This is a genomic window from Streptomyces sp. MS06 (assembly GCF_047200655.1).
Classification (GTDB): Bacteria; Actinomycetota; Actinomycetes; order Streptomycetales; family Streptomycetaceae; genus Streptomyces.
This window is the reverse complement of sequence record NZ_JBJZOJ010000051.1, coordinates 1-57,671: the sequence shown is the minus strand read 5'-3', so window position 1 is coordinate 57,671 and position 57,671 is coordinate 1. Positions and strand designations below refer to the sequence as shown.

Genomic DNA, 57,671 nt, shown 5'->3' with positions numbered 1-57,671 from the left:
ACCGTCACCGACGGGGGGCGGCGTGTCGTCCCGCCGGGCGGTGAGGTCGGGAACGGAGCCCTGGGCCGCGGTACCGGGACGCAGGCGCCCCGACCGCCGCGCCCCGGGACGCCTGCTGCCGGCCGGAGCGCCGGGTCGGACCCGGCGCCTCACCGGTCCGCGGTCGTCGCCCGTGGCAGTACCGGAAGCGCGGCTCGGCCGCCTCCCGCCACGGGCCCGGACGCGTCGGTGGGCGGCAACCGCGCCGGGCCTCGGCCGCGTGGATGCCGAGGCGGCGGGCTCTCCCGCGGCGGCAGGCGGCGAGAGGAGGTCACCGGCGTCGTCCGAGCTGCTCTTCGCCGCAGCACGGTTCCCGCGGTCTCCGTCGTCCTCTCCGTCCGTCGCACCGCTGCCGGGCCGCGGGCCGCGATCCGTCGCCACGGCACGTCCGCCGCGCCGCGGGGAGGCGGGCGCCGGCCGGTGGTCGGCCCGCCCGTTCCGCTCCGGCCGCTCCACTTGGGCGCGACCGCTCCGTCGGCGGGCCCGGCGGTCCGCACGCAGGCAGCGCCGGACCGTCTCCGGGTCCAGGCCCTCGTTGACAGCCTGGTGGAGCAGGCGGGCGAAGAGGTAGTCGGGGTCAGCTCCCAGGGCCATCGCCAGGGCCTCCCTGGCCTCGATGCCGTCACCGCCGGACCAGGCGACCCATCCGGCGAGGCTGAGCGGAGCCGCGGCGTGTTCGCGGTACGGGCCGACACAGCGGCGGGCGAGGGCGCGCCAGAGGCGGAGCGCCGGTCCGGCCTCGTCGCCCTCCATCCATGCGGCCAGCCGGTCGCGGGTCGTCCTGTCCTGGAGGCCGAGGATCATTCGCGCGGCCTCGTCGTGGGCGAGGAGTCCGTCGTCGCGGCGGTCCGCCGGGAGCATCCCTGCGGCGGGCGGCGCCCCGGCGAGGCGCCGGACGAGTCGCTCCGCGAGCTCGACCGTCTCCTCGGCGACGGCCGCGACGCCGGCGTCGTCGAGCATCCTGGGCAGCAGGTCGAGGCCGGCGGCGTCCAGCGCAGCCTCCTGCTCCGGCGCCGGGGCGGTCTCCCAGGGCATCAGGCGGGCCCGCAACTCGCCGAGCGTGCCGCGGACGCTGATCCCGGCATACGCGGCCGCGGCGGCCATGACGGAGGTGCCGGGCAGCCCCATGGGGATTCCCTCCGGTGGGCAGCAGGACGCACCCGTGCAGCAGTAGGACCAGAAGCGCCCGTCCGCGATGCACAGCGCTTCGATGACCGGTACGTCGAGCAGACCGCACTCGACGCGGAGTTGCTGGGCGAGTGGGCGCAGCCGCTCCATGACCTGTCGGCCGTTCTCGCCCGGAGCGGGCTCCTGGCAGAGATAGGCGATCATCTGCTCGGGACGGGCGCCCTTGCGTTCGCTTCCGGTCACCAGACCCCGTGCGAGTTGGCGGGCCACGGCCGGCCAGTCCCCGGTACCGGCCGGGATGCCCAGCCGGGCGCGGCCACCGAAGCGGCCGCGTGCGTCCCGGTCGTGCACGGCGACGAGGACGATGCTGTCCTCGGGCCGGTAGCCGAGCAGGTACGGCAGTGCGTCGGCCAACTCGGAGGGGGTTCGCAGGGTCACCCGGTGCGCGTCGGTGATCGCGGCGTGCCAGGCGGTCGCGGCGTGCTCGGCGGACTGCTGTCCGGGGAGGGCTGCGGAGCCGGTGACGTCGTCGTTTCCGAAGGATCCTGTGGTTTCGCCGTGGTTCGTCATGTGATGACGATCTCCCGGAATGCAATGTTCCGCTTTGCCTTGTGGATAACTACGAGCGGGGACACGACAACATGCCCGTCGACCGCCCTCCCCTGCCCGGATTGTCAGTGCCGTCCTGTTGGATGGACCCATGGAGCACACGAGCAACGCGGAACTCCGCACCGAAGCCGACGCCGTCCTCGCCCGCCTGGTCGGCGACGCGGCCGGAGCGGCCCGGCTGCGCGAGGACCAGTGGCGAGCGATCGAGGCGCTGGTCGCCGAGGGGCGGCGCGCGCTGGTCGTGCAGCGCACCGGGTGGGGCAAGTCGGCGGTGTACTTCGTGGCGACCGCGCTGCTCCGGGCCCGGGGCAGCGGTCCCACGGTCATCGTCTCCCCGCTTCTCGCGCTCATGCGCAACCAGGTCGAGGCCGCGGCCCGGGCCGGTATCCACGCGCGCACCATCAACTCCTCCAACACCGAGGAGTGGGTCGCCGTCGAGTCCGAGATCGCCGCGGGAGAGGTCGACGTGCTGCTGGTCAGCCCGGAGCGGCTGAACAACCCCGACTTCCGCGACCAGGTCCTGCCGAAGCTGGCCGCGGCGACCGGCCTCCTGGTCGTCGACGAGGCGCACTGCATCTCCGACTGGGGCCACGACTTCCGGCCCGACTACCGGCGACTGCGGACCATGCTCACCGAACTGCCGCCCGGCGTGCCCGTCCTCGCCACCACCGCCACGGCCAACGCCCGCGTCACCGCCGACGTGGCCGAGCAGCTCGGCACCGCGGGCACCGCGGACGCCCTGGTGCTGCGCGGCCCCCTGGACCGGGAGAGCCTGAGTCTGGGCGTGCTGCGACTGCCCGACGCCGCGCACCGGATGGCCTGGCTCGCCGACCACCTGGAAGAGCTGCCGGGCTCCGGGATCGTCTACACGCTCACCGTGGCCGCCGCCGAGGAGGTCACCGCCTTCCTGCGCCACCGGGGACACCATGTGGCCCCGTACACCGGAAAGACGGAGAACGCCGACCGCCAGCAGGCCGAGGACGACCTGCTCGGCAACAAGGTCAAGGCGCTGGTCGCCACCTCCGCCCTCGGCATGGGCTTCGACAAGCCCGACCTCGGCTTCGTCGTCCACCTCGGTTCGCCCTCCTCGCCCATCGCCTACTACCAGCAGGTGGGCCGTGCCGGGCGAGGCGTCCGGCATGCCGAGGTGCTGCTGCTGCCGGGCAGGGAGGACGAGGCGATCTGGGAGTACTTCGCCTCGCTGGCGTTTCCGTCGGAGGAGCTGGTGCGCCGCACTCTCGACGTACTGGGACGTGCGGAGCGCCCGCTCTCGCTGCCCGCGCTGGAACCTCTCGTGGAGCTGCGCCGTTCACGGCTGGAGACGATGCTGAAGGTACTCGACGTGGACGGCGCGGTGCGGCGGGTCAAGGGCGGCTGGATCGCCACCGGCCGGCAGTGGACGTACGACGCGGAACGCTACGCCTGGGTCGCCCGCCAGCGGGCGGCGGAGCAGCAGGCGATGCGCGACTACGCCGCGACGACGGGCTGCCGGATGGAGTTCCTGCAGCGCCAGTTGGACGACGAGGGCGCCCGGCCCTGCGGCCGCTGCGACAACTGCGCGGGGTCCCGTTTCGCCGCGGAGGCGTCCGCCGACGCGCTGGACGCCGCCCGAGACGATCTCGGACGGGCCGGCGTAGAGGTGGAGCCCAGGCGCATGTGGCCCACCGGTCTGCCGGCGATCGGCATCGACCTCAAGGGACGCATTCCGGCCGGAGAGCAGGCTGCTGCGGGCATGGCTCTGGGACGGCTGTCGGACATCGGCTGGGGAAACCGTCTGCGGCCCCTGCTGGCGGCACAGGCACCGGACGGGCCGGTGCCCGACGACGTGGCCCGGGCCGTGGTGGGCGTGCTCAGCGACTGGGCCAAGGGGCCCGACGGTTGGTCCGCGGGCGCATCCGGCACGCGGCCGCGCCCGGTCGGCGTCGTCACCGTCGCCTCGCGCACCCGTCCGCGCCTGATCGCCTCTCTGGGCCGGCACATCGCTCAGGTCGGTCGGCTGCCGCTGCTGGGCGGCCTGGAGTACGCGGCGGACCACGGCCCGGTCCCCCGCAGCAACAGTGCCCAACGGCTGAAGGCTCTGGACGGGGCACTCACCGTGCCGCCCGCGCTCGCCTCCGCGCTCCGGGCAGCCGGGGGTCCCGTCCTGCTGGTGGACGATTTCACGGAGACCGGCTGGACGCTCGCCGTGGCCGCTCGGATGCTCAGACGGTCCGGTGCGGAAGGCGTCCTCCCCCTCGTTCTCGCCGCCCAGGGCTGAGCGGGCACCGGATGCGGAATCGGCCGGTATGACATCGCGGGGCAGGCCGCCGGCAGCGGTCCGCCGCCGAGCGCCGCACGTGAGTGGCCGTCCCACGCATCACTGGAGACAACTGTGGGCAGGTATATAAGCCACCCACCGCCCCATACCGGTCGGTGACCCCAATTGCTCGTTGCCGCATCCCAGTTCGACAGGAAGAATTGGGTTCCGTTCCCCGCGCGGCCCGTCCGTGATCCGGTTGGGCTCTGCCGCGGTGTGCGCTCCCCCGAATCCGACCGCCCGCAGTGCGGGCGCGTAGCCGAAGGGAGGATCGTGACCTTCGGATTCGCTCCGCCCTCGGCGGCATCGTTGTCGACGTCCACTTCCGCCGCTTCCGCAAGCCGCCTGCTCGAACCCGCGGAGTGGGCTGCCGCCGGCATCCCCCTGCTGCGCAACCCCCGCGAGGTCGTCAGCGGCCTGCACTCCCGGCACGGGCCCGGGACGTCGACAGCCATCGTGGCCGTGCTCGATCCGGACGAACGCATGCGCGCCAGCGCCTCGTTCCCCCGACGCTCGGCCCCGGCCGACGGCTGGATGTTCCGCAACGCGCTGCTGTCCCAGCTGCGCCGCATCATCCCGCACGATCTGAGACGCCGCGCCCCCGTGCGCACCGCCGTACTGCTGTACTGCCGCGACGGCGACGCGCGGTGGACGGAGGAGGACGGCGCATGGATGTGGGGTCTGCGAGACGCGTGCACACTGCACGGGCTGCGCTGCGGGGCCTACATCACGCTCACGCGTGACGGCTGGCAGGTGCTCGGCGAAGGGCGCGGAGGACGCCGTCCCCACGCCGGCTCGCCTCCGGAGCCCCTCGGCAGCGCTCGGCCGACCGCGTCGCCGGCGTACACCGGAGGCGGTGCCGCGTCCGAGGCGCTGCGCCGCGCCGCCGCACGCTGACGGCGCCGCCGGCACGTTCCACCGCACCGCGCGGGACGCCCGACAGCGGGATCCCACGGGTTCGGACCCGTGCGTCGCCGCGGCACCGCTGACCACGGACGAGCAGGTCCGCAGGCGGGTCCGCGCCGACGTCCCGCACCGCTCCCCGCGGGGGAACGGGTGCGGACAGCCGACCTCTTGCGCACGAGCCGCAGCCGCCGACCGGAGTGAGTCCGCCCGCCGCCCGAAGGCCGCACGCTCACGCCTGACAGCGCGGAGCGATGCCCGGCGGCGGCAACAAGCTGCCGCCGGGGCGCGGACCGGGCGGGGCACACGGCTCCACTCCGACGGCACCGGATCGTCCGCCCGGACGGGAAGGGCCCGGACGGGAAGGCGCCAGCCCTCTAAGCGGTCGTGCCGAGCATCGAGTTGGTCTGTTCCGGGTCCCCGCAGACGATCAGCAGGGTGCCGGCCTTGGTGCGAGCGGCCGCCAAGGCGGCGGTGACGGACGCTTCGTCGCCGCCGTTGACGGCGGCGACGACGACGGGACGCGGGGCAGCCCGTCCGACCAGCTCGGCGTCGGCGTAGAACACGTCCTCGCGGGCGTCGTGTTGGGCCCAGTAGGACGACTCACCGAAGGACAGCTCGTGAGCGGCCCAGGGGTGGGGTCCACCGGTCGTGAGGACGAGGACGTCGCCGGGGGCGCGCCCCGACTCCAGGAGAAGGTCCACCGCCTCCTCTGCGGCGTCCAGCGCTCCCTCGGCCGGAGCCGGGATCAGCTGGATCTGCGGGGTCTCCGTGGCGGAGGCGGACGCCGGCCCCTTCGGGCCGGGCTTGGCCGTGGCCGCGTCGCGCGAAGTGCGTTGCGCGGGCGGCGTGGGCCTGGGCGGACCGGGACGACCGGGACGCGACGGCGCCGCGGGGCGGGGGCCGGGTACGGGGCGGGGGGTCGGCGCGCTGCGGCCGCTGGCCGGCGTGACGCGGGGACCCTGGGCACTCTCGTGAATCTGAGGCTCCTCGGGAATGAGAGGCATGAGTCGTTTTTTATCAAACGTTGGTGCGGCTCATGTGAACGGGTGGCACATGAGTGCGTGCGGGGCGGTCAAAAATCGAATCCGAGCTGGCCCTCGATCTCCGGAACGCCTCCGTCCGCCCCGTTGCGGGCCTTCTTGAGGTGCCGCCACCGGGGCAGCGCATCAAGATACGCCCACGACAACCGGTGGTGGGGGGTGGGGCCCCACTCCGCCAGCGCGGCCCTGTGTACGGGAGACGGATACCCGGCGTTGTCCGCGAAACCGAAGTGTGCATGCTCGGCACCCAGTTCGGCCATCATTTTGTCGCGCCGGACCTTGGCCAGGACGGAGGCCGCCGCGACCGCCACGCACGACTGGTCGCCCTTGATCACCGTACGGACCCTCCAGGGGCCGCCGAGGTAGTCGTGCTTCCCGTCGAGGATCACCGCGTCGGGACGAACGGGCAGGGCGTCCAGCGCGCGCACGGCGGCCAGCCGGAGCGCCGCCGTCATCCCGAGATCGTCGATCTCCTCGGGAGACGCGTGACCGAGAGCATGGGAGGTCACCCAGTCCTCCAACTCCACCGCGATCCGCGTGCGCCGCTTGAGGGTGAGCAGTTTGGAGTCGGTGAGGCCCGCGGGCGGGCGGCGCAGTCCGGTGACCGCCGCGCAGACGGTGACGGGACCGGCCCAGGCACCGCGCCCCACCTCGTCGACACCGGCGATGATCCTGGCCCCGGTCGTGGCGCGCAGCGAGCGCTCGACGGTATGAGTAGGTGCTTCGTACGGCATGGCATCCACAGCGTACGCCGCCGTGATCCCCCGAGGACACCCCGGTTTCAGATGGCGGCGGCCGGAGCGGCGCGCGTGGGCCCTCAGTTCCGCCCGGGGCGGAGCAGCGGCAGCATCAGCCGATCGATCATCTCCTCGATCTCCCGGTCGTTCCATTCGCTGGCGCACATCTTCGAGCGGTACATCATCATGGCCGGCATGGCGTCCAGTACGTAGTCGTTCACGGCGTCGGAGCGCACCTCACCGCGCTTGATTCCGCGCTCGAGGACCTCACGCAGCAGCTCGATGGTCGGCCCCACGATCCCTCCGACGATGGCGGCGTGGAACCGCTCGACCTGCACGGGATCGCATTCGTGAATGACGGATCGCACGGCGAGCCCCGGTCGCGAGTACATCGCCGCCCGGGCCTGGCGGCAGAGCTGCAGCAGTTCCTCGCGCACGCTCCCGAGGTCGGGTGCGGACTCGAGACGGGGCAGTCCGGCCTGCAGGGCGTCCGCGACCAGGTCCTCCTTGGAGGACCAGCGCCGGTAGACCGCGGCCTTGCCGGTCTGCGCGCCGAGAGCGACGCCTTCCATCGTCAGGCCCTTCCAGCCGACGGTGCTGAGTTGCTCCAGCGCGGCACCCAGAATCGCCCGTTCGAGGACGGCGCCGCGCCGCCGGGGGGAAGCCGCCTGGGCGGTAGCGGCCGTACGGCGCGAGGTGACCATGGGAATCCTCCAGCAGACAGAGGGAGCGGGGGTTCGGGGAAGGGGGAGCACGTCACGGAGACGGCCGGGGACAGGCCGGACCCACAGTGAACGCTTGCGTTCACTAAGGGGGCTCACTACCGTTGACGCGACAGTGAACGCTGGCGTTCACTAAGAACTTCGTGGGGGATCCACTGTGACAACCTCTCAACTGCTCCGGGAACGCAAGCCGGGTGCGGCCCGCCGGGACGGGCACCCCGGCATCGCACTCGCCGTCATCGCCGCCTGTCAGCTCATGGTGGTACTCGACGCGACGATTGTGAACATCGCCCTCCCGCACATTCAAGACGCGCTCCACTTCAGCACCACCAATCTGACCTGGGTGGTCAGCGCCTACACGTTGACCTTCGGCGGCCTCCTGCTCCTCGGCGGCAGGGCCGGCGACATCCTCGGGCGGCGCCGCGTCTTCATGACCGGCATCCTGCTGTTCACCTTCGCCTCGCTGCTCGGCGGGCTCGCCCAGGAGCCCTGGCAGCTGCTCGCGGCCCGGGTGCTGCAGGGCATGGGCGGCGCGATCGCCTCGCCCACCTCGCTCGCTCTCATCACCACCACGTTTCCCGAGGGGCCGGAACGCAACCGCGCCTTCGGCGTATTCGCCGCCGTTTCCGCCGGGGGCGGCGCGATAGGCCTGCTCGCGGGCGGCATGCTCACCGAGTGGCTCGACTGGCGCTGGGTGCTCTTCGTCAACGTGCCGATCGGTGTCCTGATCGCCGTGCTCGCCCCCCTCTACATCAACGAGTCCACACGCCACAGCGGCCGCTTCGACATCGCCGGCGCGGTGACCTCCACCACGGGCATGGCCTCCCTCGTCTACGGCTTCATCCGCGCCGCCGACAAGGGCTGGCGGGACGGCCTCACGATCGGCTCCTTCGCTGCCGCCGCGGTCCTGCTGGTGGCCTTCGCACTGATCGAGTCCCGCGCCGGGGAGCCGATCACCCCCCTGAGGATGTTCGCCGACCGGAACCGCTCGGGCACGTACGTGATCATGCTGAGCCTGGCCGCCGCGATGTTCGGCATGTTCTTCTACATCGTGATCTTCGTCCAGAACGTGCTGGGGTACACCCCCATCGAGGCCGGCCTGGCGTTCCTGCCGGTGACGGTGGTGATCGCGCTGGGGGCCGGCCTTTCCCAGCGCTTCCTTCCGGTGCTCGGCCCCAAACCGTTCATGGTCACCGGCTCCGTCCTCGCGGCGATCGGCCTGGCCTGGCAGAGCCTGATCACCGCGGACAGCTCCTACACGGGCGGCGTGCTCGGCCCGATGCTCGTGTTCGGCTTCGGGATGGGTCTGAACTTCGTGACCCTGACGGTCACCGCCGTGTCCGGAGTGGCACAGCACGAGGCGGGCGCGGCGTCCGGCCTGCTCAACGCCACCCAGCAGGTGGGCGGCTCGCTCGGGCTGTCCATCCTGACGACGGTGTTCGGCACGGCCGGCAAGGACGAGGCGGAAAAGCAGCTGCCGCACTTCCTCGCCGACGGCACCCCGGAGCAGAAGGCCGAGTTCGCCGGGACGCACCGGCTGCCCGCCCCCTGGGGGAACGACGTACTGGCGCACGGCATCTCGATGAGCTTCGTGGCGGCCTCCGCGATGGCCGTGCTCGCCGTGGCGGTAGCCGCCCTGGTGATCCAGGTCCGCAGGAGCGACCTGGCTGCCCTGTCCGGGACGGCGGGCCCGACGGCGGGCTGATCGCACCAAGACCGGCGAGGGCGCGCGCTGGGAACTCGCCGCCGGGCGGGCGGCGGGGTCCGGCCCTCTCAGACCGCCGCCACCCACTCCGGCAGCGCCTCGGTCCGCCCCGCCCAGAGGACGGGCGGAGCGCCGGCGCTGCCGGCCGCGAGCACGCCGCCCACGATCGCGCAGGTGGTGTCCACGTCACCGCCGACCTGGGCGGTCGTCCAGAACGCCGTCTCGTAGTCGGTGAGGGCGCGCGCGGCCGACCAGAGGGCGAAGGGCACGGTGTCGTGCGCCGTCGTCCGCCGTCCGCAGCCCAGCACGGCCGCCACGGTGGACGCGTCGTCGTAGTCGAGCATGTCCCGTGCGCGCCGCAGGCCCGCGCGCACGGCACTCTTCGGGACCAGGGAGATGACGCCGTCCAGCAGGGAGTCCGCGCCCGGCGGCCCGCCCGGGTCGGCGGCCAGGGCGGCGGCCGCCGCGACGGCCATGGCGCCCACGACGGCCTCGCGGTGCTGGTGGGTGGGGTAGGCGGAGATCTCCGCCTGGTGCGTCGCCTGCTCCGGATCGTCGGCGTACCAGGCACCCAGAGGCGCGATCCGCATCGCCGCACCGTTGCCCCAGGAGCCCTGGCCGTTGAAGAGGGCCGCGGACAGCTCACGCCAGTCGCCGCCCTCGCGGACCAGCCGCAGCAGACGGTTGACGGCAGGGCCGTAGCCGCGGTCGAAGTCGTGGCGCACCGCGAAGGAGCGGGCCAGCGCGTCCTGGTCCACGCGCCGGTGCGCGGCCAGCACCGCGACCACGGAGCAGGCCATCTCCGTGTCGTCGGTCCACTGCCAGGTACCGGCCGGCAGTTCTCGCCGCTTCAGCAGCGGATAGTGGGCCGGCACGAAGAACTGGGAGCCGAGGGCGTCCCCCACCGACAGGCCGCGCAGGCTGGCAAGGGCGCGCTCCAGGCGCCCGGGGGGAGAGGAGTCAGGGGTCATCGCCCTGCCACTCTAACCGGTGATCCCGTAGGGCTGCGGTTCCCGCCACCGCTCGAACGGTCGATCGAGGATGTACTTCCCGTCCCGGCCGAGCAGCAGCACGCGCATCTCGCCGTTGCCCGGATTGGACAGCGATTCGAACTCGGCGACCGTCCAGTGGAACCAGCGCATGCAGAACAGGCGCATCGCCAGCCCGTGCGTCACGAGGAGCACGTTCGGCGGGTGGTCGGGGGCCTCGAAACTGCGGAACAGGCTCTCCAGGAATCCGCCCACCCGGTCGTACACGTCGGCCCCGCTCTCCCCCTGGGCGAAGCGGTAGAAGAAGTGCCCGTAGGCGTCGCGGTAGGCCTTCTGCAGCTGTACGTCGTCGCGGTCCTGCCAGTTTCCCCAGTCCTGCTCGCGCAACCGGGGCTCCTCTCGCACCCTTATCCGCCCGGGGTCCAGACGGAAGGCGCGGAGCGTCTCGTGGGTGCGCCGGTACGGCGAGACGTAGACGCTCACCCGCTCGCGGCCGAACAGGTCATGCAGCGTCCTGCCGGTCTCCTCGGCCTGCTGCCGGCCGCGCTCGGTCAGGGCCAGTGCGTGGTCCGGCTCGCGCTCGTAGACGGTGTCGTCGAGATTGCCCGTTGACTCCCCGTGCCGGACAAGGACGATGCGCCGTGGTCGTGCCATGCCAGAACACTAGTACCCCGGCGGACGGCCTTCGTCCCGCCGCGGCGCCCGGCAGGTCCGCCCGCCGCGGACGGAAGCCGTCGCGAGTGCGGCGAGCGGACACGGTGTACACCGCGGCGTGCGGACGTCAGACCGTCCAGCTCGGCTCGAGTTCCACGATCTCCCCCGAGAGGGCGGCTATGTCCGCCTCGGTCTGGGCCCGCAGCGCGAGCCGCTCCACCCGCTCGGTGCGGTACTTGCCGTGCTCGGCGGCCGACCGCCACATGGACAGGACCAGGAACTCGTGCCCGGGAGCCTCCGCGAACAGTCCGCGGATCATGCCGGGAGAGCCGGCCATGGCCGGGTTCCAGACCTTCTCCTGCATGAGCGTGAAATGCTCGACGCGTTCCTCGTGGACCCGGCAGAGCGCGGCCCGGATCAGGTCCGTGTCCGCGAAACGCGGCTCGAAACCGGTCTTCACGTCGAAGCGGTATTCGAAGAGCCTGACCTGGGCGCTCGTGAAGGTGCCCGCCTGAGCCGCCGCCAGCCGATCGTGGGAGCGGGCCATGAAGGAGTCGTAAAAGGCCCGGCTCTCCCAGAACGCGAAGACGTTCGCCACCGAGGGGTCTCCCCGGCTCCATCCTCCGCCCTGTCCCCGAAAACCCGGCTCCCCCGGAAGCCCCGCCCACTTTCGCTGCCCCCGCTCGAAGCCTCGGCGGTCCACCACGGTGCAGCGAATCCACTTGACCAGCACCGCGCCATCGTAAGGCCAGGGACGGGGGCTGCGTTCGCCTCCGGGGCAGGACGGTTCGGGCCGCCACGCGCGCCCGCGTGGCACCATGGACAAGTAGTCCTGGAATGGCGGGCTTTCACCCACCCGCCGCCGGGGCGAACGGGGAAGGAGGAGACCGGTGACGGGTCTCAGCAAGGGGTTGGGCAAGGTCGAGGTCGCGGTGAGGTGGGACCCCAGTCCGGCGGGTCGGCCACCCACCGACCTGGACCTCGTCGCCGCCCCATACCGGACGGACGATCCCTACGGCGAACCCGCCTATCTGGTGCACTTCGACAGCCGCTCCCCGGACGGCACCATCACCCTCAACCGGGACAGCCTCGACGGGAGGGGCTTCGGCTGGGACGAGGTGATGACCGTCGAACTGAACCGGATGGACAGCCGCTACGTCCGCGTGGTGGTCGGTGTCGTCATCCAGCAGGTGCACGGACGCCGCACCTTCGTCGGGGTGTCCAGACCGGGAGTGCGTGTCCGTGAGGGCTACACCGTGCTGCAGGAGGACGACTTCGGCGGCGTGCTCGGGTCGACGGCGGCGACGGTCGCGGAGTTCGTTCGCGACTCCGCGGGCAACTGGGCGTTCCGTGCGGGCGTGCACGGATTCGACGAGGACCCGGCCGCCTTCACCACGGCGATGGGCCGCGCGCAGCACTCCTGAGGCGCGGTACCACTGAGGCACAACGCCCCCGAGGCGCGTCGCCGGTCGGCACGTCAGCCGGTGCAGGGGGCGACGATCCTCAGGGTCCGGGCGAGGGCGTCCAGCAGCGCGTCCCGGTGCGCGGGCATGCGGGGCGGCTCGCCCGCCGGACCGGGGTGGACGCCCCGGTCCGCCAGCACGTAGAGCATGCGCAGCGTGCGCATGGTGTTGGAGGCCCAGGCGGGCACGGGGCCGGGCCGCCCCGCGCCGAAGGCCTGTACGGCCGGGTCGAGCCAGCGCACCGACTCGCCCTCGGTGAGGTCGGGGTGGCTGAGCACCAGAGCGAGCGCCCGGGCGATGCGGTCGTCCTCCTGCGCGTCGAAGAGGTGGTCCGTGGGTGCCAGCAGGCGGGCGGCGGCCAGTTCGGCCAGCCGCAGCGGTGGCTGGCCGGGGCGCCGGGCGAGGACGGCGATGAGGTCCGCTCCATGGGCGGCGGCGTGCAGCCAGCCCAGCGCGGGATCGTGGCCTCGCAGATCGGTCTCGGCCGGATACCAGGCGGAGAAGGCCAGCCACCACCGCCGCCGCCAGTCCCCGGTCTCGGCGATCCGGGCCAGGATCAGCGGCGCGAAGGCGCGGGCCTGCACGGCAGGGTCGGTCAGGCGGGCGGCCATGAGGTCGCCGAGGTGGTGCCGTTCCTCCGGGCCGAGCTCCGGTATCCAGCGCACCGCGGCGAGATAGGCGCGCTCGTCCCGCACCGCGGGATCGGGTGACCGAAGATCCACGGCGAGGGCGTCGAGGGCCGCGGCGCGGGCAGCACCGGAGACTGCGCGGACGTCGGGGCCGTACGGACGGGCGGTCGTCGGTGTCTCCACCCGCGCACCCTACGTGCACCGGGGCGCGTACGGCAGCGGGAGGACGACCTTGCCGTCGGGCACGGCCGAGGGCCGCACGTACGTCCCTCCCGGGCCGCCGGCCCCGACGCGGCACGTCCCCCGGAGCCGAACGCTCCGGGGGACGCACACCGATCGGCCGGCCGCGGTTCACGCCACCCGTGTCACAACGCCCCTCGGAGCGTCGGGCGCGGGCGCATCGGGCGTGGCCGGGATATCAGCTGCAGCCGCTGGTCGAGCCGCAGCCCTCGCAGATGTAGCAGGAGCCGGCGCGCTGCATCTTCGTGCCGCAGGAGAAGCACAGCGGTGCGTCGGCCTGGATGCCGAGCTGCATCTCGACCAACTCGGCGCTGGTGTGCGCCTGCTGCGGGGCCGGGGCGGCACCCTCGTCGTCGGTCCTAGGGGTGGTGACCGCCCTCAGTTCCTGCGCCCGCGGCGCCGACTGGGCCAGGCCCTCGACGTCGACCTCGTCGTCGGACGGCTCGTACGAACCGGTCTCCAGGTGGCGCTGGCGCTCCTCGGCGGAGTGGATGCCGAGCGCGGAGCGGGTCTCGAAGGGCAGGAAGTCCAGCGCCAGGCGTCGGAAGATGTAGTCGACGATCGACTGCGCCATCCGCACGTCCGGGTCGTCCGTCATGCCGGCCGGCTCGAAGCGCATGTTGGTGAACTTCGAGACGTAGGTCTCCAGCGGCACGCCGTACTGCAGACCGACGGAGACGGCGATGGAGAAGGCGTCCATCATGCCCGCAAGGGTCGAACCCTGCTTGGACATCTTGAGGAAGACCTCGCCGAGACCGTCGTCCGGGTAGGAGTTGGCGGTCATGTAGCCCTCGGCGCCGCCGACCGTGAAGGACGTGGTGATGCCCGGACGGCCCTTGGGGAGGCGCTTGCGGACCGGGCGGTACTCGACGACCTTCTCGACCTTGGTCTCGGCGGCCGGCTCCTCGGCCTTCTCCTGCGCGGTTTCCTTCTTCTTGGCCGACAGCGGCTGGCCGACCTTGCAGTTGTCGCGGTAGATCGCGAGCGCCTTGACGCCGAGCTTCCAGGCCTCGAAGTAGATCTCCTCGACCTCCTCGACGGTCGCCGTCTCCGGCATGTTGACCGTCTTGGAGATGGCGCCGGAGATCCACGGCTGGATGGCGGCCATCATGCGGACGTGGCCCATCGGGGAGATGGCGCGCTCGCCCATGGCGCAGTCGAACACCTCGTAGTGCTCGGGCTTGAGACCGGGGGCGTCGATCACGTTGCCGTGATCGGCGATGTGCGCCACGATCGCCTCGATCTGCTCCTCCTGGTAGCCCAGGCGGCGCAGGGCCTGCGGGACGGTGCCGTTGACGATCTGCATGGAGCCGCCGCCGACCAGCTTCTTGAACTTCACCAGCGCGAGGTCGGGCTCCACGCCGGTGGTGTCGCAGGACATCGCCAGGCCGATGGTGCCGGTCGGGGCGAGCACGGACGCCTGCGAGTTGCGGAAGCCGTTCTTGTCGCCGAGGCGGATGACGTCCTGCCAGGCCTCGGTGGCGGCGGCCCACACCGGCGTGTCGAGGTCGTCCATGCGGACCGCGGTGCCGTTGGCGTCGGCGTGCTGCTTCATGACGCGCTTGTGCGGCTCCGCGTTGCGGGCGTAGCCGTCGTACGGGCCGACGACCGCGGCGAGTTCGGCGGAGCGGCGGTAGGCGGTGCCCGTCATCAGGGAGGTGATGGCACCGGCCAGGGCGCGGCCGCCGTCGGAGTCGTAGGCGTGACCGGTCGCCATCAGCAGGGCGCCGAGGTTGGCGTAGCCGATGCCGAGCTGGCGGAAGGCGCGGGTGTTCTCGCCGATCTTCTGGGTCGGGAAGTCCGCGAAGCAGATGGAGATGTCCATCGCGGTGATGACCAGCTCGACGACCTTCTGGAAGCGCTCGGTCTCGAAGGACTGGTGGCCCTTGCCGTCGTCCTTCAGGAACTTCATCAGGTTCAGCGAGGCGAGGTTGCAGGACGTGTTGTCCAGGTGCATGTACTCGCTGCACGGGTTCGACGCGGTGATCCGGCCGGACTCGGGGCAGGTGTGCCAGTTGTTGATGACGCCGTCGTACTGGATGCCGGGGTCGGCGCAGGCCCAGGCGGCCTCGGCGATCCGGCGGAACAGCGCCTTGGCGTCGACCTCCTCGATGACCTCACCGGTCATGCGGGCGCGCAGACCGAACCGTCCGCCCTCGCCGACCGCCTTCATGAACTCGTCGTTCACGCGGACGGAGTTGTTGGCGTTCTGGTACTGGACGGAGGTGATGTCGTCACCGCCGAGATCCATGTCGAAGCCCCCGTCGCGCAGGACGCGGATCTTCTCCTCCTCCTTGACCTTGGTCTCGATGAAGTCCTCGATGTCGGGGTGGTCGACGTCGAGCACGACCATCTTGGCGGCGCGGCGGGTGGCACCACCGGACTTGATGGTGCCGGCGGAGGCGTCGGCGCCGCGCATGAAGGAGACCGGGCCGGAGGCGTTGCCGCCGGAGGACAGGAGCTCCTTGGAGGAGCGGATGCGGGACAGGTTCAGGCCGGCGCCCGAACCGCCCTTGAAGATCATGCCCTCTTCCTTGTACCAGTCGAGGATCGACTCCATGGAGTCGTCGACGGAGAGGATGAAGCAGGCCGAGACCTGCTGCGGCTGGGCGGTGCCCACGTTGAACCAGACAGGGCTGTTGAAGCTGAAGATCTGGTGCAGGAGGGCGTACGCCAGCTCGTGCTCGAAGATCTCCGCGTCGGCGGGCGAGGCGAAGTACTTGTTGTCCTCGCCGGCCTTGCGGTACGTCTTCACGATGCGGTCGATCAGCTGCCTGAGGCCGGTCTCGCGCTGCGGGGTGCCGACGGCACCGCGGAAGTACTTGCTGGTGACGATGTTGACCGCGTTCACCGACCAGAAGTCGGGGAACTCGACGCCACGCTGCTCGAAGTTGACCGAGCCGTCGCGCCAGTTGGTCATGACGACGTCACGGCGCTCCCACTCGACCTCGTCGTACGGGTGCACGCCGGGGGTGGTGTGGACGCGCTCGATACGCAGTCCCTTGGTGGCCTTGGCGCCCTTGGCTCGGGAACCTCGTGCCGGACCGCTCGCCGTCTCTGTCATGCCGCCTCCCTGTGGGCGAAAACGCCCTGAAGTGCCCCGATGTTCCCGTGGCACGGTGTTCTGTCTGGTGTCGCGGGGGGCCGTCGGCCATCACCCGCAACAGGTCTTCCCGTCGCCGCCGCCCGGCCGGATCGTCCGCTGCACGCCCCGATCCGGCCCGCCGGTCAGCCGGCGGCGGTCGCGGGCTCGGGGGCCTCAGCCGCCCCTCCGGCCCCGCGCCGGTCTTCGTCGGTCCCCGGGTCGGCGCCCGCCGCGTCGGCGCGGTCGTCCTCGTCCGCGCCGGGGCGCCCCGGTCCGCCCCGGAGTTCCGTGATGGCGGCCTCGAAGTCCTCCAGCGACTCGAACGCCCGGTATACCGAGGCGAACCGCAGATAGGCGACGAGGTCGAGTTCCTGCAGGGGGCCGAGTATGGCCAGGCCCACGTCGTGGGTGGTCAGTTCGGCACTCCCGGTGGCGCGCAGCGCCTCCTCGACCCGCTGGCCGAGCTGGGCGAGTGCGTCCTCGGTGACAGGCCGCCCCTGGCATGCCTTGCGCACGCCGTTGATGACCTTGGTACGGCTGAAGGGCTCGGTGACTCCGGACCGCTTGATCACCATCAGCGAGCAGGTCTCCACGGTCGTGAAACGACGGGAGCAGTCAGGACACTGGCGGCGCCGGCGGATCGACGTGCCGTCGTCGGTGGTACGGCTGTCGACGACACGGCTGTCGGGGTGCCTGCAGAAAGGACAGTGCATGAAAATCCAACCCTCCTCACAGCAGACTCAATGGCCTCGCCGGGCCTCCTGAGCCCCGCGAAGCAGCCACAAGCATAGGCGATCGTCGGGGCCTTCAAGACCCGGGGGACCACAACCACTGGGATGCAGTAGCCATCCAACCACTAGATGTGGGGATCGGGTCAGACATACACGCCGTATCCGCGCGTCACTCGCGAACCGGCCGGCGCCCCACCGCGGCGACCCCGCCCTCAGCGCCCGCCCCGCGGCGCCGAACCCGCCTGCCCGACCCGGCCGAAGCAGCCGAAGCAGCCGAAGCGGCCGCCCGGCCGGTGACGCGGTGACGCGGTGACGCGGTGACGCGGTGACGCGGTGACGCGGTGACGCGGTGACGCGGTGACGCGGTGACGCACGACCGTATCGCCGCGGCCCCCTACGTCGTATCGTTCCGGCACGCCGCGAAAGCGGCGTGAACTCCGAGCGGGGATCGTACGGGGCTTCCGCGCCGAACCGGGGCGGTGCCCGGCGCGCCGGGTTCCGGGTGGCAGACTGAGGCGGCCTCCACGGGGTCGGCATCCGCCGGTGAACGGTACAGCAACACCCCCTTCCACTCACCGCACATCGGGGCGTCAATACACCCGGACACATGACCACGTCAGCAGATTCGCGGTTTTTCACTCGAACGTGTGTTTGGCGCAACCTTTCGAAAGCTACTACCGTTGTGCTGGCAGGGAGACCACCGAGAGGGGCCGACGTGACCACGACCGCAGACAGTGCCGCCATCACTGCCCAGGACCGCTCCCAGGGCCGACTCGAGCCGGTGCACACGATGAGCGAAGCCGCGCAGTCCGAGGGGCACAAGCGGTCCCTGCCGGGCCGACCTCCAGGCATCCGGGCGGACAGCTCGGGACTCACCGACCGCCAGCGCCGGGTCATCGAGGTCATCAGGGACTCCGTGCAGCGGCGCGGGTACCCGCCGTCGATGCGCGAGATCGGCCAGGCCGTGGGCCTGTCCAGCACCTCCTCGGTGGCGCACCAGCTGATGGCCCTGGAGCGGAAGGGCTTCCTCCGCCGCGACCCGCACCGTCCGCGCGCCTACGAGGTGCGGGGCTCCGACCAGGCCGCCCCGGTGCAGCCCACGGACACCACCGGCAAGCCCGCCGCCTCCTACGTCCCTCTGGTCGGCCGCATCGCGGCGGGCGGCCCGATCCTCGCCGAGGAGTCGGTCGAGGACGTCTTCCCGCTGCCCCGGCAGCTCGTCGGCGACGGAGAGCTGTTCGTCCTGAAGGTCGTCGGCGATTCCATGATCGAGGCGGCCATCTGCGACGGCGACTGGGTCACCGTCCGCCGGCAGCCGGTCGCCGAGAACGGCGACATCGTCGCGGCCATGCTGGACGGCGAGGCCACGGTCAAGCGGTTCAAGCGCGAGGACGGCCACGTGTGGCTTCTCCCGCACAACGCCGCCTACGAGCCCATCCCCGGCGACGACGCGACCATCCTCGGCAAGGTGGTGGCCGTCCTCCGTCGTGTCTGAGCACTGCGGCGCGTGAGTCGCACCGGCACGCCGCACTCCGTGCGCGGGCCACACCGCACCGCTCCCTGACTGGGCCCCGGGACCCCTGCGCCGGTTCCGGGGCCCTGCCCTGTGCGGGACTCGTGGGCCGCATCGCGGAGCCTGCTGCCGGAACCGGCGCAGGGGCCGAGCCGAGAGCGGCACAGGGGAGGCCGTGCCGAAACCGGCGCAGGGAGGCCGTGCGGGAACCGGGGCAAGGGCCCCGGCCGGGTCAGCCGGTTTCCCCGCCGGTGCCGCCGCCCTCCGGCGCGGCGCGTTCACGGCTCCGGCGGTCGCCCCCTGCCCGAAGGCCGTGGCCGTGCCCCGACCGACCGCGGCCCTACCGACCGATGCCCCGACGACGGACGCCTCCGCCCACTCAGGCCGTCTCCGCCTCCCGCGCCACCGCATCGATCGCCGTCAGGGACCTGCGGACCTGGTTGCGGTCGGTGGTGTACCAGAAATCCGGCAGCGAAGCCCTCAGATAGCTCCCGTAGCGGGCCGTGGCCAGACGCTGGTCCAGAACGGCGACCACTCCGCGGTCCCCCGACGCGCGGACCAGGCGTCCGGCGCCCTGGGCCATCAGGAGGGCGGCGTGGGTGGCGGCGACCGCCATGAAACCGTTGCCGCCGGCGTCCTCCACCGCCTTCTGCCGGGCGCTCATCAGCGGGTCGTCGGGACGCGGGAACGGGATCTTGTCCATCACCACCAACTGGCAGCCCGCTCCCGGCACGTCCACGCCCTGCCAGAGCGACAGGGTGCCGAAGAGACAGGTCCTCGCGTCGGCCGCGAAGTTCTTGATCAGCTCACCGAGGGTCTCCTCGCCCTGCAGCAGGATCGGGAACTCGGGGATGCGGTTGCGCAACTCCTCGGCGGCCGTCTGCGCGGCCCGCATGGACGAGAAGAGTCCGAGCGTGCGGCCTCCCGCGGCCTGGATCAGCTCGGTCAGTTCGTCCAGCATGTCGGCGCGGTCTCCGTCACGGGCCGGCCGGGCGAGGTGCTTGGCGACGTACAGGATGCCCTGCTTGCGGTAGTCGAACGGAGAACCCACGTCGACGCCCTTCCACCGCGGCTGGTCGTCGCCTTCGGTGCCCTCGGGCGCAAGGCCGAGGGAGGCGCCGACGCCGTTGAAGTCGCCGCCCAGCTTGAGGGTCGCGGACGTCAGCGTCACGGAGCGGTCGGAGAAGAGCTTCTCGCGCAGCAGTCCGGAGACCGACATGGGGGCGACGCGCAGGGAGGCGCCGAAGCGGTCGTGGCGCTCGTACCAGACGACGTCCCATTCCGAGCCGTTCACGATCCGCTCCGCGACGTCGTGCACGTTCTCCACGGAGGCGAGAGCCTGCTTGCGCACGGCGTCCTCGTCCTGGACGGACTTGTCCCGGGTCCCGCCGATCGCCGAGATGACGGTGCGCGCGGCGTCGCGCAGGGCCATGAGGGCGTAGCCGAGGTCTTCCGGGATCTCCTCCAGCCGGCCGGGCAGCGCCAGCTCCATCAGCCGCTCGAAGCCCTCCGCGGCGGTCTGGAGTTGGTCGGCGGCCTTCTCGTTGACCAGCTTCGCGGCGCGGCGCACCGCCCGGTTGACCTGGCCCGGGGTCAGCTCGCCGGTGGCGACGCCGGTCACCCGGGAAACCAGTTCGTGCGCCTCGTCGACGATCAGTACCTCGTGCTGCGGCAGCACCGGAGCACCCTCGATGGCATCGATCGCTAGCAGGGCGTGGTTGGTGACCACCACCTCGGCCAGTTTGGCGTGCTCGCGGGCCGTCTCGGCGAAGCACTCCGCACCGTAGGCGCACTTCGAGGCGCCCAGGCATTCCCGGGACGACACGGACACCTGGGACCAGGCCCGGTCGGACACCCCGGGCGTCAGGTCGTCCCGGTCGCCGGACTCGGTCTCGTCCGCCCAGTCGCGCAGCCGCAGCAGGTCCTGTCCGAGCCTGCTGGTGGGTGCGGCGGCCTCGAACTGGTCGAACAGGCCCTCCTCCTCGTCCTGCGGGACGCCCTCGTGCAGGCGGTGCAGGCAGAGGTAGTTCGACCGGCCCTTGAGCATCGCGAACTCCGGGCGGCGGCGCAGCAGCGGGTGGAGCGCGTCCACCGTGCGGGGCAGGTCCCGCTCCACGAGTTGGCGCTGCAGCGCCAGGGTGGCGGTGGCGACGACGACCCGCTCGCCGTGCGCGAGTGCGGGCACCAGGTAGCCCAGCGACTTTCCGGTACCGGTGCCGGCCTGGACCAGCAGATGCGACCCGTCGTCGATCGCCTCTTCGACGGCTTGGGCCATGGCCACCTGGCCGGTGCGCTCCGTGCCGCCGACAGCGGTGACGGCAGCGTGCAGGAGTTCGGGGAGTGAGGGCTTCGTCATAGCGTGACCACCCTACGGCCCGGCACTGACAGACGAGTGACCATGGCGGAATACCTGGTGGGGATCAAGGTCCTGGATCCTCCGGAGCGGTGGAGCGGGCGGGCCGGGTCGGCGTCCGCGACGGACGGGTGGGTGGGCGGTGGGCGGGCGAGGCATGGGGGTGCCGGGGGTGGTGCACCGGTGGTGCGCGCTCCGGACGAGCGCGGTGCGCCGGTCGCTGGATGCCGCGAAGGGCGTCACATGAGAGCGCGCAGGCTTCGTTCCCGGACCATGAGCGCGGCCCGCTTGTCGGGCAGGTCGAGCTCGGCGGAGAACCTGAATCCGGCTGCCAGGAAGGCGGCGAGGGAGGGGGTGTTGCCGAGGTCCGGTTCGGCGACGACCCGGACGCAGCGGCCGCGCCGTTCCAGGACGAGATCGGCCGTGGCCCGAAGCAGGACGCTGCCCAGGCCTCGGCCCCGGTCGGCGGCGGCACCGACGAGGAGGTGGATACCGGTGTCATGGGGGTGAGCGGGGTAGTACCGCGCCAGCGGGTCGAGATCGGCCCGGTAGATCTCCCAGTAGCCGACGGGTGCGCCGTCCAGCAGGCCGAGGCAGGGCACGCTGCGTCCGTCACCGTCGGTCTGGACCCGCAGATGGTCCTCGGTCGCGGTGCGAGGGCCGTCCAGTTCCCAGAAGGCGGCCACGGACGGGTCGTTCATCCATCCGGTGATGAGCGGCAGGTCGCGGCCGATGCGGACCGGAACCAGGTGGAAGGAGCCCAGCGGGGTCGCGACCGGCCCCCAGTCGCCGACGTGGTCGAGCAGGGCGCCGCCCGCGCGGCGGGTGGCGCCCTGGGCGGGGACCCGGTCGCCGCGGACGCGGGCCCCTTCCGGACACGGGCCGCCCCCCGGCCGCGGGAGCGGCACGGGGCCAGGGCCAGTGCCAGGGCCAGGGCCAGGGCCAGGGCCAGGGCCGGGACCGGAGTCGGGGCCGTGGCGGAGACCGGAGTCGGGACCAAGGCCGGAGTTCGGGCCTGGCCGGGGGGTGTGGCTCCCGCCTCGGTCCGAGGGGGCGAGACGGTCGGAAGCTGCGGCACGGTCGGAAGTGCTGCCGCACGGCGAGAGCGGGCCGCGGTCGGTGGCGTGGCCGTAGGCCGCGCCGAGGCCGGTCGCGCTGTCGGAGGGAGCCACGGCGGAAGTCCTCTCGGGGGACGGGGCGGGCCGACGTCCCCCGAGGCGAGGGGTGTCGTCGCGAGGGTGGTGTCGGCGGAGGCGTTCAGGCGTGCAGAGGGTTGGCGACGGTGACGTAGACCGACTGCGTGTCCACCGGACCGACGAGTTCGTCGAGACCGTGCAGGCGGGTCAGCAGATTGGCCTTGCAGCGCAGCGCCGGTGCGTCGAGGAGGCGGCCGGGCAGCGTGCTGCGCATCCGCCCGGGGCCCGAGGCGGCGGCCTCCAGGAAGCGGCGGAAGGCGGCGAGCAGCAGCCGCTCGTCGGCGAGTCGCTGTGCGCCGAACGCTCCGACGAGCCCGAACACGTTGTTGATCGCGAGGTAGTAGGTGAACCGTTCGTCCACGACCTCGTCGGAGACGAAGGTGTCGCTGAGCCCGCCGATGCCGGGCAGGCGTGCGTCGAGGTCCCGGCGCCGGGACTCGCGGAAGTAGTAGCCCTGGTTGTCCCGGTACCGGCCGCCGGCGGGCCAGCCGTCGGCGTCCAGCACGAGCAGGGTGTTCTGCTGGTGGGCCTCCAGGGCGACGCCCGCTTCGCCGTCCAGCCAGAGCACCGGGAGGACGACCTGATCGAGGTAGCGCAGGAACCACTCGACGGCCACCGCGCCCCGGGGCCGGCCGGAGCGGGCGGCCAGGCCGGTGAGCAGCTCGGCCAGCCGGGACCGCATGACGGATCCGGTCGCCTGCGCCCGGTCGGCGGTGCCGGCCGGAGCGGCGGGACACGGGCGCGGCCGGAGCGCGACGAGTCCGGCGACGCAGGCGACGTCGTCCCCGGGACCGAACGGACTGTGCCGGATCATCACGTCGAGTCCGGGCACGGGAACGCCGTCCAAGTCGTCGACGGCGAGCCAGGCCGGGTCGCGGACGATGTCGAACCCGGGGTGTGCCGCGTGCCAGCGGCCGGCCAGGCCGGCGCGCAGCAGCCGGTGCGCCTCGACGCCCCGGTGGAGCTCCTTGCGGAGGTTCTCCCGGCGCGAGTTGGTGATGCGCACGGCCAGCGAGAGCTTCAGCATGGCCGGGGCACCCGGCCGGTACACGGTCCGCACCGAGGACGTCGGATGCCAGGGGGCGCCGTGGTCGCCGAGGTCGCGGAGCAGGCCGGCGTCGAGCAGCGCGGCGACGCCGGGGCGGCGGCGTGCCTCGCGCCACTGCCAGGGGTGCAGGGGGAGCGCGGCGCAGCCGTCCGGCAGCGGCAGCCCCGCGCCGGCGAGTCGCGCCGTGAGCCGCTCGGCGGTCACGGGACGGCCGTGCTCGGTCCAGGCCGAGTCGGCGGTGAGCACGGGCGGGGCCACGGCGATCCAGCGCAGGGGGAAGGAACCCTGCGCCTCGGGCGAGTAGCGCGGTGACTCGGTCTCCGACAGGCCTTCACGGCTTTTCGGGGCCGGATGCAGGGGGTGGCCGAGGAGCAGCGCCTGCTCCGCCGTGAGGAAGAGGTCGGGCCCGTCGGTCGGATGGTCCCGGCGCACGTCGAGGAAGGTGGCGGTGCGGTGGACGGAGTCGGCGACGCGGGCGACCAGATCGGTGGCGTGAGCCGCGAAGTCGGTTCTGTGAGCGCTGAGTTCGGTCGTGCGAGGGGCGGGTTCGGTGGCGTGAGCCGCGAAGACGGTCGTGCGAGGGGCGGGTTGGCCGGTGCGGGGGACGATGTCGGCGGCAGGGGCGGGCTGATCCGCGGCGCGGGCGGCCGGGCCGTCGGACTGATCGCCGAAGTCGCCGGTGCAGGCCGTGTCCCGGCCGGCGGCGGCGGCATGAGTCCGTGCGGCGTCGCGGGGTGCCGCGGGTCGGTCGGTCGCGTCATCGGTCGGGCCGTGGGACTCCCGGCCGAGCAGTGTCGCGAGCGCGACGGCGTCCACGGCGGGGGCCTCGGCGGGGGTGCCGGCCAGGCGGGCGGGGCCGAAGCGGTGCCAGCCGGTCGCCGACCAGTAGTGGACGGGCGCGAGCAGTGCGGTGCCGCTCATCGGCAGGGCCACGCGCAGCAGGCCGTCGGCGGGGGCGGGAAGTCCTCTCTCGCGCACCCAGCAGCGGAGCAGGTTCTCCACGGTCGCGGCCTGGGCCGCGGTGTGCGGATCGGGGTGGTCCAGGGTGTCGCCCACACCCTCGATGCGCGCATGCGGGGCCCGCGTCGCTGCCGGATACCGAGTGGGTGCGGGGGCCGGTGCGGGTGCGGGTGCGGGTGCGGAAACGGTCGCCTCGCCCGTGCTCGCGATGCCGGGGGCGGGGTGGTCGGGCGGAACGTCGAACGTGGTGGTGGCGGCGGTGTCCAAGGCGTTTTCTCCGGGAAGGCGCGCGCTGCCGGCGGTCACCGTGGTGCGCGGGGTCGCTGGGCGGCCCGGCGGGTCGCTGCGGGTCGCTGTAGGGCTTGTAGTCGTCTGGGGCGCCCGGTCGTCGTGACCGCGGCGCCTCGGCCACCGGGGGCGCGGCGCACGCTGCCGGCGGCACGGGAGTCCGTTGCAGGAGGCACCCGCGGAGTGGCGGGGCCGGGAGGCACCCGCGGAGTGGCGGGGCCGGGAGGCACCCGCGGAGTGGCGGGGCCGGCGCCGGCGGCCCCCGGTCAGCGGGCGGTCCAGCAGGTGCGGGCGGCCGGGCCCCGGGACCCGGCGGTACACGGCGCCGGTCCGTGATCCGGAGAGGCCGGTCCCTCACCCCGGGGAGCCCGGGCCATCGGCCCGCTGCGTGCGCCGTCCGGAGTGGTCCCGGACCAGGGGGCCGCGGGCCACCGACTGCAGCGCGTCCACGAGCCGGTCGAGGACGGCGCTCGCCTGCTCGTCGGTGAGGGTGAGCGGGGGAAGGAGGCGCACGACGTTCCCGTGGCGTCCGGCGAGCCCGACGAGGAGACCGCGGCGCAGGCACTCCCGCCGGACGGCGATGGCCAGTCCGGGGGCCGGGGCAAGGGCGGCGGCGGCGGCCGCATCCTCGTCGGCGGCCACCTCAGCGCCCCCTGCGGGCCGCACGTCCGCCGCTGCCGCCGCGGCCGCCGCGGCCGTCCTCCCGCCGCCCTCGTGGCTGGGCGGGAACGCGGCATGCGCGGCGGCGGCACGGGTGGCGGCGCCGGCGCCTCGCGAGGGGCGGTGCCCACCGTCGGCGCCGGGGTCCGCCGCCGTCCCGGGGCCGCACGGCAGCACCGGGGAAAGGGTGCCGGGCTCCGGTCGGTCCCCCGGTTCCACCATCTCCACCCCGATCATCAGCCCGCGTCCCCGGACGTCGCCGACGCAGGCGAACTCCTCCTTCAGCACGCCGAGTCGGGCGAGTATCCGGGCGCCGAGCCGGGCCGCTCGCTCGGCGAGGCGGTTCTCCCGGACGTGGGCCAGGGTCGCCGCGCCCGCGGCCATGGCGAGTTGGTTGCCGCGGAAGGCACCGCCGGGTGTGGCGCGGTCCCCGGAGTCGAGGTCGTCGCGACTGACCACCACCGCGAGCGGGAGGCTGCCGCCGACGGCCCGGGAGACGATCACGTCCGGGGACACCCCGCTGTGCTCCACCGCCCAGAAGGTGCCGGTGCGACCCAAACCGCTCTCGGTCTCGTCGGCGACGAGGGCTATGGACCGATCGGCGGTGATCTGCCGCATTCGGCGCAGCCAGGCGTCCGGTGCGGGGTGGACGCCGTCCGCCTGCACGGCTTCGAGGATCACCGCCGCCGGTGCGGGCGCCCCGCAGACGCGATCGTCCAGGACCGACTCGGCCCGGCGGGAGTCGAGTTCGGCCCCGCCGACCCCGCCGGCCCCGCCGGCCCCGCCGGCCCCGCCGGCCCCGAACAGGCAGCGACAGTCCCGGGGATACGGCGGGCACATGCCCGGGGCCTCGGGCGCGGCCGCGGCCGTCGCGGCGCCGTGGCCGGGGAACACCGGGCCGCCGCAGGTGGTGTGGCAGGCGCCGGGGAAGGCGAGGACCCCGGGGCGGCCGCTCGCGGCGCGGACCAGAGCGAGGGCGGCACCGACGGCGTCCGTACCCGACGGCCCGCAGAACCGCACCCGCGCCTGCCCGGACAGTCCCGGCGGCAGGGTCTGATCCAGTTCGGCGAGGAAGGCGTCCCTCACGGGGCTCGCCAGGTCGGGGACGTGCAGCGGTGCGCCGGAGTCGAGGACCGCGCGGATCGCCTCCAGCACCACGGGATGGTTGTGGCCCAGCGCCAGGGTCCCCGATCCGGACAGGCAGTCCAGGTAGCGGCGGCCGTCCGCGGCCTCGATGGTCAGGCCCCTGGCCCGTACCGGCACGACGGGCAGCGCGTGTGCGTGAGTGCGCGCGGCCGCGTCGTGGGCCGGCCGGCGGCTCAGGATTCCTTCGGTCACGGCCACGGCTCCCTCTCCTCCCGCCGCAGTGCGCGGCCCCGGCCCGCCGAGGGCAGGCACCACCTCCAACAACCCCCTGCGGCCCTCCGGGTTACGGGTCGGACGAAGATCCTTGCCGTGACGCAACCGTTGCCGTTTGGTCGGTGGCCCCGCACAGCGAGCGCATAGTGTGTGGTGCCGTTCCGCACGGCACGGTGATTCCGCGCCGAGTACGTTCGTCTCAGGGGGAGTCAGTCCATGCGATCCATACGGCCGTCGGTCACCGTCCATCGGGGAAGGGGGCCGCGGCGCCGGACGTCTCCCCGCCTCGCCGCCCTTGCTCTCGCCTCGGCCCTGGCGCTCACCGCGACAGCGTGCGAGTCCGGCGACGACACCACCGGTTCGGGCGCCCGGGCGGCCGCGTCGGCCTCCGAGGCGGCCGGCGACGGGAAGATCAAGATCCCGGACGACATCAAGGACCGGCTCAAGCAGCACGGGATCGACCTCGACAAGTGGAAGAACGGCGCCTGGAAGAACTGGGACCGGGACGACTGGCTGCGCGAGGCCAGGGACTTCGTCAACCCGATCATCAAGGGGCTGTGGGACCCCGACCGGATGCGGCGCGCCGAGGATCCCGACCGGGGTGTCGACGGCAACGACCTCTCCGGCGACCGGGGCGTGACGGATCCGACGCCGGCGCCGGTCCGGGCGAAGGCCGTCGCCCCCACCTACCACGCCCACGCGCCGGAGGCGGGCAAGGTGTTCTTCGACTCCCCCCAGGGCACGATGGTCTGTTCGGCGACGGTCGTGAAGGACCCGGCGCACCCGGGCAAGTCCAACCTGGTGTGGACGGCGGGGCACTGCGTGCACGCGGGCAGCAAGGGCGGCTGGTACCGCAACATCGCCTTCGTGCCCTCGTACAACGACGCGGGCAGGTCCGCGGGCCGACTGCAGGACGCCAACAGGACGGAGGTCGCCCCCTACGGCGTCTGGTGGGCGGACTGGGCCCGGACCTCCGACCAGTGGATCAAGCAGGGCAGCCACACCGGTGGGGCCGGCGCCCCCTACGACTTCGCGGTGCTCCATGTGACGCCGGAGGAGGGCAGCGGGGGCAAGTCACTTGAGGAGACGGTGGGTTCGGCGCTTCCGGTGGACTTCCACGCGCCGGCGGTGCCCCAGGTGCGGAGCCTCACCGCGACGGGCTACCCGGCGGCCGCTCCGTACGACGGGCAGAAGCTGTACCGCTGCCAGGACAAGCCCGGCCGGCTGTCCCTGAACGCCTCGGAACCGACGATGTACCGCATCGGCTGCACCATGACCGGCGGTTCCTCGGGCGGCGGATGGGTGGCGCCTGGTTCGGACGGCCGGCCCGCCCTGGTGTCCAACACGTCGATCGGTCCCGCGAGTTCCGGCTGGCTGGCGGGGCCGCGGCTGGGCAAGGAGGCCGAGGGCGTGTACGAGTCGGTCAGCGGGAAGTTCGCCGGCCGGTGACCGCGGAACGGTGACGGCCCGCTCCCTGTGGTCGGGGAGCGGGCCGTCGTCCGGTCATCCGGGGGTCTGCCGCCGCCTTGCGGTGCCTCGGTCTCAGAGCGCGGCGGCGGGTGCGTACGGCGCGAGCTCGGCCGCGAGTTCCTCGTGCACCCGCGCCTTGAGCAGCGTGCCCTGCGCGGTGTGCTCCTCGGAGAGCACCTCGCCCTCGTCGTGCGTGCGGGCGACCAGGCTGCCCCGGGTGTAGGGCACGAGCGCCTCGATCTCCACCGAGGGCCGCGGCAGCTCGCTGTCGATCAGGGCACGCAGCTCGGCGATGCCCCGGCCGGTGCGCGCCGAGACCGCGATGGCGTGCTTCTCCTTCCGCAGCAGCCGCTGGAGCACCAGCGGGTCGGCGGCGTCGGCCTTGTTGACCACGACGATCTCGGGAACGCCGGTGGCACCGACGTCCCTGATCACCTCGCGCACGGCGGCAAGCTGCTCCTCCGGGTCGGGGTGCGAGCCGTCCACCACGTGCAGGATGAGGTCGGACTCGCCGACCTCCTCCATGGTGGAGCGGAACGCCTCGACGAGGTGGTGCGGCAGATGGCGCACGAAGCCGACCGTGTCCGCGAGGGTGTAGAGGCGGCCGCTCGGGGTCTCCGCCCGCCGGACGGTCGGGTCGAGGGTCGCGAACAGGGCGTTCTCCACCAGCACACCGGCGCCGGTGAGGCGGTTGAGCAGGGACGACTTGCCGGCGTTGGTGTAGCCCGCGATGGCGACGGACGGCACCCTGTGGCGCTTGCGCTCCTGGCGCTTGATCTCGCGGCCCGTCTTCATCTCCGCGATCTCCCGGCGCATCTTCGCCATCTTCTCGCGGATCCGCCGCCGGTCCGTCTCGATCTTCGTCTCACCGGGGCCGCGGGTGGCGAGCCCGCCGCCCTTGCCGCCGCCCATCTGGCGGGAGAGCGACTGGCCCCAGCCGCGCAGCCGCGGCAGCATGTACTGCATCTGCGCGAGTGCGACCTGCGCCTTGCCCTCGCGGGACTTGGCGTGCTGGGCGAAGATGTCGAGGATCAGGGCCGTACGGTCGATGACCTTGACCTTGACGACGTCCTCGAGGTGGATCAGCTGGCCCGGGCTCAGCTCACCGTCGCAGATGACGGTGTCGGCGCCCGCGTCGAGGACGATGTCACGCAGTTCGTGGGCCTTGCCGGAGCCGATGTAGGTGGCCGCGTCGGGCTTGTCGCGGCGCTGGATCACCCCGTCGAGCACGAGTGCGCCCGCGGTCTCCGCGAGGGCCGCGAGCTCCGCGAGGGAGTTGTCGGCGTCCTGTGCGGTCCCCGTGGTCCACACGCCGACGAGTACCACCCGCTCCAGCCGGAGCTGCCGGTACTCGACCTCGGTGACGTCCTCGAGTTCGGTGGAGAGGCCCGCGACGCGGCGGAGTGCCGCACGCTCGGAGCGGTCGAACTGGTCGCCGTCCCGGTCCCCGTCGATCTCGTGGCTCCAGGCGACGTCCTCTTCCATCAGGGCATCGGCCCGAAGACCTTCGGGGTGGTCGTGCGCGAAGCGCTTGGTGTCCTGGGAAGAGGAAGAAGAGGAGGTCATTGGGTCCTTACGTCGATGGGATCCTGTCGGCGGCGGTGTCGGGTCCAAGGGACCCGGCAACCGGTCCGGACGAGCCGGTCCGCCACTGTGCTCAACGCTCGGGTGTTCCGGGAGATTCCCCGGGCCCCGTGCCGCGCCGACCGGGAGATGGTCGCACGGGACGCCCCGTCCCGTCACCGCCTTATCCCCGGGCCGGTGCCGGAACGCCGCACGGGTGCACCCGCCGCGCGGTGCACCCGTACGGGTGCCGCCACAGGGCCGGGCCACACCGGCCGCCACCGGGCGCCCGAGGTCCGCCCCCGGGGACCTCCGGGCGTCCGCGGCCCGACCCTGAAGATGAACGGGTGCCCGCGCCCGACCCTGGCAGATCACCGGGCACCCGGGCACCCGCGCCCGACCCTGGGGAGCGTCATCCGTGTGCGGTCTTGCCCGGGGCGACGGAGGTCCAGTCCGGGTGGCCGGGCATCGGAGGGGTCTTCTCGCCGTACAGCCAGGCCCGGAAGAAGCCCCCGAGATCGCGTCCGGTGAGATGGGAGGCGAGCTCCACGAAGTCGGCGGTGGTCGCCGTGCCGTCCCGGTGGTTCTGCACCCAGGCCCGCTCCAGGCGTTCGAACGCGGGCTTGCCGATCTTCTGCCTGAGGGCGTAGAGGACCAGCGCGGCGCCGTCGTAGACGTTGGCACGAAAGATGCTGATCTTCCGACCGGGTTCCGGTGCCCTGGGCCGCGCGGGTGGTCCCCCGGCCGCCCGCCAGCGGTCGGAGGCGGCGTACGCGGCCTTCATCCGCGTCTCCATCGGCTTGTGCGCCTTCTCCTGCGCGTAGAGCTCCTCGTACCAGGTGGCGTGCCCTTCGTTGAGCCACAGGTCGGACCAGGTACGCGGGCTCACGCTGTCCCCGAACCACTGGTGGGAGAGCTCGTGCACCATGATCGACTCCACGTACCACTCGGGGTAGGCGGGTTCGGTGAAGACGTCCTTCTCGAAGAGGGACATCGTCTGCGTCTCCAGCTCGAAGCCGGTGTCCGCGTCGGCCATGAGCAGCCCGTACGTCTCGAAGGGGAAGGCCCCGACCTTGCTCTCCATCCAGGCGATCTGCTCCGGGGTCTTCTTCAGCCAGCGTTCGAGCCCGGCACGGTCCGCGGCGGGCACCACGTCGCGCAGCGGGAGGCCGTGCGGGCCCGTACGGTGCAGCACGGCGGAGTGGCCGATGGAGACCTGGGCGAGCTCGGTGGCCATGGGGTGCCGGGTGCGGTAGGTCCACGTGGTCGACCGGGCCGACCGCTCCTCGCCTGCCGGCAGTCCGTTGGCGACGGCGGTGTAGCCGTCGGGGGCGGTGATCCTGAACGTGAACATCGCCTTGTCGGAGGGGTGGTCGTTGCAGGGGAAGACCAGGTGGGCGACGTCGGCCTGGTTGGCCATGGCGAGGCCGTCCGAGGTGCGGACCCAGCCGCCGTCGCGGTCGCCCTCCGGGGTGGGGTCGCTGGTGTGCCGCACGGTGATCCGCATCCAGCTGCCCTCGGGGAGCCGCCTGGGCGGGGTGACGACGAGGTCCTCGCCGGCCGTGGTGAAGCGGGCGGGTTCACCGTCGACCTCGACCGAGTCGACCCTGCCCTCGGCGAAGTCCAGGTTGACGCGCTCCAGCGGGGCGGTGGTCCACGCGTCGATGGTGGTGACGGCCTTCAGCGGCTTGGTGTTGTCGCCGCCGTAGGTGAGGGCGAGGTCGTAGGCGGCGACGTCGTACCCGGGGTTTCCCAGGTACGGGAAGAGGCGGTCGCCGATGCCGAGCGGGGCGGCGGGCGTACCGGCGGCGACCAGGCAGACGGAGGCGGCGGAGGCGAGCAGGGCCGCCGTGACGCGCCGGCGGGTCTTCCGCCGGGGGGATCCTGCGCGGGGGGTGAGCAGCATGGACCACGGCTACCAGCGCGGGACGGTACGGCGGTGGCGACGCGCGCCCGGCCCACCCGAACGAGTTGCCCGCGGGCGAGCGGACCCGCGTGCGCACCCGGTGGTGCGCCTCTCGTACGCGCCCCGCCGGGACCCGCCCCCGTCACGCGCCCGAGGCCTCGACGGCCGTCCCGCGGTGCTGCGACCGGCTGACGTCGTACACGCCGGGTACGTCGCGCATGGCCCGCATGAGACCGAGCAGCCGCGCGGCGTCCGGAAGCTGGAGGGTGTACGTGTGGCGCACCCGCTGCTGATCGGGTGGTTCGACGGTGGCGGAGACGATCTCGGCGCCTTCCTGCGCGATGGCCTCGGTGAGGTCGGCCAGCAGGTGCGGACGGCCGAACGACTCGGCGACCAGGGTGACCCGGCACTCGGTGGCCTCGCCCCAGCGCACTCCGATCTCCGCGCGTCCCGCGCTGCGCATCCGCGCCACGGCCGCGCACCCGGCGCGGTGCACCGTGACCACTCCCCCGCGCACGGCGAATCCGGTGACCTCGTCGGCCGGCACGGGGGTACAGCATCCGGCGAGCCGCACCGGCGCACCGGGCAGGTCCACCACGGCGTTCGCCTCTGGGCGGGGCGGGGGGCCGTCGGCCGCGGAGCGCGGGGGCGCCGCCGCGGTACCCCGGTTCGGGCCCGGCCGGGTACCGCGCGGCCGCCCGGGGCCCGCACCCGCCTCGTCCTCCGCGGTCCCCCCGCCTTGCCGGCCCGCTTCGCCGTCCTGGCTTCCGGTGGGTGTCGGGTGGGTGGCCAGCCACCGTTGGATGGCGATCCGGGCGGCGGGCGTGTGGGCGTACTCCAGCCACTTGCGGGAGGGTTCGGAGGCGGGGTCCTGGCCCATCAGCAGCTCGACGGTGTCCCCGTCGCGCAGGACGGTGCTCAGTGTCGCGAGACGGCCGTCGACACTCGCTCCGATGCAGGCGTGCGCGTCCTCGCCGTACTGCGCGTAGGCGGCATCCACGCAGGTCGCGCCTTCGGGCAGGCCGAGAGCGGTGCCGTCGGGCCGGAAGACGGTGATCTCGCGGTCCTGGGCCAGGTCCGCGCGCAGGGTGGACCAGAAGGTGTCGGGGTCCGGCGCGGCCTCCTGCCACAGCAGCAGGCGGGAGAGCCAGCCCGGGCGGGTCGGGTCGGCACGCTCGCCGTCCGCCGCGGACGGCGGTTCGTCCGTGTCGGCGGCGTAGGGCGTGCCGAGGGCGACGACACCGGCCTCGGCGACCCTGTGCATCCGGTGGGTGCGGATGAGTACTTCCACGACCTGGCCGTCGTCGCGGGCGACGGCGGTGTGCAGCGACTGGTACAGGTTGAACTTGGGTACGGCGATGAAGTCCTTGAACTCGGAGACGACGGGCGTCATGCAGGTGTGCAGTTCACCGAGCACGGCGTAGCAGTCGGCGTCGTCGGCGACCAGGACGAGCAGGCGACCGAAGTCGGCGCCGCGCAGTTCACCGCGTTTGCGTGCGACCCGGTGGACGGAGACGAAGTGACGCGGCCGCACCAGGACCTCGGCTGAGATCCCGGCGTCGCGCAGGACGACGCGCATCTCCTCGGCCGTCCCGGCGAGCGGATCGTCCGCGCGGGCGGCGTTGCCGACGATCAGCTCCCGGGTGTGCTCGTACTCCTCGGGGTGGAGGATCGCGAAGACCAGGTCCTCCAGTTCCGTCTTGAGGGCCTGCACGCCCAGCCGTTCGGCGAGCGGGATGAGGACGTCCCGCGTCACCTTGGCGATGCGGGCCTGCTTCTCCGGGCGCATGACACCGAGGGTGCGCATGTTGTGCAGGCGGTCGGCGAGTTTGATCGACATCACCCGGACGTCGTTGCCGGTCGCGACGAGCATCTTGCGGAAGGTCTCGGGCTCGGCGGCGGAACCGTAGTCGACCTTCTCCAACTTGGTGACACCGTCGACCAGGTACCGGACCTCGCTGCCGAACTGCTCGCCGACCTGTTCCAGGGTCACCTCGGTGTCCTCGACGGTGTCGTGCAGCAGTGACGCCGTCAGGGTGGTGGTCTCCGCGCCGAGTTCGGCGAGGATCAGGGTCACGGCGAGCGGGTGCGTGATGTACGGCTCGCCGCTCTTGCGCATCTGGCCGCGGTGCGAGGACTCGGCCAGCACGTAGGCGCGGCGCAGGGGTTCGAGGTCCGCGTCGGGATGGTGGGCGCGGTGCGCGTCGACGACGTGGCCGATGGCGTCGGGGAGGCGGTCGCGTGCGGCGGGACCCAGCAGCGCGGCCCTGCCGAGGCGGCGCAGGTCGATACGGGGCCTGGCCTTGCGGCGACCCGGTGCGCCCGGGTCGGTGACCGCGTCCCGGGTGGCTGGGTTCGTGGCCTCCGCGCTCATGCGCACCTCCGGCTGGCTGGACCGGCGGACGGGGTGCCCCAGGGCGGACACGGCTCGGGGGACTGCGGCAGTCCCCCGTCCGAGCCGGTGCTTGATGCTACCGAGCCCACCACGCGCAAGTGACCGCCTCTCGCAGAGCGTGAAACGGATCACCCATTCGAGCGACGGGCAGCGGGGCCGGCGCCCGACCTCGACCGGCGTCCGGGCGGTTCAGCGCAGCAGGCCGCCGAACCACTCGGCGTCTACCTCGCCCTCGGCGACGATCACCGCGGGACCGGTCATCTCGATCTCGCCGTCGGGCCGTTCGGTGATCACCAGGCGACCGCCCGGCAGGTCCACGGTGTACGTCGCGGGGGTACCCGTGGCGGCGGGGTCGGCACCGTCCCGTCGGGCCGCCGCGACGGCGACGGCGCAGGCGCCGGTACCGCAGGAGCGGGTCTCCCCGGAGCCGCGTTCGTGCACCCGCACGACGACGTGGCCGGGGCCCCGCTCGGCGACGAACTCGACGTTGACCCCGTCCGGGTAGGCGGAGGCGGGCCGGAACGGAGGCGGGGTGTCCAGGCTCCCGGCGTGCGCCAGGTCGTCCACGAAGGCGACCGCGTGCGGGTTGCCCATGTTCACGTTCCGGGCGGTCCAGCTGCGCCCCCCGACGCTCACGGTGACGTCGCCCTCGGCGAGAACGGCTCGGCCCATGCCGACGGTGATGTCACCGTCCTTGGCGAGGTGCACGGACTTCACTCCGGCACGGGTGGCGACCGCCAGGTCTCCCTCGGGGATCAGACCGGCGTGCCGGAGGTACCGGGCGAAGACCCGGACGCCGTTGCCGCACATCTCCGCGATCGAGCCGTCGCCGTTGCGGTAGTCCATGAACCACTCCGCCTCGGCGGCCATCCCCCGCGCCTCGGGGTGCGCGGCGGACCGCACCACGTGCAGCAGCCCGTCGCCGCCGATGCCCGCCCGGCGGTCGCAGAGCGCTGCGACGGCGGCCGGGGACAGGTCGAGGGCGTTCTCGGGGTCCGGGACGATCACGAAGTCGTTCTCGGTGCCGTGCCCCTTGAGGAAGGCGATCCGGGTGCTCATGGGTCGATCGTACGGGGTGGGTGCGAGGTCCCCGCCGCCCCGCCCGGCCGGAGCGGTCCCGTGCCGCCGGCCGGCGGGCCGCCGCTTCGGAGGGCCGCCGCTTCGGAGGGCCGGCCGTCAGCGCAGCCGGGCGACGCGCCACATGGCCAGCACGACGATCGCGGCCACCACCACCGCGTACGTCAGGACGACCCGCCAGTCCGACCTGCGGCCGGAGCCGCGCTGGGGCAGGCCGGGCCAGGTGTAGCCCACCCGGCGGGCGGCCATCATGCCCCAGCCGGCGGCGCAGGAGCAGATCAGCAGGCCCAGCATGGCGATCACGGCGCCGCTGTCGCCGAAGTCGAAGGCGAGCGGGAAGGCGAACATCAGCGAGCCGGTCGCGGCCAGGCCGACGATGGGGGCGAGCTGCCAGATGCGCAGTCGGCGCTGCGGGCGCAGCTCGACCTCGACCTCGGGGCCGGAGGTGAACATTTCCTCGGGCTCCGGGCCGTCCTCGGTCACGCCGTCCTCGGCGCCGTCGGGCCCGTCCGGACTGAGCCGGGGCCCGTCCGGTTCCTCTTCGCCACGTTCGGTGGTGAAGGGTTCGGTGCTCTGTGCGGTGTCACGAGGGCCGGCCTCCATCGCCACGCGCCCTCCCAACTCGGCTCCACTTGGTCGATCGAAGGTCGATGATGGCACGGCGCCGAAGGCCCGGATGGCGGCCGGGGCGTCCCGATGCCATGACGTGATCAGGCTGTAACCGGTCGTTCGACCAACGACAGGGCGAGTCGCGGAAGTTCCGCCCGATCCGCGGCGGCCCCACTCAACCAGTGCACCCGCGGGTCGCGTCGGAACCACGAATCCTGACGGCGCGCGAAGCGCTTGGTGGCACGGACGGTCTCCTCCCGGGCCTCCTGGAGCGTGCACTCGCCGGCGAGCGCCGCGAGGACCTGCTGGTACCCCAGCGCACGCGAGGCCGTGCGTCCCTCGCGCAGCCCCTGCGCCTCCAGCGCGCGCACCTCCTCGACGAGCCCCGCCTCCCACATGCGGTCGACCCGGTGCGCGATGCGCTGGTCGAGTTCGGGGCGCGCGACGTCGACGCCGATCTGCAGGGTGTCGTAGACGGAGTCGTGGCCGGGCAGGTTTGCCGTGAAGGGCTGGCCGGTGATCTCGATCACCTCCAGGGCCCTGACGATCCGGCGGCCGTTGCTGGGCAGGATCGCGCGGGCCGCCTCGGGGTCGGCGGCGGCCAGCCGGGCGTGCAGTGCGCCGGAGCCGCGCAGGGTGAGCTCCCCCTCCAGTCGGGCCCGGACCTCGGGGTCCGTGCCGGGGAACTCCAGGTTGTCCACGGCACCCCGGATGTAGAGGCCCGAGCCGCCGACCAGGACGGGCCACCGGCCGGCGGCGAGCAGCGCGTCGATCCGTTCCCGGGCGAGCCGCTGGTACTCGGCGACGGATGCCGTGACGGTCACGTCCCAGATGTCGAGCAGGTGGTGCGGCACGCCTCCGCGCTCCTCGGGCGTCAACTTCGCGGTACCGATGTCCATCCCTCGGTAGAGCTGCATGGAGTCGGCGTTGACGACCTCGCCGCCGAGTTGCTGGGCCAGAAACACGCCGAGGTCGGACTTTCCGGCCGCGGTGGGGCCGACGACGGCGAGGACGCGGGGGGCGGGGGCGACGATGCTCACCGCACCAGTCTCGCAAACCTCGCACGGTGCCCTCGAACGAGTGAGGTGACACCGCTGACCGCGGTTCGTTTCCCGTTCATGGCTCCCGCGGCCGGTTCAGGAGAGCCGGTGGCCGGGCCGCGCAACGGCGCGTGCCGGGTCCGCGCGGGAACGCTCCCGCACAAGTACCGTATGGAGTGATCATGGGCGTTTTCGGGAAGTTCTTCCGGAGGTCGCGGACCGCGGAGGAAACGGAGTCGTCGGCGGTTGGACCGGTGGAGGAGACCGGGTCCCCGGTGGAGGAGACACGGTCCCCCGCAGAGGGGACGGCGGCCGCTCCCGGGGCGGAGGCAGCGGACGGAGCCGGGGACACGGCGCCGCAGGATCCGGCCGAGGAGGGCGCCGAGGCGGAGACCGCGCCGGCCGTGGAGACCGCACCGGCCGCACCGTCCGCGTCGGAACAGGCCACCGGGATTCCGTCGCAGCAGTCCGTGGGGGAGGCGGCCGACAGCACGGTCGGTGACGGCGCACGCGCCTGACGGCCACGCAGCGCCGAGCAGCGCCGAGCAGCGCTGAAGTGTCCTGGGGCCGCACGCCGGCCCCGGCCGGTTGCAGTCCCCCGAGCGGGGCACCGGGGTCCGGTGCGGCGGATCGCGTCGCGGACGCGGGGTGGGTCACGCACGGCTGCGGCGCTGCCTTCGGCTGCCGGGGCTCCGGGCCGCCGCCCTGCCCGGGACTGCGGCCGAACGCGCCGGGGGTCCCCGTCCGGTGGCACTCCCCGGTCGGCACGACCACCGCGGGCGCAGCGCCGGGACGGCGCCGTCCGCGCCCCCGACCGGCGCGTGGACGTCCGAAGCATCCGGCTCCGGACCCGTGCGGCGTGCGAACGTCCGGGCCCGTGCGGCGTGCGGGCCAGCCGGACGGTCAGGCGGGGAGCCGCTATGACCAGGCCGCGACCAGGTACCCCACCCCGTACGGAGCGCCCTCGTAGAGCAGTGCACCGGTCAGACCGGCGTCCGCGGCGGCCCCGGCCAGGACCTGCCAGGGCGCCCGGCCGGACGCTTTGAGTTCCCGAGCCAACTGCACGTCCAGGGTCCCGAGCGCCGCCACGTCCGCCGCAGCGAGAGCCCGCGACACCGCTGCGTCGAAGGGCGCCGCCCGCTCGTCGAGGTAACCGGGCGCCTTGAGGGTGCGGCAGGCGCTGCCGTCGCCCATGACCAGGAGGGCGACCCGTTCGGCCTGCGCGGCGATCACCCGCCCCTCCTCGGCGCATTGCTCGGGAGCGAGACGTTCCGGCACCGCTCGTCCCTCGAGCGGCGCGTCGGCCCACCCGACGCGCCGCAGCAGCCAGGCGGCGACGGCGAGCGAGGCCGGCAGTCGGGGAGCCTCACCGCCGCCGGACCCCGCTGCGGCGGCCGGCTCGTCCTCCGCGTGACCCAGTACCACCTCGACGTCCACGCCGAAGCCGCGGAAGCCGCCCCGGGCGCCCTCCGTGTGACGACCGCCCTCCGCGGCCGGCCCGACGACCACCAACCGGTCGGGGCGGGCAGCCGCGAGGACGCCGAGCGCGTCCGTACACGCGGCGCGGACAACGTCGAGCTCGGGTGCGGCGCCCGCGGCGACCTCGGGCACGAGCAACGGTGGACCGGGGCAGACGGCGGCGGCTACAAGCATGATCGGCAGGGTAGCCCGCGCACCGCGCCCGTGGAGCCCTTGAGGCCGACGGCGCCGCACGGCCTCCGCGGGCAGCCGCAGGCAGCCGCGGAGAGCGGACGGGCGCAGGGGTTACGGGCGCAGGGCGTACGGGGGCAGGTCAGTCGCAGCCGCAGGCGCTTCCCGTGGCGACCGGCGACGGCGCGGGCGCGCCGATCGTGGGCAGACCGAGCATGACGCCGGCCGGCTGCGCGGCCTCCTCGGCGTTGCGCTTCTCCCAGGCGTCCCCCGCACGCGTGCGGCGCACGTCCAGGACCGGCTTCTCGGCGAGGAGGTGGTGCGGGGCGGCGTACGTGACCTCCACGGTGACCACGTCACCGGGGCGGACCTCCTGCTCCGGCCTGGTGAAGTGCACCAGGCGGTTGTCGCGGGCGCGCCCGGACAGGCGGTGGGTGGCGCCGTCCTTGCGGCCCTCGCCCTCGGCGACCATCAACTCCAGGGTGCGGCCGACCTGCTTCTTGTTCTCCGCCCAGGAGATCTCCTCCTGGAGGGCGACGAGCCGCTCGTACCGCGCCTGGACGACCTCCTTGGGAATCTGGCCCTCCATGGTGGCGGCCGGGGTTCCGGGCCGCTTGGAGTACTGGAAGGTGAACGCCTGCGCGAACCGCGCCTCGCGCACGACGTGCAGTGTCTGCTCGAAGTCCTCCTCGGTCTCACCGGGGAAGCCGACGATGATGTCGGTGGTGATCGCCGCGTCGGGGATGGCGGACCGGACCTTCTCGATGATCCCCAGGTAGCGCTCCTGGCGGTAGGAGCGGCGCATCGCCTTCAGCACGGTGTCGGAGCCGGACTGCAGCGGCATGTGCAGTTGCGGCATCACGTTGGGCGTCTCGGCCATCGCGGCGATCACGTCGTCGGTGAAGTCGCGCGGGTGCGGCGAGGTGAAGCGGACCCGCTCCAGGCCGTCGACGGTTCCACAGGCACGCAGCAGCTTGCTGAAGGCCTCGCGGTCGCCGATGTCGGAGCCGTAGGCGTTGACGTTCTGCCCGAGCAGGGTGATCTCGCTGACGCCCTCCGCCACCAGGGCCTCCACCTCGGCCAGGATGTCGCCGGGGCGGCGGTCCTTCTCCTTGCCGCGCAGCGCGGGGACGATGCAGAAGGTGCAGGTGTTGTTGCAGCCGACGGAGATCGAGACCCACGCGGCGTAGGCGCTCTCGCGCCGGGTGGGCAGCGTCGAGGGGAACGCCTCCAGTGACTCGGCGATCTCGACCTGAGCCTGCTCCTGGACGCGGGCCCGCTCCAGCAGGACGGGCAGCCTGCCGATGTTGTGCGTGCCGAAGACGACATCCACCCAGGGCGCCTTCCGCACGATGGTGTCGCGGTCCTTCTGCGCAAGGCAGCCTCCGACGGCGATCTGCATACCGGGCCGCCTGGCCTTCTGCGGAGCGAGCCGGCCGAGGTTGCCGTAGAGGCGGTTGTCGGCGTTCTCCCGCACCGCGCACGTGTTGAAGACCACCACGTCGGCGTCGCCGTCCGAGCCTTCGGGGGCGCGCACGTACCCGGCGTCCTCGAGCAGCCCGGACAGCCGTTCGGAGTCGTGGACGTTCATCTGGCACCCGTAGGTGCGCACTTCGTACGTCGGGGTCGTCTGCGCATCCACTGCGGGGCTCCGGTCGCTGCTGCTCATGGGGTCAAGGGTAGGCGGTCCGGAGAGAGCCCCGCCCCGGCGCCTGCCGCGCGGCCGGGGGCGGTGAGCGGACCGGGCACGGCGCCGCCCCGCCGGGCCTCGCGGCCGGGCCCTCCTCCTCGCCCCGCGTCGACCTGCACGGCGGGAAAGTCGCGTCGGTGGATTCCGGCGCACAGTCTTGTCAGGGACATGCATTCCTCCTACAGTCCCAGCCGAGCCGAAGGAATGGGAGCGCTCCCACACTCCACGCGGAAGCGCCCCCGCCCCCATACTCCCCGACCCTTCGGAGAGGATCCGCATGCGACCGTCACCGCCCCCTGCCCGCACCTCGCGCGGCCCGCTCGTCGCGCTGCTCACCTCGCTCCTCACGCTTGCCGCGCTACTGACCGGTGTGTCGACGGCCGGCGCCGACACCACGATCTGCGAGGAGTTCGGGTCGACGACGATCCAGGGCCGCTACGTCGTGCAGAACAACCGCTGGGGCACCGGCGAGGCCCAGTGCATCGACGTCACCGACTCCGGCTTCAGGATCAGCCGGGCCGACGGCTCCACCGCCACCAACGGCGCCCCCAAGTCGTACCCGTCCGTCTACAACGGCTGCCACTACACCAACTGCTCACCCGGCACCGAACTCCCCGCCCGGCTCGACGGCATCTCCAGCGCACCCACCGGCATCTCGTACGGCTACGTCGCCGACGCGGTGTACGACGCCGCGTACGACATCTGGCTCGACCCGACGCCGCGCACGGACGGGGTGAACCAGACCGAGATCATGGTCTGGTTCAACGAGGTCGGCCCCGTCCAGCCGGTGGGATCGCAGGTCGGGACCGCCACCGTGGCGGGACGCCAGTGGCAGGTGTGGTCGGGCAACAACGGCGGCAACGACGTGCTGTCCTTCGTCGCGCCGTCCGCGATCACCAGCTGGAGCTTCGACGTCATGGACTTCGTCCGGCAGGCCGAATCGCGGGGGCTGGCACGGGAGAGCTGGTACCTCACCAGCGTGCAGGCCGGCTTCGAACCCTGGCAGAACGGGACCGGGCTCGCCGTGACCTCCTTCTCCTCGTCGGTCGAGACGGGCGGCACCGGTCCCGGCGACCCGGGGGACCCCGGGAACCCGGCAACCTGCACGGTGACGTACACGACCAACGTCTGGCAGGGCGGCTTCACCGCCGACGTCACCGTCGCCAACACCGGCTCCTCCCCGGTGGACGGCTGGCAGCTCGGGTTCACCCTGCCGTCCGGACAGCGGATCACCGGCGCCTGGAGCGCCGCCGTCTCCCCGTCGTCGGGGGCCGTCACCGCGAGCGACCTCGGCTACAACGGCCAGATCGCGGCCGGCGGCCAGGTGTCCTTCGGATTCCAGGGCACCTACGGCGGCAGCTACACCGATCCGGCCGGCTTCACCCTGAACGGGGCGACCTGCAGTACCGCCTGAGACCGCTCTCCGCAGCACGCTCCGGGGGCCGTCCGCCCCGCGCCCGCACTCCGCCCGGGCGGGCCCCCGGAGCCCCGCGGCGACACCCCCCGCGCTGGGACCTCTCCCGGAAAGACAACCCACTGATCCGGCCCGGACCTCCTCGCCCGCCCGGGTGGAATCGCCCCGGGCGGGCGGGGCCCCACACCCCGCCGCCCGCCGACCGGGCGGCGCGAGGCCTCCACCGGGCACGACGACAAGCAGCACGACGACAAGCAGCACGACGGCGAACAGCACGACGGCGAACAGCACGACGGCGAACAGCACGACCAAGGACGGAGAAACGGAGAGAGGAAGGAGAGAGACCATGACGCGACGCAGCAGGATCCTGTCGCTGGCGGCGGTCCTGTCGACGCTGGTCGCAGCGTTGGGCCTGGCCGTTCTCGGGCAGGGCCGCGCACAGGCCCACGGGGTGGCGATGCTGCCCGGTTCCCGGACCTACCTGTGCTACCTCGACGCGCTCACGCCGACCGGCGGACTGGACCCGACCAACCCCGCCTGCCAGGACGCACTCGCGCAGAGCGGTTCGACCTCGCTGTACAACTGGTTCGCGGTGCTCGACTCCAACGCGGACGGCCGGGGCCCGGGCTACGTACCGGACGGCACCCTCTGCAGCGCCGGAGACCGGGCGCCGTACGACTTCTCGGGCTACGACGCGCCCCGCTCGGACTGGCCCCGCACCCATCTGACCAGCGGCGAGACGATCGAGGCGCAGTACAGCAACTGGGCAGCCCACCCGGGTGAGTTCAGGGTCTACCTGACCAAGCCGGGCTGGTCGCCCACCTCCCAGCTGGGGTGGGACGACCTGGATCTGATCCAGACGGTGAGCGACCCGCCCCAGGTGGGCACGCCCGGCACCGACGGCGGCCACTACTACTGGGACATGCCGCTGCCGTCCGGCCGCTCCGGTGACGCCCTGCTCTTCATCCAGTGGGTCCGCTCGGACAGCCCGGAGAACTTCTTCTCCTGCTCCGACATCGTCTTCGACGGCGGCCACGGTGAGGTGACGGGCATCCGGGACTCCGCCCCCACCCCCACCCCCACATCGACCCCGACCACGACCCCGACAGCCACGCCGACGCCCACGGCCACGCCGACGCCGACGCCCACTCAGTCGGACCCGACCATCGGCGACTGCACGGCCACGTACTCCGTGGTGAACTCCTGGAGCGGCGGGTTCCAGGCCTCCGTGGAGGTGTCCAACGCCGGCACCGCTGCGCTCGACGGCTGGTCCGTGAGCTGGAAACCCGCGTCCGGCACGCAGATCAGCACCCTGTGGAACGGCGCCTCGTCGACCGGAGCGGACGGGACGGTCACGGTCCGCAACCTGGACTACAACCGCACAGTGCCCCCCGACGGCAGCGTCAGCTTCGGCTTCACCGCCACCTCCGCCGGGGACGACCTGCCGACCGGCGCGGTCGGTTGCGTCACGCCGTAGCCGCCCGCCCGGTCAGCCCCGCACCTGCTCGCTGTCCGGTCCCGGCACGGGGCCGGACAGCGGTGCGGGCACCGCGGGCGGTCCGGCGGCCGACCGCTCCCGCCTGGGGAGCATGATCGTGCGGGAGAGGACGAAGGTCACCGGAACAGCGGCCGCGGAGGCGAGCAGCGGTGCGTACCGGCTGCCGACCCCCAGGACGTCGACGAGGACGTAGACGCCGACCGTGGTGGCCAGGAAGTTGGTCGCGTTCGTCAGGGGGAAGAGCAGGAACTTCCGCCAGGTCGGCCGGGTCCGGTAGGTGAAGCGCGCGTTCAGGAAGAAGGATCCGGTCATGCTGATGGCGAATGCCAGGACATGGGCCGCGAGATACGGGAGAAGGAGCAGGAACAGCAGGTAGAAGCAGTAGTAGGTGGCCGTGTTGACCACACCGACCGCCACGAAGGCGAGGACCTGACCGGACAGAGGTCGTGCGGCTGAGGATGGCATCAGGCGATGAGGTCCTTCGTGTGCGGTCCGGTGCGCGGCCCTCGGCTCGGTCGGGTGCTGCTCCGCCTCATGGTAGATGCGGCCGTCGTCACCGCTTGTGACGTCGGCCGCCTGCGCTCTGCCGTTGCCGGAGAGTACCCCGCCGAGCCTGCGGCGCGGTGGGCCCCGCCCACCGGGTCCGTGGGCGGGTGCTCCCCGTGCCGCCCGGCTGCGGCGGGCGGCACCGGCGGGCCCGCCGACCGGCGGTCCACGCCGGTGCCCCTGGTCAGCGAGGCGGCTCGCCTGGCAGGATCGCGGGCATGTCCAAGGTGCTCCCCCGGATCGGCGGGCGCCGGGCCCTGCAGGGCGCGGCGGCCGGCGTCGTCGTTCTCGGCCTGCTGCTGTGGTGGTTGCTGCCGCTCGGCGAGGAGGCGCCCACCGGGTCGATCACGATCAGCACCGGCACGCCGAGCGGCGTCTACCAGGACTACGGCAAGCGGCTGCGCTCCGCCCTCGCCAAGGACATGCCGGACCTCAGGGTCAGGTTGCAGAACAGTGAGGGGTCCCAGGAGAACGTGACACGGGTGGCGACGGGCGAGGCGGACTTCGCCATCGCCGCGGCCGACGCCGTGGAGACCTACGCGTTGCGCCACGGGCCGGGGGCCGGCGGACTGCGCGGCGTGGCCCGCCTCTACGACGACTACATCCAGGTCGTCGTCCCGCGCGACTCCGGCATCCGGTCGGTGGCGGACCTGCGGGGCAAACGGGTGAGCATAGGGCCGCCTGAGTCCGGGGTGCGGCTGATCGCCGACCGGGTACTCAAGGCGGCGGGCATCGACCCGGGGAAGGACATCATCCCGGAGAGCGGCGGCATCGCGACGGCGCCGGGGCGGCTGCAGCACGACATGATCGACGCGTTCTTCTGGTCGGGCGGGGTGCCCACGGGCGGAGTGAAACAGCTCGCCGACTCCTTCGCCATCCGGTTCCTGCCGATAGAGGCAGATCTCGTGGCCAAGCTGCACCACGAGGGCGGTGCCACGCGCTACTACCGGGTCACCAACATGCCGGAGTCGGCGTACCCGACGGTGCAGAACGGATCGGCGGTGCCCACCATGGCGGTGTCCAACCTGCTGATCACGCGGGCGGACGTCGACCCCGAGCTGACCGAGTGGGTGACCCGCACGGTGATCAGAAGCCGGGACGGCATCGGCGCCCATGTGCACTCTGCCCAACTGGTCGATCTGCGGACCGCGATCTACACCGACCCGCTGCAACTGCACGAGGGCGCGAGGCGCTACTACCGGTCGGTCAAGCCCTGACCCGGTTCCCGGGCCGTCCGGGCGGAGCCGGACCCGAGTGCGCCCCCGCAGGCAGGTCGGGTGGAGGCCGGCGGGGAGGCCCACGCAGCGGTCGCGGCGGGCGCACGGGCACGGACGGCCCCGAGCCGGTACGCCCCGCAGCGGCGGCGCGGACCGCGATGCGGCGGAGGCGGGGAGGCCGGTGGACCACGGAGCGGACGGGGAGCCGCCGCAAAGCGGTCGCCGGGTGGTCGCCAGGCTGTCGCCGGGTGGGAACCGATCAGGTCGCGGGACCGTGGCGGGGGACGGTGACGGTCACCGCCAGGCCGCGCGGCTCGTGGTGCCGGTAGGAGAGGGAGCCGCCGCCCGCCGCGAGCAGCGCACGGGTGATGGACAGGCCGAGGCCGGAGCCCTTGACGTTCTGGTGGCGGCCGCTGCGCCAGAAGCGGTCGCCGATGCGGGAGAGCTCCTCGTCGGTCAGTCCGGGGCCGTGGTCGCTGACCACGACCGTGGAGAACGCGCCGTTGGAGCCGACCTCCACCTCGACGGACTCGCCCTCGGGGGTGAACTTGACCGCGTTGTCGATCACCGCGTCAAGCGCGGAGGACAGCGTCACCGGGTCGGCCCAGGCGGTGGTGGCGGGGCAGTCGCCGACCAGCCGGACGCCTCTTGCCTGCGCGGCCGGCGCCCAGGCGGCGACGCGTTCGGCGGCCAGCTGACCGATGTCGGTGGTCTTGAGGTCGGCCTCGGCATGCTCCGCGAGGGCGAGGTCCAGCAGATCGTCCAGCACGCTGGCGAGACGGCGGCCCTCGGCCTGGACGGAGGCGACCTCCTGATGGCCCTCGGGCAGGTCGAGGGCGAGCAGGTCGATACGGAGCAGCAGCGCCGAGAGCGGGTTGCGGAGCTGGTGGGAGGCGTCCGCGACGAAGGCACGCTGCTGCTCCAGCACATCCTCGACGTGGTCCGCCATCTCGTTGAACGAGCCGGCCAGCCGCCTGAGTTCCGGTGGCCCGCCGGCCGCCGCGACCCTGGACTTCAGACGCCCCGTGGCGATGTCGTGGGTGGTGGCGTCCAGCACGCGCACGGGCCGCAGCACCCACCCGGTGAGCCGCAGCGCCGCGCCCACGGCGAGGAGCATCGCGGCGATCAGCCCGGCGGCGATGACCAGCCAGCCGTGCAGGATGCGCGCCCGCATCTCCCCCGTCGGCGAGTCGGTGACCACGACGGCCACCACGTCGCCGTCCCGGATGACCGGCGAGGCGACCACCAGCCGGCCCTGCTGCCAGGGCCACACCTGTTCGGGGTCGTGGCTGCGGCGGCTCAGCAGCGCCTCCGCGAAGGCGGCCCGCACCTCACCGCTGCGCGGGAGGAAGAAGTCGGCGGGCGCGCGGGCCATGGGAGTGTCGGCGCGGTAGAAGACCCCGGCGCGGATGCCGTAGACCTCGTGGTAGCTGGCGAGCTCGCGGCGGAGCGTCTCCAACCGCTCCTCCTCGGGCTTCTCGCCGCCCGCGGGACTGGTGTTCACGTACTGCGCCAGGGAGGCGAAGCGGGCCGTGTCGTCGATCCGGTCCACCACGACCTTCTGCTGCTCGGCCGCGGCCAGGCTGACCGCGAGCGGAATACCGAGCGCGAGCAGCACGGCCGCCATGAGGACGATCAGCAGCGGCAGCAGACGTGTGCGCAACCCGTCCCCGCTAGGCGGCCGGGGCGACGAGCCGGTACCCGACGCCGCGTACGGTCTCGATCAGGGCCGGCATGCGCAGCTTTGACCGCAGCGAGGCGACGTGCACCTCCAGGGTGCGGCCGGTCCCCTCCCAACTGGTCCGCCAGACCTCACTGATGATCTGCTCCCGCCGGAACACGACGCCGGGGCGCTGGGCGAGCAGGGCGAGGAGGTCGAACTCCTTGCGGGTGAGCTGGATCACCGCACCGTCGACGGTGACCTGGCGGGTGGGAAGCTCGATGTGGACGGAGCCCAGGCTCAGCGCCTCGTCCGCGGGGCCGGCAGCCTCGTCGTGGGCGGTGCGGCGGCTGACCGCGTGGATGCGGGCGAGCAGTTCCCCGGTGTCGTACGGCTTCACCACGTAGTCGTCGGCACCGAGGTTGAGCCCGTGGATGCGGGAGCGCACGTCGGAACGGGCGGTCACCATGATCACGGGGGTGGCGGTGCGTTTGCGGATCTTGCCGCAGACCTCGTAGCCGTCCTGGTCGGGCAGGCCGAGGTCGAGCAGGACCACACCGAAGCCGGGCCCCTCGGGGACCAGCGCCTGCAGGGCCTCCTCGCCGTTGCGGGCGTGCGTGACCTCGAATCCGTGCCGCGCGAGGACCGCGGAGAGAGCGGCTGCGACATGGTTGTCGTCCTCGACGAGGAGCAGCCTCATCCCAGCCTCCTTCCGTTCATCGGGCAGACTATGCCGTTCGGCAAGCACGCGCGCACGCGCGCGGGCACCATGGCAGTCACGCTGATGGACGAGTGCGCCGTCAAGTGGGTTCCGACCGCCGGCACCTTCCGTTATGCGGCCGATACGTGGACCGGGGTCGCATGCCGGCCACTGCTACGACAGGTGTCCGATTGCTATCGGATCGTGATGCTCAGATTCCCCTCAGATGTAATGACGCTGTTCGGAAGCGCTGATTACTGTCCTCCGAAACCGAGGAGGACGGAGCCAGGAAGCGATGACCGAAGTATCGGTGGCCGGGGAAGACACGGCCGCGACCGACGAACTGGTCGTCCTGAAGAGCGTCAACAAGCACTTCGGCGCGTTGCACGTGCTCCAGGACATCGATCTGACGATCGCCCGCGGTGAGGTCGTCGTGGTGATCGGGCCCTCCGGGTCCGGCAAGTCCACGCTCTGCCGCACCATCAACCGCCTGGAGACCGTCGACTCCGGCTCGATCACCATCGACGGCCGGCCGCTGCCCCGGGAGGGCAAGGCCCTGGCCCGGCTGCGCGCCGACGTGGGCATGGTCTTCCAGTCCTTCAACCTGTTCGCGCACAAGACCGTGCTCGAGAACGTCATGCTGGGCCAGATCAAGGTCCGCAGGACGGACAGGAAGCAGGCCGCGGAAAGGGCCCGTGCCCTGCTCGACCGGGTCGGCGTCGGCGCGCAGGCCGACAAGTACCCCGCACAGCTCTCCGGCGGCCAGCAGCAGCGCGTGGCCATCGCGCGGGCCCTGGCGATGGACCCGAAGGTCATGCTGTTCGACGAGCCGACCTCGGCCCTCGACCCGGAGATGATCAACGAGGTGCTGGAGGTCATGCAGCAACTCGCCCGCGACGGCATGACGATGGTCGTGGTGACCCACGAGATGGGGTTCGCCCGCTCGGCCGCCAACCGCGTGGTGTTCATGGCGGACGGCCGGATCGTCGAACAGGCCACACCCGACCAGTTCTTCAGCAATCCGCGCAGCGACCGCGCCAAGGACTTCCTGTCGAAGATCCTGCACCACTGACGGCGCCCTCGCGCCGGCCCACCGACGACCCCGCGCACCCCGACGGACCGCCTCACCCGCCCCCGCCGGCCCGCTCCTGTTCACCACGCAAAGGAAGTCCACGATGAAGCTCCGCAAGGTCACCGCCGCCTCCGCCGCCGTACTCACCCTCGCCCTGGCCGCCACCGCCTGCGGTGGCGACGACAGCAGCTCCGGCTCCTCCGGCAGCAGCTCCAAGATCAAGATCGGCATCAAGTTCGACCAGCCGGGCCTCGGCCTGAAGCAGCCCGACGGCTTCTCCGGCTTCGACGTGGACGTGGCCACCTACGTCGCCAAGCAGCTCGGCTACCAGCCGGACCAGATCGAGTGGGTCGAGACCAAGAGCGCCGACCGCGAGAACGCGCTCCAGCGCGGCGACGTGAAGTTCATCGCCGCCACGTACTCGATCACCGACAAGCGCAAGGCCAAGGTCGACTTCGCCGGCCCGTACCTGCTGGCCCACCAGGACCTGCTGGTGAAGAAGGACTCGACCATCACCAAGGCCACGGACCTCAACAAGAAGAAGCTGTGCTCCGTGACCGGCTCCACCTCGGCGCAGAACGTCAAGAACGACTTCGCCCAGGACGCCCAGCTCCGCGAGTACGGCGGCTACTCGGAGTGCATCGCCGGCCTGCAGAGCGGCGCGGTGGACGCGGTGACCACCGACGACTCGATCCTCGCGGGCTTCGCCGCGCAGGACAAGTACAAGGGCCAGTTCAAGCTGGTCGGCGCGAAGCTGAGCAACGAGAACTACGGCATCGGTGTGAAGAAGGGCGACACCGAGCTGCTCAACAAGATCAACGACGCGCTGAAGAAGATGGAGAGCGACGGCGCCTGGCAGCAGGCCGTCGAGAAGAACTTCGGCCCGGCCGGCTACCAGAACGAGCCCGCGCCGCAGATCGGGAACATCGTCAAGTAGCGCAGGACACCGCACGCTCGGGGTCCCCTCGGTGAGCGCCGCCGCCCGCCCGCGTCCCGGCGGCGGCGCCCGCCGCACTCCACGTACGCCACACACCCGGAAGCGCGGGAGATCGTGTTCGACTTTCTTGAAGGCTACGACGTCCTAGGGGCGTTCTGGATGACGGTGAAACTCACCGTCTTCTCCGCCGTGGGGTCCCTGATCTGGGGCACCCTGCTGGCCGCGATGCGGGTCAGCCCGGTCCCGCTGATGCGCGGGTTCGCCACCGTCTACGTCAACATCGTGCGGAACATCCCGCTGACGGTCATCATCGTCTTCAGCTCGCTCGGCCTCGCCGACATCTTCGGCGTGACGATGGGCGCGTCCGACGACTTCGCGCTCCAGGGCTTCCGGCTGGCGGTACTGAGCCTGGTCGGCTACACCTCGGCGTTCGTCTGCGAGTCGATCCGCTCCGGCATCAACACGGTGCCCCTCGGCCAGGCGGAGGCGGCCCGGGCGATCGGGCTGAACTTCAGCCAGACCCTCCGGCTGATCGTGCTGCCGCAGGCCTTCCGCTCGGTCATCGGCCCGCTGGCCAACGTCCTGATCGCGCTGACCAAGAACACGACGGTGGCGGCCGCCATCGGCGTGGCCGAGGCCGCCACGCTGATGAAGGAAATGATCGAGAACGAGGCCCAGACCCTGGCCATCGGGGCGGTCTTCGCCTTCGGCTTCGTGGTACTGACCCTGCCCACCGGCCTGCTGCTCGGCTGGCTCGGCAAGCGACTGGCGGTGAAGCGATGAGTTCCGTCCTCTACGACACTCCGGGCCCCCGCGCCAAACGGCGCAACGTGGTCGTCTCGGTCGTCTTCGTCGTCCTGCTGGCCCTGGCGGCCTGGTGGATCTGGCGGGCGCTGGACGACAAGGGCGAGCTGGAGTGGGCGCTGTGGAAGCCCTTCACCAACTCCCCCGCCTGGACCACCTACCTGCTGCCCGGGCTGGTCAACACGCTGAAGGCGGCGGCGCTCTCCATGGTGATCGCCCTGCCGCTGGGCGCGTTCTTCGGCATCGCCCGCCTCTCCGACCACCGCTGGGTGCGGGCCCCCGCCGGTGTGGTGGTCGAGTTCTTCCGCGCCATCCCGGTGCTGCTGCTGATGCTGTTCGCGAACGAGTTCTTCGCCCGCTCCACGGACGTCACCAGCAGCAACCGGCCGTTCTACGCGGTCGTCACCGGTCTTGTGCTCTACAACGCCTCGGTGCTGGCGGAGGTCGTCCGCGCGGGCATCCTGGCCCTGCCCAAGGGGCAGACGGAGGCCGCCTACGCGGTCGGGCTGCGCAAGGGCCAGACGATGACCAGCATCCTGCTGCCGCAGGCGGTCGCGGCCATGCTGCCGGCCATCGTGAGCCAGCTCGTGGTCATCGTGAAGGACACCGCGCTGGGCGGTGTGATGATCGGCTACACGGAGCTGCTCAACTCGCGCAGCACCCTCGCGGCGAACTACGCCAACGTGGTGCCCAGCTTCATCGTGGTGGCGCTCATCTACATCGTGGTCAACTTCAGCCTGACCTCCTTCGCCTCCTGGCTGGAGGGCCGGCTGCGCCGCAGCAAGCGCGGCACCGGCGCGGTGCTCGGCGCCGAGGAGCCCGAGGAGTCCAACCCGGCGGAAGTCGGCGGCACGTACGGAACCGGCGCCGGCGAGGGCGCGGTCTGACCAACCGTCAGTGCGATTGACCCGTACGGAGGCAGCGGCGTGATCACCGCTGCCTCCGTCGCTTGACGCGGGCAGCGGCAGTGGGTTGCATACGTTCTGTGATCGTGCACCCCGCTCCGGCCCCCTGTTCACCTCCGTCCACCGGAACGCTGCTGCAAGCAGGGAGCGCCGCGCCGTGGACCCGGTGATCATCGCCGGGGCCGGGCCGGTCGGGCTCACGCTCGCACTGGCACTGGCCCGCCAGGAAGTGCCCACCGTCGTCCTCGACGAGGGCCCCGGCAAGGACGAGCCGCGGCTCGCGCGGACGGTCGTGCTGCGCGAGGACACCACCGCGCTGCTGGAGCGGCTCACCGGTGTACCGCTCACCGAGGTCGGAGTGCGCTGGGCCGGATGGCGCTCCATGCGGCGCAAACAGGTGATGCGCGCGATCTCGTTCGGGGAGTCCGACCCCGCTCCCCTGCACCTCGCCCAGCACACGCTGACCGGCGTCCTGCGGTCCGCCCTGGAAGCCGAACCCCGCGCCCGGATCGCCGTGGACAGCCGCCTGGACGGCCTCGAACAGGAACCGGGCGGTGTCACGGCGCACACCCGCGGCCCGAAGGGCACATGGTGGCGGGGCAGTTACCTGGTCGGCTGCGACGGCCCGCGCTCGACGGTCCGCAAGATCCAGGACATCCGCTTCCCCGGGCGCACGGCGGTGGAACGGCACGCGGTCGCCGCACTGCGGACGGAACTCCCCTGGCCGGGCGAGGCGCTGCTGCAGCGGATGCCGCCCTGGCGCACCTCCGGCCCGTCGGCCGGGGAGATCACCGGCCGCCCGCTGCCGGAGGGGGTGTGGCGCCTGGACTGGCTGCTGCCGCCCGGCAAGGACCTGGTCACACCGGAACTGCTGGTGAACCGGGTGCGGGAGACACTGGCCGGCTGGGCGGGCGGCACCACTCCGCCCTACGAACTGCTCGACACCGGCGTCCACACCGTCCACCACCGCCTGGCCCGCCGTTGGCGCGCCGGCCGGGTCTTCCTCGCCGGCGACGCCGCGCATCTGCTGGGCGCGGTCGGCACGCAGGGACTCGACGAGGGACTCCGGGACGCCGACAACCTGGCCTGGAAACTGGCGCTGGCCTGGCACCACGGGCCGCACGAGACCCTCCTCGACAGCTACCAGGCCGAGCGGCGCGCGGTGGTCGCCTCCCGGCTGCGCACCGCGGACCAGGTGCTGCCCCTGCTGCGGGGCGGCGCGGGGCTGCGGGCCTACGTGCCGGGCACGGCCCGGGGACACGACGCGCTGCTCACCGAAGGTCACCTGGGACGTGGTCCGCTGGGCGAGCCGGGGAAATACACCGGATCCCCGCTGGCGCCCCGGCACCTGGAGGCGGAGGTGCCCGTGGACACACCGCCGGGCGCTCCGGTGACGGACGTGCGGGTCACCGCGGAGGACGGATCCTTCGTACAGCTGCGCGACCGACTGGGTCGCGGCGCGCTGCTCGTGGTCCTGATCGCGCCGGGGACCGGCGTGTGGGAGCGCAGGCACTGGGTGTCGGCCGGGATCATGCCCCGGCTGGTGGCCGCGGTGAGCGCCCTGCCGCACACCGCCGAGCTGCTGGTCGCCGAGGAGTACCCGGGCGCGGCCGCCCACACCGTCCTCCTGGTGCGACCGGACGGCCACCTGGTCACCGCGCTGGGCGGGGTGCGCCCCGCGGACCTGTACGCGGCGGCGGAGGCGGTCGTGGGCGGTGCGGCGAAGTCGGACGACCCGGCGGGTCCGGCAACGCCGTAGCGGATCTCCGCAGCGACCGCCCCACCATTGCGGGAGCGGACGCTGCAGCCCCCGGCCGTGGACGACCGCTGCCGGGCGCGCGGCAGGGCCGTGAGGGGTGTGGGTTGTGGCTGTCGTGGGTCGGCGACTCTGCTTTCCGGCTGTTTGCCGGCACCCGGTCGCCGGTGACCCGCGCCGGCGCCGGCGGACGCGTGGTGCCCCGAACGCGATCGGCGCCCCCGCGCGTCCACCGTGTCCAGGGCCTGGGGTGAACGGACGTCAGAATCCGTCCCCGCCGAGATCCTCCGTGTCCTCGCCCTCGTCCTCCAGTGCCTGCCGTACGACGCGCAGGGCCATTCCCTCCGGATAGCCCTTGCGGGCGAGCATTCCGGCCAGTCGGCGTAGACGCTTGTCGCGGTCGAGACCACGCGTGGCGTGCATTTTGCGGGCGACCAGTTCCCGGGCGGTGGCCTCCTCCTGCTCGGTGTCGAGCTGGGAGACGGCCTCGTCGATCAGTGCCGAGTCGACGCCCTTGGTTCGCAGTTCCCGGGCGAGCGCGCGCCGGGACAGTCCTCGGGCGTGGTGCCGGGATTCGACCCACACGTCCGCGAACGCGCCGTCGTCGATCAGGCCGACCTCCTCGAACCGGGACAGCACCTCCTCTGCGGCTTCCTCCGGGATCTCCCGCTTACGCAGGGCGTCCGCGAGTTGCTTCCGCGTGCGCGGGGTCCCGGTGAGCAGGCGCAGGCAGATCGCCCGTGCCCGCTCGACCGGGTCCCCCGGAGGTTCCTCCTTCTCGGCCCTCGACGAGAAAGATGAACTCCCGTCCTCACCGGGCGGCCCGCCGGAGCCGCCACGCCGCCGACCGCGCCCCCGGCGGCCGGACGTGCCGTGCCCGCGGTGCGATGCGCCGGCCGCACCGTCGCCTTCATGCCCGTGCCCGTCTGCCTGCAGGTCATCGCCGGCACCGACCTGCCCGTGCCCGTGTCTGCCCCCGTCCGTCCCGTCGGAGCCGGGTTGCCCTTCCGCGCTCCGCCCCCGCGGTGCGTCGAGGGGGGCGTACTCGGCCCAGTCGGTTCGCCGTGTCACGGATCAGCTCTTGGCGGCCGCGGTCTTGGTCTTCGCGGTCTTGGCCGCCGAGGGCGCGGGCACCGCCTTCGCGGCACCGTCCGCAGACGTCGCGGTGGCGACCGCCGGGTCGGTACCGGGTGCGGCGGCGGGCTCCTCGGGATGCACGCCGACGCCCAGCTTCTCCTTGATCTTCTTCTCGATCTCGTTCGCCAGGTCGGGGTTGTCCTTGAGGAAGTTGCGGGCGTTCTCCTTGCCCTGGCCCAGCTGATCGCCCTCGTACGTGTACCAGGCGCCGGCCTTGCGCACGAAGCCGTTCTCCACGCCCATGTCGATCAGACCGCCCTCGCGGCTGATGCCCTGGCCGTAGAGGATGTCGAACTCGGCCTGCTTGAAGGGCGGAGCGACCTTGTTCTTGACGACCTTGACCCGGGTGCGGTTGCCGACGGCCTCGGTGCCGTCCTTCAGGGTCTCGATACGGCGGATGTCCAGACGCACCGAGGCGTAGAACTTCAGCGCACGGCCACCGGTCGTGGTCTCCGGCGAACCGAACATCACGCCGACCTTCTCGCGCAGCTGGTTGATGAAGATCGCGGTGGTCTTGGACTGGTTCAGCGCACCGGTGATCTTCCGCAGGGCCTGGCTCATCAGGCGGGCCTGGAGACCGACGTGGCTGTCGCCCATCTCGCCCTCGATCTCGGCGCGCGGGACGAGCGCGGCGACGGAGTCGATGACGATCAGGTCGAGCGCGCCGGAGCGGACCAGCATGTCCACGATCTCCAGCGCCTGCTCGCCGTTGTCCGGCTGGGAGAGGATGAGCTGGTCGATGTCGACGCCGAGCTTCTTGGCGTACTCGGGGTCGAGGGCGTGCTCGGCGTCGACGAAGGCGACGGTGCCGCCGCCCTTCTGGGCGTTGGCCACGGCGTGCAGCGTCAGCGTGGTCTTACCGGAGGACTCCGGTCCGTAGACCTCGACGACCCGGCCGCGCGGCAGCCCGCCCACCCCCAGTGCCACGTCGAGCGCGGTCGACCCGGTCGGGATGATCTCGATGGGCTCGTTCGTGCGCTCGCCCATGCGCATGACCGCGCCCTTGCCGAATTGCCGTTCGATCTGTGCGAGGGCGGCATCCAGGGCCTTCTCGCGGTCGGTTCCTGCCATGGGTTCCACCCGGTTTGCTTGAGTCGATCGCTTCACGTCAAAGACGCTAACGCCTGCCACTGACAATGCGCCCCGACGCCGGCCCGGCCTGTGGACAACTGGCTGGCACATCCACCCGAACCGGGTCGAAATCCCCCTGCGGAAGCCTTGCCGGAGCCTCTATGAGAATAGATGTTCGATTTTTGTGTCAAGCGCACCGCGCGGCACATCCGAGACTACGCTCGCGGGTCCGCAACCGGCGGGACACACCGCGCCCCGGCTCCACCTCGCGGCCACACGGCCGTCGCTGGCCCGGCTGCCGTACCGCACGTCCCTGGGCGAACCGCGCCGGCAGCGGCTCGTCGCAGCGTCGGACTGCTGAGCGACCGCTGCCGGGGCGGTCGGGCTGTGGGCGGTCTCATCCCATCCGGTCACACCCGGCTCCACCCCGGTCCGTGCCGCCTCCTCAGCCCGGCTCCGCGCCCGCCTCGGCCGCCCCCGGATCCGTCCGCGCACCGGTCCGCCCCCACGGTCCGCGAGCGCCGAGCGGCAGGTTCGGGCCCGCGCCCCGTCTCCGGTGGCCCTGGACCCGCGGATCGTCGGTGACGTCGTACCGCTTCACGTAGGCGCCCAGGAAGGCCTGCAGGGTGGCGACCGCCGGGATGGCGATCAGGGCGCCGACGGCACCCAGCAGGGCGGTGCCGGCGATGACGGAGCCGAAGGCGACGGCGGGGTGGATGTCGACCGTCCTCGCGGTCAGTTTCGGCTGCAGCATGTAGTTCTCGAACTGCTGGTACACCACGACGAAGGCCAGCACCCACAGCGCGTACCAGGGATCGACGGTGAAGGCGATCAGCATCGGCAGGGCCCCCGCGAGGTAGGTGCCGATGGTGGGGATGAACTGCGAGACCACACCGACCCACACGCCGAGCACGGGCGCGTACGGGATGCCCAGCGCCTGGAGCAGCACGTAGTGCGCGATGCCGGAGATCAGCGCCATCAGCCCCCGCGAGTACAGGTAGCCGCCCGTCTTGTCGACGGCTATCTCCCACGCGCGCAGCACCTCGGCCTGCCGGTTGGGGGGCAGGACCGAGCAGATGGCGCGGCGCAGCCGGGGGCCGTCGGCGGCGAAGTAGAAGGAGAAGAGGCCGATCGTCAGCAGTTGGAACAGGCCTCCGAGGACCTGCGCGGAGACGTCGAGCACACCGGTGGCGCTGTTCTGGACGTACTTGCGCAACCAGTCGGAGCGGAGCAGCCCCTCCTGCACGTCGACCCGTCTCAGGTCGGTGTGGAAACTCGCGTTGATCCATCTGATGACGGAGTCGAGGTAGTCCGGGAACCCCTCGACCAGCTTGATGATCTGACCGGCGAGCATCGAACCGAGCAGGGTGACGAACCCGGCACTCACGATCAGCAGTCCCAGGAAGACCAGGAAGGCGGCGAACCCGCGGCGCAGGCCGCGGGCGGCCATCCAGCTCACCGCGGGCTCGATGGCGAGGGCCAGGAAGAACGCGATGAGGATGTTGATCAACAGGCCGGTCAGCTGGTGGAACGCCCAGCTGCCCAGTTGGAAGACGGCGATCAGGGCGAGGGCCAGCACCATGGCCCGCGGCAGCCAGCGCGGCATGCGGGCGCTCGGCCGGAGGGCGCCGCCGGCCGGCGGCGCGTCGGACGGGGACGCTGATGCATGCGGGACCGGATGCCCGGACTCGTCGGTGGTTGCCACGGGCCAAGTCTCACCCACGCCGCTGACAAACGGGAGTCTCGCGGTGGCCGGCCCGCCCGTGGCCGGACTCCGACGCCGCGGGTGGACCGGGTGCGCCGTCCGTTCAGCGCCTCTCCTGCGGGACGTCCATCACCGTGCAGACCACGCGCCAGACGTCCTTGGCGTCCCAACCGGCGTCCAGGGCCTCGTGCACCGTACGCCCGCCGAGCTGCGTCATCACGTGATCGCGCGCGAAGGTGTCCGCGTAGCCCGCTCCGAAGTGCTCCGCCATACGCTGCCAGAAGACCGTCAACCGCATGCCCCCAGTATCCCGCCCCGGGGGGTCGGCCCGTGCCGGGACGGCATCCGGAGACCGCTTTCCGTCCTACCGTCTGCCCATGGCCGAAACCGGAGCATCCCCACTCCCCCCTACGTCCACGGCACGCTCCCCGCTCTTCCGTGCCGAACACTTCGTCTGGCTCACCGCACGCGTACTGGAGCAGCGCCTTTTCGCCCACCTCTTCCTGAACGGCGGCGCGGATCCGGTGGAGACCGCGCTGGACGCCTACCGCAACGACGACGGCGGTTACGGCCACGCCCTGGAGCCGGATCTGCGCGGCCCGGTCAGCCAGCCGCTGCACGCCGCGCGCGCCCTGCACGTCCTGGACTGCACCGGCCGCTGCGGCGGACAGCGTGTGGAACGGGTGTGCCGCTACCTGACGGCCGTGTCCACCCGTGACGGGGCGCTGCCGGCGGTCGATCCCGGCCAGCGCGGCTACCCCGCGGCCCCGTTCGTCCCGATCGTGGACGATCCGCCCAGCGACCTGCTGGCCACCGGGCCGGTGGTGGGACTGCTGCACCGCAACGAGGTCTGGCACGCCTGGCTCTTCCGCGCCACCGACTACTGCTGGCAGCGCATCGAGACCCTGCGGGACTCGCACCCGTACGAGATCGAGGCCGCGGTCGCCTTCCTGGACCGCGTCCCCGACCGCTCGCGCGCCGAGGCGGCCGCCGACCGGCTGGGCCGGCTGGTGCGCGAGCACCGGCTGGCGGTCCTGGAGCCGGACGACCGCGCCACCTACCCGGTGTCCCCCGGGTACGCCCCGGGCGAGCACCACTTCCCGCACGACTACGCCGCGACGCCACGCTCGCTGGCCCGCGCCTGGTTCACCGACGAGGAGATGGCCCGCTCCCTGGACTTCCTGGCAGCGGAGCAGCAGGAGGACGGCGGCTGGCCGGTCCGGTGGCGCAAGTGGGCGTCGGCCCCGGCCCTGGAGGGGCGTTCGATCGTGACGATCGAGGCGCTGCGCACCCTCAGGGCGCACGGTCGCCCGATCGGCTGAGCACCGGGCGCGAGCGTCCGGCGCCCGCGGCCCGGAGTCCCTCCGGGCGCGGGCGCCCGTCCGGGCGGGGGCCGTACCGGCCGGGGTCGAGCCGACGCGTCCGGGCCGCGACGTCCGGGCCGGGTGCCGGCGGGGCGGACCCGGGCGCCGGGCGGGGGGGGGGGGGGGGGGGGGGGG

At 72.6% G+C, this 57,671-nt stretch carries 45 protein-coding genes (1 of these 45 running past the window's edge); 16 read left to right on the top strand and 29 right to left on the bottom strand.

What is annotated here, in order from left to right; genetic code table 11:
* Positions 1 to 1,737, bottom strand: the 5' portion of a protein-coding gene (locus ACL02U_RS24510) for a DUF4192 domain-containing protein (RefSeq protein WP_412793080.1). Its footprint begins 15 nt before the window's first position; 1,737 of the gene's 1,752 nt are visible here — the first part of the coding sequence; the start codon lies at positions 1,735 to 1,737; the stop codon falls past the left edge of the window.
* 130 nt (positions 1,738 to 1,867) lie between these two features.
* Here ACL02U_RS24510 and ACL02U_RS24505 point away from each other — a divergent pair, with 130 nt between their 5' ends.
* The gene (locus tag ACL02U_RS24505) at positions 1,868 to 4,033 is read left to right on the top strand and encodes a RecQ family ATP-dependent DNA helicase (protein ID WP_412793079.1); all 2,166 of its coding nucleotides are present in this window, start codon (positions 1,868 to 1,870) and stop codon (positions 4,031 to 4,033) included.
* 312 nt (positions 4,034 to 4,345) lie between these two features.
* Entirely contained in the window at positions 4,346 to 4,969 is a 624-nt protein-coding gene (locus tag ACL02U_RS24500) for a hypothetical protein (protein ID WP_412793078.1), read from the top strand.
* Positions 4,970 to 5,352: 383 nt separating this feature from the next.
* Here the strand turns inward: ACL02U_RS24500 and ACL02U_RS24495 are convergent, their stop codons facing one another.
* The 3 genes from ACL02U_RS24495 to ACL02U_RS24485 all read right to left on the bottom strand — a co-directional run bounded on the left by ACL02U_RS24495 (position 5,353) and on the right by ACL02U_RS24485 (position 7,459).
* Positions 5,353 to 5,982, bottom strand: a complete 630-nt coding sequence (locus tag ACL02U_RS24495; RefSeq protein WP_412793077.1) for a hypothetical protein — start codon at positions 5,980 to 5,982, stop codon at positions 5,353 to 5,355.
* Between the two features lie 68 nt (positions 5,983 to 6,050).
* A complete protein-coding gene (locus tag ACL02U_RS24490) occupies positions 6,051 to 6,752 on the bottom strand; it encodes a ribonuclease HII (protein WP_412793076.1) in 702 nt (233 codons plus the stop codon).
* An 83-nt stretch (positions 6,753 to 6,835) separates the two neighbouring features.
* The gene (locus tag ACL02U_RS24485) at positions 6,836 to 7,459 is read right to left on the bottom strand and encodes a TetR/AcrR family transcriptional regulator (RefSeq protein WP_412793075.1); all 624 of its coding nucleotides are present in this window, start codon (positions 7,457 to 7,459) and stop codon (positions 6,836 to 6,838) included.
* Positions 7,460 to 7,634: 175 nt separating this feature from the next.
* Between ACL02U_RS24485 and ACL02U_RS24480 the strand changes: the two genes are divergently transcribed.
* The gene (locus ACL02U_RS24480; RefSeq protein ID WP_412793074.1) at positions 7,635 to 9,182 is read left to right on the top strand and encodes an MFS transporter; all 1,548 of its coding nucleotides are present in this window, start codon (positions 7,635 to 7,637) and stop codon (positions 9,180 to 9,182) included.
* Between the two features lie 68 nt (positions 9,183 to 9,250).
* Here the strand turns inward: ACL02U_RS24480 and ACL02U_RS24475 are convergent, their stop codons facing one another.
* From ACL02U_RS24475 to ACL02U_RS24465, 3 genes are all read right to left on the bottom strand, one after another.
* Positions 9,251 to 10,153, bottom strand: coding sequence for an ADP-ribosylglycohydrolase family protein (locus ACL02U_RS24475; protein WP_412793073.1), 903 nt, complete (start codon positions 10,151 to 10,153; stop codon positions 9,251 to 9,253).
* Positions 10,154 to 10,165: 12 nt separating this feature from the next.
* A complete protein-coding gene (locus ACL02U_RS24470; RefSeq protein ID WP_412793072.1) occupies positions 10,166 to 10,825 on the bottom strand; it encodes a histidine phosphatase family protein in 660 nt (219 codons plus the stop codon).
* A gap of 127 nt (positions 10,826 to 10,952) precedes the next feature.
* Positions 10,953 to 11,558, bottom strand: a complete 606-nt coding sequence (locus ACL02U_RS24465; protein ID WP_412793071.1) for a YdbC family protein — start codon at positions 11,556 to 11,558, stop codon at positions 10,953 to 10,955.
* A 157-nt stretch (positions 11,559 to 11,715) separates the two neighbouring features.
* On the opposite strand from ACL02U_RS24465, the gene ACL02U_RS24460 reads away from it, so the two are divergent.
* Complete coding sequence (locus tag ACL02U_RS24460) at positions 11,716 to 12,249, top strand: TerD family protein (RefSeq protein WP_412793070.1); 534 nt, start codon at positions 11,716 to 11,718, stop codon at positions 12,247 to 12,249.
* 53 nt (positions 12,250 to 12,302) lie between these two features.
* Here ACL02U_RS24460 and ACL02U_RS24455 read toward each other — a convergent pair whose 3' ends face one another.
* The 3 genes from ACL02U_RS24455 to nrdR all read right to left on the bottom strand — a co-directional run bounded on the left by ACL02U_RS24455 (position 12,303) and on the right by nrdR (position 16,955).
* Positions 12,303 to 13,100: a DUF2785 domain-containing protein gene (locus tag ACL02U_RS24455; protein ID WP_412793069.1), complete on the bottom strand. Its 798-nt coding sequence runs from the start codon at positions 13,098 to 13,100 to the stop codon at positions 12,303 to 12,305.
* A 235-nt stretch (positions 13,101 to 13,335) separates the two neighbouring features.
* The gene (locus tag ACL02U_RS24450) at positions 13,336 to 16,221 is read right to left on the bottom strand and encodes a vitamin B12-dependent ribonucleotide reductase (RefSeq protein ID WP_412793068.1); all 2,886 of its coding nucleotides are present in this window, start codon (positions 16,219 to 16,221) and stop codon (positions 13,336 to 13,338) included.
* Positions 16,222 to 16,385: 164 nt separating this feature from the next.
* A complete protein-coding gene (nrdR, locus tag ACL02U_RS24445) occupies positions 16,386 to 16,955 on the bottom strand; it encodes a transcriptional regulator NrdR (protein ID WP_412793067.1) in 570 nt (189 codons plus the stop codon).
* 733 nt (positions 16,956 to 17,688) lie between these two features.
* Between nrdR and lexA the strand changes: the two genes are divergently transcribed.
* The gene (gene lexA, locus ACL02U_RS24440; protein ID WP_412793066.1) at positions 17,689 to 18,468 is read left to right on the top strand and encodes a transcriptional repressor LexA; all 780 of its coding nucleotides are present in this window, start codon (positions 17,689 to 17,691) and stop codon (positions 18,466 to 18,468) included.
* 397 nt (positions 18,469 to 18,865) lie between these two features.
* Here the strand turns inward: lexA and ACL02U_RS24435 are convergent, their stop codons facing one another.
* The 4 genes from ACL02U_RS24435 to ACL02U_RS24420 form a co-directional block, all read right to left on the bottom strand.
* Entirely contained in the window at positions 18,866 to 20,842 is a 1,977-nt protein-coding gene (locus ACL02U_RS24435; RefSeq protein WP_412793065.1) for an ATP-dependent DNA helicase, read from the bottom strand.
* A gap of 236 nt (positions 20,843 to 21,078) precedes the next feature.
* Positions 21,079 to 22,011 carry a GNAT family N-acetyltransferase gene (locus tag ACL02U_RS24430; protein ID WP_412793064.1) on the bottom strand — a complete coding sequence of 311 codons (933 nt, stop codon included), beginning with the start codon at positions 22,009 to 22,011 and terminating at the stop codon, positions 21,079 to 21,081.
* A gap of 85 nt (positions 22,012 to 22,096) precedes the next feature.
* Positions 22,097 to 24,085 carry an IucA/IucC family protein gene (locus ACL02U_RS24425; protein WP_412793082.1) on the bottom strand — a complete coding sequence of 663 codons (1,989 nt, stop codon included), beginning with the start codon at positions 24,083 to 24,085 and terminating at the stop codon, positions 22,097 to 22,099.
* Between the two features lie 600 nt (positions 24,086 to 24,685).
* A complete protein-coding gene (locus tag ACL02U_RS24420; protein ID WP_412793063.1) occupies positions 24,686 to 26,335 on the bottom strand; it encodes an aminotransferase class III-fold pyridoxal phosphate-dependent enzyme in 1,650 nt (549 codons plus the stop codon).
* A 231-nt stretch (positions 26,336 to 26,566) separates the two neighbouring features.
* Here ACL02U_RS24420 and ACL02U_RS24415 point away from each other — a divergent pair, with 231 nt between their 5' ends.
* Positions 26,567 to 27,799 (top strand): trypsin-like serine peptidase, encoded by a 1,233-nt coding sequence (locus ACL02U_RS24415; protein WP_412793062.1) that lies wholly within the window; start codon positions 26,567 to 26,569, stop codon positions 27,797 to 27,799.
* A gap of 93 nt (positions 27,800 to 27,892) precedes the next feature.
* Here the strand turns inward: ACL02U_RS24415 and hflX are convergent, their stop codons facing one another.
* The 6 genes from hflX to miaA form a co-directional block, all read right to left on the bottom strand.
* Positions 27,893 to 29,386 carry a GTPase HflX gene (gene hflX, locus ACL02U_RS24410; RefSeq protein WP_412793061.1) on the bottom strand — a complete coding sequence of 498 codons (1,494 nt, stop codon included), beginning with the start codon at positions 29,384 to 29,386 and terminating at the stop codon, positions 27,893 to 27,895.
* A gap of 409 nt (positions 29,387 to 29,795) precedes the next feature.
* A complete protein-coding gene (locus tag ACL02U_RS24405; RefSeq protein ID WP_412793060.1) occupies positions 29,796 to 31,289 on the bottom strand; it encodes a M1 family metallopeptidase in 1,494 nt (497 codons plus the stop codon).
* A 142-nt stretch (positions 31,290 to 31,431) separates the two neighbouring features.
* Positions 31,432 to 33,663 carry a RelA/SpoT family protein gene (locus ACL02U_RS24400; RefSeq protein WP_412793059.1) on the bottom strand — a complete coding sequence of 744 codons (2,232 nt, stop codon included), beginning with the start codon at positions 33,661 to 33,663 and terminating at the stop codon, positions 31,432 to 31,434.
* A gap of 210 nt (positions 33,664 to 33,873) precedes the next feature.
* Positions 33,874 to 34,743 carry a diaminopimelate epimerase gene (dapF, locus tag ACL02U_RS24395; RefSeq protein WP_412793058.1) on the bottom strand — a complete coding sequence of 290 codons (870 nt, stop codon included), beginning with the start codon at positions 34,741 to 34,743 and terminating at the stop codon, positions 33,874 to 33,876.
* 117 nt (positions 34,744 to 34,860) lie between these two features.
* The gene (locus ACL02U_RS24390) at positions 34,861 to 35,364 is read right to left on the bottom strand and encodes a hypothetical protein (RefSeq protein ID WP_412793081.1); all 504 of its coding nucleotides are present in this window, start codon (positions 35,362 to 35,364) and stop codon (positions 34,861 to 34,863) included.
* A 107-nt stretch (positions 35,365 to 35,471) separates the two neighbouring features.
* Positions 35,472 to 36,410: a tRNA (adenosine(37)-N6)-dimethylallyltransferase MiaA gene (miaA, locus tag ACL02U_RS24385; protein ID WP_412793057.1), complete on the bottom strand. Its 939-nt coding sequence runs from the start codon at positions 36,408 to 36,410 to the stop codon at positions 35,472 to 35,474.
* Positions 36,411 to 36,685: 275 nt separating this feature from the next.
* Here miaA and ACL02U_RS24380 point away from each other — a divergent pair, with 275 nt between their 5' ends.
* On the top strand, positions 36,686 to 36,928 hold the full coding sequence (locus ACL02U_RS24380) for a hypothetical protein (protein WP_412793056.1): 243 nt from the start codon (positions 36,686 to 36,688) through the stop codon (positions 36,926 to 36,928).
* 400 nt (positions 36,929 to 37,328) lie between these two features.
* On the opposite strand, the gene ACL02U_RS24375 is transcribed toward ACL02U_RS24380, so the two are convergent.
* Positions 37,329 to 38,063, bottom strand: coding sequence for a class III extradiol dioxygenase subunit B-like domain-containing protein (locus ACL02U_RS24375; RefSeq protein ID WP_412793055.1), 735 nt, complete (start codon positions 38,061 to 38,063; stop codon positions 37,329 to 37,331).
* 139 nt (positions 38,064 to 38,202) lie between these two features.
* Positions 38,203 to 39,729: a tRNA (N6-isopentenyl adenosine(37)-C2)-methylthiotransferase MiaB gene (gene miaB / locus ACL02U_RS24370; protein WP_412793054.1), complete on the bottom strand. Its 1,527-nt coding sequence runs from the start codon at positions 39,727 to 39,729 to the stop codon at positions 38,203 to 38,205.
* A 298-nt stretch (positions 39,730 to 40,027) separates the two neighbouring features.
* Here miaB and ACL02U_RS24365 point away from each other — a divergent pair, with 298 nt between their 5' ends.
* Together ACL02U_RS24365 and ACL02U_RS24360 are read left to right on the top strand one after the other, a co-directional pair.
* Entirely contained in the window at positions 40,028 to 41,164 is a 1,137-nt protein-coding gene (locus tag ACL02U_RS24365) for a GH12 family glycosyl hydrolase domain-containing protein (RefSeq protein WP_412793053.1), read from the top strand.
* A gap of 346 nt (positions 41,165 to 41,510) precedes the next feature.
* Positions 41,511 to 42,641 (top strand): lytic polysaccharide monooxygenase, encoded by a 1,131-nt coding sequence (locus tag ACL02U_RS24360; protein WP_412793052.1) that lies wholly within the window; start codon positions 41,511 to 41,513, stop codon positions 42,639 to 42,641.
* 12 nt (positions 42,642 to 42,653) lie between these two features.
* Here the strand turns inward: ACL02U_RS24360 and ACL02U_RS24355 are convergent, their stop codons facing one another.
* Positions 42,654 to 43,127: a GtrA family protein gene (locus ACL02U_RS24355; RefSeq protein WP_412793051.1), complete on the bottom strand. Its 474-nt coding sequence runs from the start codon at positions 43,125 to 43,127 to the stop codon at positions 42,654 to 42,656.
* 299 nt (positions 43,128 to 43,426) lie between these two features.
* On the opposite strand from ACL02U_RS24355, the gene ACL02U_RS24350 reads away from it, so the two are divergent.
* A complete protein-coding gene (locus ACL02U_RS24350) occupies positions 43,427 to 44,425 on the top strand; it encodes a TAXI family TRAP transporter solute-binding subunit (RefSeq protein WP_412793050.1) in 999 nt (332 codons plus the stop codon).
* Positions 44,426 to 44,684: 259 nt separating this feature from the next.
* On the opposite strand, the gene ACL02U_RS24345 is transcribed toward ACL02U_RS24350, so the two are convergent.
* Positions 44,685 to 46,088 carry an ATP-binding protein gene (locus tag ACL02U_RS24345; RefSeq protein ID WP_412793049.1) on the bottom strand — a complete coding sequence of 468 codons (1,404 nt, stop codon included), beginning with the start codon at positions 46,086 to 46,088 and terminating at the stop codon, positions 44,685 to 44,687.
* Between the two features lie 10 nt (positions 46,089 to 46,098).
* Complete coding sequence (locus tag ACL02U_RS24340; RefSeq protein WP_412793048.1) at positions 46,099 to 46,785, bottom strand: response regulator transcription factor; 687 nt, start codon at positions 46,783 to 46,785, stop codon at positions 46,099 to 46,101.
* 295 nt (positions 46,786 to 47,080) lie between these two features.
* Here ACL02U_RS24340 and ACL02U_RS24335 point away from each other — a divergent pair, with 295 nt between their 5' ends.
* The 5 genes from ACL02U_RS24335 to ACL02U_RS24315 all read left to right on the top strand — a co-directional run bounded on the left by ACL02U_RS24335 (position 47,081) and on the right by ACL02U_RS24315 (position 52,262).
* Complete coding sequence (locus ACL02U_RS24335) at positions 47,081 to 47,857, top strand: amino acid ABC transporter ATP-binding protein (RefSeq protein WP_412793047.1); 777 nt, start codon at positions 47,081 to 47,083, stop codon at positions 47,855 to 47,857.
* Between the two features lie 103 nt (positions 47,858 to 47,960).
* Positions 47,961 to 48,794, top strand: coding sequence for a glutamate ABC transporter substrate-binding protein (locus tag ACL02U_RS24330; RefSeq protein ID WP_412793046.1), 834 nt, complete (start codon positions 47,961 to 47,963; stop codon positions 48,792 to 48,794).
* A 114-nt stretch (positions 48,795 to 48,908) separates the two neighbouring features.
* A complete protein-coding gene (locus ACL02U_RS24325) occupies positions 48,909 to 49,577 on the top strand; it encodes an amino acid ABC transporter permease (RefSeq protein ID WP_412793045.1) in 669 nt (222 codons plus the stop codon).
* Positions 49,574 to 50,485: an amino acid ABC transporter permease gene (locus ACL02U_RS24320; RefSeq protein ID WP_412793044.1), complete on the top strand. Its 912-nt coding sequence runs from the start codon at positions 49,574 to 49,576 to the stop codon at positions 50,483 to 50,485. The genes ACL02U_RS24325 and ACL02U_RS24320 overlap by 4 nt, the downstream gene beginning before the upstream one ends.
* Before the next feature lie 175 nt (positions 50,486 to 50,660).
* Complete coding sequence (locus ACL02U_RS24315; protein ID WP_412793043.1) at positions 50,661 to 52,262, top strand: FAD-dependent monooxygenase; 1,602 nt, start codon at positions 50,661 to 50,663, stop codon at positions 52,260 to 52,262.
* A gap of 258 nt (positions 52,263 to 52,520) precedes the next feature.
* On the opposite strand, the gene recX is transcribed toward ACL02U_RS24315, so the two are convergent.
* The 4 genes from recX to ACL02U_RS24295 form a co-directional block, all read right to left on the bottom strand.
* Positions 52,521 to 53,330 carry a recombination regulator RecX gene (gene recX / locus ACL02U_RS24310; RefSeq protein ID WP_412793042.1) on the bottom strand — a complete coding sequence of 270 codons (810 nt, stop codon included), beginning with the start codon at positions 53,328 to 53,330 and terminating at the stop codon, positions 52,521 to 52,523.
* A 3-nt stretch (positions 53,331 to 53,333) separates the two neighbouring features.
* Positions 53,334 to 54,467 (bottom strand): recombinase RecA, encoded by a 1,134-nt coding sequence (recA, locus tag ACL02U_RS24305; protein WP_412793041.1) that lies wholly within the window; start codon positions 54,465 to 54,467, stop codon positions 53,334 to 53,336.
* A 445-nt stretch (positions 54,468 to 54,912) separates the two neighbouring features.
* Positions 54,913 to 56,172 carry an AI-2E family transporter gene (locus ACL02U_RS24300; protein ID WP_412793040.1) on the bottom strand — a complete coding sequence of 420 codons (1,260 nt, stop codon included), beginning with the start codon at positions 56,170 to 56,172 and terminating at the stop codon, positions 54,913 to 54,915.
* 103 nt (positions 56,173 to 56,275) lie between these two features.
* The gene (locus ACL02U_RS24295) at positions 56,276 to 56,470 is read right to left on the bottom strand and encodes a DUF3046 domain-containing protein (protein WP_412793039.1); all 195 of its coding nucleotides are present in this window, start codon (positions 56,468 to 56,470) and stop codon (positions 56,276 to 56,278) included.
* Between the two features lie 79 nt (positions 56,471 to 56,549).
* Here ACL02U_RS24295 and ACL02U_RS24290 point away from each other — a divergent pair, with 79 nt between their 5' ends.
* The gene (locus ACL02U_RS24290; RefSeq protein ID WP_412793038.1) at positions 56,550 to 57,494 is read left to right on the top strand and encodes a hypothetical protein; all 945 of its coding nucleotides are present in this window, start codon (positions 56,550 to 56,552) and stop codon (positions 57,492 to 57,494) included.
* Positions 57,495 to 57,671: the final 177 nt, after the last annotated feature.

What these genes read in the sequence shown, in the direction of transcription:
- ACL02U_RS24355 (WP_412793051.1), bottom strand. Translation starts at nt 43,127, where the DNA reads ATGCCATCCTCAGCCGCACGACCTCTGTCCGGTCAGGTCCTCGCCTTC.
- ACL02U_RS24415 (WP_412793062.1), top strand. Translation starts at nt 26,567, where the DNA reads ATGCGATCCATACGGCCGTCGGTCACCGTCCATCGGGGAAGGGGGCCG.
- ACL02U_RS24450 (WP_412793068.1), bottom strand. Translation starts at nt 16,221, where the DNA reads ATGACAGAGACGGCGAGCGGTCCGGCACGAGGTTCCCGAGCCAAGGGC.
- ACL02U_RS24335 (WP_412793047.1), top strand. Translation starts at nt 47,081, where the DNA reads ATGACCGAAGTATCGGTGGCCGGGGAAGACACGGCCGCGACCGACGAA.
- ACL02U_RS24290 (WP_412793038.1), top strand. Translation starts at nt 56,550, where the DNA reads ATGGCCGAAACCGGAGCATCCCCACTCCCCCCTACGTCCACGGCACGC.
- ACL02U_RS24435 (WP_412793065.1), bottom strand. Translation starts at nt 20,842, where the DNA reads ATGACGAAGCCCTCACTCCCCGAACTCCTGCACGCTGCCGTCACCGCT.
- ACL02U_RS24495 (WP_412793077.1), bottom strand. Translation starts at nt 5,982, where the DNA reads ATGCCTCTCATTCCCGAGGAGCCTCAGATTCACGAGAGTGCCCAGGGT.
- ACL02U_RS24505 (WP_412793079.1), top strand. Translation starts at nt 1,868, where the DNA reads ATGGAGCACACGAGCAACGCGGAACTCCGCACCGAAGCCGACGCCGTC.
- ACL02U_RS24375 (WP_412793055.1), bottom strand. Translation starts at nt 38,063, where the DNA reads ATGCTTGTAGCCGCCGCCGTCTGCCCCGGTCCACCGTTGCTCGTGCCC.
- ACL02U_RS24350 (WP_412793050.1), top strand. Translation starts at nt 43,427, where the DNA reads ATGTCCAAGGTGCTCCCCCGGATCGGCGGGCGCCGGGCCCTGCAGGGC.
- ACL02U_RS24365 (WP_412793053.1), top strand. Translation starts at nt 40,028, where the DNA reads ATGCGACCGTCACCGCCCCCTGCCCGCACCTCGCGCGGCCCGCTCGTC.
- ACL02U_RS24485 (WP_412793075.1), bottom strand. Translation starts at nt 7,459, where the DNA reads ATGGTCACCTCGCGCCGTACGGCCGCTACCGCCCAGGCGGCTTCCCCC.
- dapF (WP_412793058.1), bottom strand. Translation starts at nt 34,743, where the DNA reads ATGAGCACCCGGATCGCCTTCCTCAAGGGGCACGGCACCGAGAACGAC.
- recA (WP_412793041.1), bottom strand. Translation starts at nt 54,467, where the DNA reads ATGGCAGGAACCGACCGCGAGAAGGCCCTGGATGCCGCCCTCGCACAG.
- ACL02U_RS24470 (WP_412793072.1), bottom strand. Translation starts at nt 10,825, where the DNA reads ATGGCACGACCACGGCGCATCGTCCTTGTCCGGCACGGGGAGTCAACG.
- miaB (WP_412793054.1), bottom strand. Translation starts at nt 39,729, where the DNA reads ATGAGCAGCAGCGACCGGAGCCCCGCAGTGGATGCGCAGACGACCCCG.
- ACL02U_RS24490 (WP_412793076.1), bottom strand. Translation starts at nt 6,752, where the DNA reads ATGCCGTACGAAGCACCTACTCATACCGTCGAGCGCTCGCTGCGCGCC.
- ACL02U_RS24295 (WP_412793039.1), bottom strand. Translation starts at nt 56,470, where the DNA reads ATGCGGTTGACGGTCTTCTGGCAGCGTATGGCGGAGCACTTCGGAGCG.
- ACL02U_RS24360 (WP_412793052.1), top strand. Translation starts at nt 41,511, where the DNA reads ATGACGCGACGCAGCAGGATCCTGTCGCTGGCGGCGGTCCTGTCGACG.
- ACL02U_RS24340 (WP_412793048.1), bottom strand. Translation starts at nt 46,785, where the DNA reads ATGAGGCTGCTCCTCGTCGAGGACGACAACCATGTCGCAGCCGCTCTC.
- nrdR (WP_412793067.1), bottom strand. Translation starts at nt 16,955, where the DNA reads ATGCACTGTCCTTTCTGCAGGCACCCCGACAGCCGTGTCGTCGACAGC.
- ACL02U_RS24475 (WP_412793073.1), bottom strand. Translation starts at nt 10,153, where the DNA reads ATGACCCCTGACTCCTCTCCCCCCGGGCGCCTGGAGCGCGCCCTTGCC.
- ACL02U_RS24390 (WP_412793081.1), bottom strand. Translation starts at nt 35,364, where the DNA reads ATGGAGGCCGGCCCTCGTGACACCGCACAGAGCACCGAACCCTTCACC.
- ACL02U_RS24330 (WP_412793046.1), top strand. Translation starts at nt 47,961, where the DNA reads ATGAAGCTCCGCAAGGTCACCGCCGCCTCCGCCGCCGTACTCACCCTC.
- ACL02U_RS24405 (WP_412793060.1), bottom strand. Translation starts at nt 31,289, where the DNA reads ATGCTGCTCACCCCCCGCGCAGGATCCCCCCGGCGGAAGACCCGCCGG.
- hflX (WP_412793061.1), bottom strand. Translation starts at nt 29,386, where the DNA reads ATGACCTCCTCTTCTTCCTCTTCCCAGGACACCAAGCGCTTCGCGCAC.
- ACL02U_RS24320 (WP_412793044.1), top strand. Translation starts at nt 49,574, where the DNA reads ATGAGTTCCGTCCTCTACGACACTCCGGGCCCCCGCGCCAAACGGCGC.
- ACL02U_RS24400 (WP_412793059.1), bottom strand. Translation starts at nt 33,663, where the DNA reads ATGAGCGCGGAGGCCACGAACCCAGCCACCCGGGACGCGGTCACCGAC.